The organism is Streptomyces albus subsp. chlorinus (genome assembly GCF_013302895.1).
In the GTDB taxonomy this organism is placed as follows: domain Bacteria; phylum Actinomycetota; class Actinomycetes; order Streptomycetales; family Streptomycetaceae; genus Streptomyces; species Streptomyces chlorinus.
This window is the reverse complement of the sequence record NZ_VJOK01000001.1, coordinates 3235312-3282023: the sequence shown is the minus strand read 5'-3', so window position 1 is coordinate 3282023 and position 46712 is coordinate 3235312. Positions and strand designations below refer to the sequence as shown.

At 73.1% G+C, this 46712-nt stretch carries 43 protein-coding genes and 5 pseudogenes; 33 read left to right on the top strand and 15 right to left on the bottom strand.

All coding sequences use genetic code 11. The features are described from left to right. Positions 1-337 precede the first annotated feature (337 nt). Positions 338-3562 carry a sacsin N-terminal ATP-binding-like domain-containing protein gene (locus tag FM076_RS14610; protein ID WP_173870978.1) on the top strand — a complete coding sequence of 1075 codons (3225 nt, stop codon included), beginning with the start codon at positions 338-340 and terminating at the stop codon, positions 3560-3562. Between the two features lie 30 nt (positions 3563-3592). Here the strand turns inward: FM076_RS14610 and FM076_RS14605 are convergent, their stop codons facing one another. Next, complete coding sequence (locus FM076_RS14605) at positions 3593-4948, bottom strand: hypothetical protein (RefSeq protein WP_173870976.1); 1356 nt, start codon at positions 4946-4948, stop codon at positions 3593-3595. 257 nt (positions 4949-5205) lie between these two features. Between FM076_RS14605 and FM076_RS14600 the strand changes: the two genes are divergently transcribed. Continuing rightward, positions 5206-5442, top strand: a complete 237-nt coding sequence (locus FM076_RS14600; protein ID WP_173870974.1) for a hypothetical protein — start codon at positions 5206-5208, stop codon at positions 5440-5442. Positions 5443-5508: 66 nt separating this feature from the next. Here FM076_RS14600 and FM076_RS34635 read toward each other — a convergent pair whose 3' ends face one another. Both FM076_RS34635 and FM076_RS14595 read right to left on the bottom strand, forming a co-directional pair. After that, entirely contained in the window at positions 5509-5634 is a 126-nt protein-coding gene (locus tag FM076_RS34635; protein WP_274598805.1) for a hypothetical protein, read from the bottom strand. A 61-nt stretch (positions 5635-5695) separates the two neighbouring features. Next, complete coding sequence (locus tag FM076_RS14595; protein WP_430625939.1) at positions 5696-5950, bottom strand: DUF2530 domain-containing protein; 255 nt, start codon at positions 5948-5950, stop codon at positions 5696-5698. Between the two features lie 207 nt (positions 5951-6157). Here FM076_RS14595 and FM076_RS14590 point away from each other — a divergent pair, with 207 nt between their 5' ends. Further along, on the top strand, positions 6158-7630 hold the full coding sequence (locus FM076_RS14590; protein WP_173870971.1) for an NCS2 family permease: 1473 nt from the start codon (positions 6158-6160) through the stop codon (positions 7628-7630). A gap of 20 nt (positions 7631-7650) precedes the next feature. On the opposite strand, the gene FM076_RS14585 is transcribed toward FM076_RS14590, so the two are convergent. Then, positions 7651-7881 (bottom strand): hypothetical protein, encoded by a 231-nt coding sequence (locus FM076_RS14585; protein ID WP_173870969.1) that lies wholly within the window; start codon positions 7879-7881, stop codon positions 7651-7653. Positions 7882-8195: 314 nt separating this feature from the next. Between FM076_RS14585 and FM076_RS14580 the strand changes: the two genes are divergently transcribed. From FM076_RS14580 to thpR, 3 genes are all read left to right on the top strand, one after another. Further along, positions 8196-8573 (top strand): MarR family winged helix-turn-helix transcriptional regulator, encoded by a 378-nt coding sequence (locus FM076_RS14580; RefSeq protein ID WP_173874742.1) that lies wholly within the window; start codon positions 8196-8198, stop codon positions 8571-8573. A 32-nt stretch (positions 8574-8605) separates the two neighbouring features. Beyond that, entirely contained in the window at positions 8606-10150 is a 1545-nt protein-coding gene (locus FM076_RS14575) for an MFS transporter (RefSeq protein WP_173870967.1), read from the top strand. A 91-nt stretch (positions 10151-10241) separates the two neighbouring features. Next, positions 10242-10826, top strand: a complete 585-nt coding sequence (gene thpR, locus FM076_RS14570; RefSeq protein ID WP_173870966.1) for an RNA 2',3'-cyclic phosphodiesterase — start codon at positions 10242-10244, stop codon at positions 10824-10826. 141 nt (positions 10827-10967) lie between these two features. On the opposite strand, the gene FM076_RS14565 is transcribed toward thpR, so the two are convergent. The 4 genes from FM076_RS14565 to FM076_RS14550 all read right to left on the bottom strand — a co-directional run bounded on the left by FM076_RS14565 (position 10968) and on the right by FM076_RS14550 (position 15182). Further along, entirely contained in the window at positions 10968-11966 is a 999-nt protein-coding gene (locus FM076_RS14565) for an aldo/keto reductase (RefSeq protein WP_173870964.1), read from the bottom strand. Between the two features lie 51 nt (positions 11967-12017). Next, positions 12018-12716, bottom strand: coding sequence for a TetR-like C-terminal domain-containing protein (locus FM076_RS14560; protein ID WP_173870962.1), 699 nt, complete (start codon positions 12714-12716; stop codon positions 12018-12020). A gap of 375 nt (positions 12717-13091) precedes the next feature. Next, positions 13092-14411 (bottom strand): hypothetical protein, encoded by a 1320-nt coding sequence (locus FM076_RS14555; RefSeq protein ID WP_173870960.1) that lies wholly within the window; start codon positions 14409-14411, stop codon positions 13092-13094. A gap of 93 nt (positions 14412-14504) precedes the next feature. Continuing rightward, positions 14505-15182 carry a GDSL-type esterase/lipase family protein gene (locus tag FM076_RS14550; RefSeq protein ID WP_173870958.1) on the bottom strand — a complete coding sequence of 226 codons (678 nt, stop codon included), beginning with the start codon at positions 15180-15182 and terminating at the stop codon, positions 14505-14507. 58 nt (positions 15183-15240) lie between these two features. Between FM076_RS14550 and FM076_RS14545 the strand changes: the two genes are divergently transcribed. Then, the gene (locus FM076_RS14545; RefSeq protein WP_173870956.1) at positions 15241-16275 is read left to right on the top strand and encodes a hypothetical protein; all 1035 of its coding nucleotides are present in this window, start codon (positions 15241-15243) and stop codon (positions 16273-16275) included. Between the two features lie 262 nt (positions 16276-16537). Here the strand turns inward: FM076_RS14545 and FM076_RS14540 are convergent, their stop codons facing one another. Then, positions 16538-17350, bottom strand: coding sequence for a TetR/AcrR family transcriptional regulator (locus tag FM076_RS14540; RefSeq protein WP_173870955.1), 813 nt, complete (start codon positions 17348-17350; stop codon positions 16538-16540). 111 nt (positions 17351-17461) lie between these two features. On the opposite strand from FM076_RS14540, the gene FM076_RS14535 reads away from it, so the two are divergent. The 3 genes from FM076_RS14535 (at position 17462) to FM076_RS14525 (ending at position 19874) form a co-directional block, all read left to right on the top strand. Next, the gene (locus FM076_RS14535) at positions 17462-18613 is read left to right on the top strand and encodes an ATP-binding cassette domain-containing protein (RefSeq protein ID WP_173870953.1); all 1152 of its coding nucleotides are present in this window, start codon (positions 17462-17464) and stop codon (positions 18611-18613) included. Further along, positions 18610-19503 (top strand): ABC transporter permease, encoded by an 894-nt coding sequence (locus FM076_RS14530; protein ID WP_173870950.1) that lies wholly within the window; start codon positions 18610-18612, stop codon positions 19501-19503. The genes FM076_RS14535 and FM076_RS14530 overlap by 4 nt, the downstream gene beginning before the upstream one ends. A gap of 233 nt (positions 19504-19736) precedes the next feature. Continuing rightward, a complete protein-coding gene (locus FM076_RS14525; protein ID WP_173870948.1) occupies positions 19737-19874 on the top strand; it encodes a hypothetical protein in 138 nt (45 codons plus the stop codon). A gap of 225 nt (positions 19875-20099) precedes the next feature. On the opposite strand, the gene FM076_RS14520 is transcribed toward FM076_RS14525, so the two are convergent. Next, the gene (locus FM076_RS14520; RefSeq protein WP_243274498.1) at positions 20100-20906 is read right to left on the bottom strand and encodes a hypothetical protein; all 807 of its coding nucleotides are present in this window, start codon (positions 20904-20906) and stop codon (positions 20100-20102) included. Positions 20907-20962: 56 nt separating this feature from the next. After that, positions 20963-21418: an NUDIX domain-containing protein gene (locus FM076_RS14515; RefSeq protein WP_173870946.1), complete on the bottom strand. Its 456-nt coding sequence runs from the start codon at positions 21416-21418 to the stop codon at positions 20963-20965. A 120-nt stretch (positions 21419-21538) separates the two neighbouring features. Here FM076_RS14515 and FM076_RS14510 point away from each other — a divergent pair, with 120 nt between their 5' ends. Further along, complete coding sequence (locus FM076_RS14510; protein WP_173870944.1) at positions 21539-22291, top strand: UTRA domain-containing protein; 753 nt, start codon at positions 21539-21541, stop codon at positions 22289-22291. Between the two features lie 89 nt (positions 22292-22380). Here FM076_RS14510 and FM076_RS14505 read toward each other — a convergent pair. Next, a pseudogene (locus FM076_RS14505) lies at positions 22381-22565 on the bottom strand (hypothetical protein); the annotation flags it as partial. Positions 22566-22688: 123 nt separating this feature from the next. Here FM076_RS14505 and FM076_RS14500 point away from each other — a divergent pair. The 13 genes from FM076_RS14500 (at position 22689) to FM076_RS14440 (ending at position 30738) form a co-directional block, all read left to right on the top strand. After that, positions 22689-23942: a helix-turn-helix domain-containing protein gene (locus tag FM076_RS14500; RefSeq protein ID WP_173870942.1), complete on the top strand. Its 1254-nt coding sequence runs from the start codon at positions 22689-22691 to the stop codon at positions 23940-23942. 98 nt (positions 23943-24040) lie between these two features. After that, on the top strand, positions 24041-24316 hold the full coding sequence (locus tag FM076_RS14495) for a hypothetical protein (RefSeq protein ID WP_173870940.1): 276 nt from the start codon (positions 24041-24043) through the stop codon (positions 24314-24316). Positions 24317-24659: 343 nt separating this feature from the next. Then, positions 24660-24896 carry a hypothetical protein gene (locus tag FM076_RS14490; protein WP_173870938.1) on the top strand — a complete coding sequence of 79 codons (237 nt, stop codon included), beginning with the start codon at positions 24660-24662 and terminating at the stop codon, positions 24894-24896. A 284-nt stretch (positions 24897-25180) separates the two neighbouring features. After that, positions 25181-26353 (top strand): helix-turn-helix domain-containing protein, encoded by a 1173-nt coding sequence (locus tag FM076_RS14485; protein WP_173870936.1) that lies wholly within the window; start codon positions 25181-25183, stop codon positions 26351-26353. Positions 26354-26587: 234 nt separating this feature from the next. After that, positions 26588-26812, top strand: a complete 225-nt coding sequence (locus FM076_RS14480) for a hypothetical protein (RefSeq protein WP_243274497.1) — start codon at positions 26588-26590, stop codon at positions 26810-26812. A 141-nt stretch (positions 26813-26953) separates the two neighbouring features. After that, positions 26954-27163 (top strand): hypothetical protein, encoded by a 210-nt coding sequence (locus FM076_RS14475; protein WP_173870934.1) that lies wholly within the window; start codon positions 26954-26956, stop codon positions 27161-27163. Further along, the gene (locus FM076_RS14470) at positions 27160-27375 is read left to right on the top strand and encodes a hypothetical protein (protein ID WP_173870932.1); all 216 of its coding nucleotides are present in this window, start codon (positions 27160-27162) and stop codon (positions 27373-27375) included. The genes FM076_RS14475 and FM076_RS14470 overlap by 4 nt, the downstream gene beginning before the upstream one ends. Next, positions 27368-27733 (top strand): hypothetical protein, encoded by a 366-nt coding sequence (locus tag FM076_RS14465; protein WP_173870929.1) that lies wholly within the window; start codon positions 27368-27370, stop codon positions 27731-27733. The genes FM076_RS14470 and FM076_RS14465 overlap by 8 nt, the downstream gene beginning before the upstream one ends. A gap of 104 nt (positions 27734-27837) precedes the next feature. Then, positions 27838-28074: a hypothetical protein gene (locus FM076_RS14460; protein WP_173870927.1), complete on the top strand. Its 237-nt coding sequence runs from the start codon at positions 27838-27840 to the stop codon at positions 28072-28074. Positions 28075-28435: 361 nt separating this feature from the next. Further along, positions 28436-28906 (top strand): NUDIX domain-containing protein, encoded by a 471-nt coding sequence (locus tag FM076_RS14455; RefSeq protein ID WP_173870925.1) that lies wholly within the window; start codon positions 28436-28438, stop codon positions 28904-28906. Beyond that, complete coding sequence (hemC, locus tag FM076_RS14450; RefSeq protein ID WP_345945008.1) at positions 28903-29868, top strand: hydroxymethylbilane synthase; 966 nt, start codon at positions 28903-28905, stop codon at positions 29866-29868. Before FM076_RS14455 ends, hemC begins: the two co-directional genes overlap by 4 nt. Positions 29869-30011: 143 nt before the next feature. Further along, the gene (locus tag FM076_RS14445) at positions 30012-30224 is read left to right on the top strand and encodes a hypothetical protein (protein ID WP_173867893.1); all 213 of its coding nucleotides are present in this window, start codon (positions 30012-30014) and stop codon (positions 30222-30224) included. A 106-nt stretch (positions 30225-30330) separates the two neighbouring features. Continuing rightward, positions 30331-30738, top strand: coding sequence for a hypothetical protein (locus FM076_RS14440; protein WP_173870923.1), 408 nt, complete (start codon positions 30331-30333; stop codon positions 30736-30738). 364 nt (positions 30739-31102) lie between these two features. On the opposite strand, the gene serC is transcribed toward FM076_RS14440, so the two are convergent. Next, positions 31103-32221: a phosphoserine transaminase gene (gene serC / locus FM076_RS14435; protein ID WP_173870921.1), complete on the bottom strand. Its 1119-nt coding sequence runs from the start codon at positions 32219-32221 to the stop codon at positions 31103-31105. A gap of 104 nt (positions 32222-32325) precedes the next feature. Between serC and FM076_RS14430 the strand changes: the two genes are divergently transcribed. The 4 genes from FM076_RS14430 (at position 32326) to FM076_RS14415 (ending at position 37973) form a co-directional block, all read left to right on the top strand. Beyond that, positions 32326-32706 (top strand): MmcQ/YjbR family DNA-binding protein, encoded by a 381-nt coding sequence (locus FM076_RS14430; protein ID WP_173870919.1) that lies wholly within the window; start codon positions 32326-32328, stop codon positions 32704-32706. 197 nt (positions 32707-32903) lie between these two features. Further along, the gene (locus FM076_RS14425; RefSeq protein ID WP_173870917.1) at positions 32904-33311 is read left to right on the top strand and encodes a YciI family protein; all 408 of its coding nucleotides are present in this window, start codon (positions 32904-32906) and stop codon (positions 33309-33311) included. An 8-nt stretch (positions 33312-33319) separates the two neighbouring features. Further along, positions 33320-34477, top strand: coding sequence for an RNA polymerase sigma factor (locus FM076_RS14420; protein ID WP_173874739.1), 1158 nt, complete (start codon positions 33320-33322; stop codon positions 34475-34477). Between the two features lie 613 nt (positions 34478-35090). After that, on the top strand, positions 35091-37973 hold the full coding sequence (locus FM076_RS14415) for an FAD-binding and (Fe-S)-binding domain-containing protein (RefSeq protein ID WP_173870915.1): 2883 nt from the start codon (positions 35091-35093) through the stop codon (positions 37971-37973). Between the two features lie 111 nt (positions 37974-38084). Here FM076_RS14415 and FM076_RS14410 read toward each other — a convergent pair. Then, positions 38085-38741: pseudogene (locus tag FM076_RS14410) on the bottom strand (dioxygenase); the annotation flags it as partial. A gap of 117 nt (positions 38742-38858) precedes the next feature. Next, a complete protein-coding gene (locus tag FM076_RS14405) occupies positions 38859-39938 on the bottom strand; it encodes a helix-turn-helix domain-containing protein (protein WP_243274496.1) in 1080 nt (359 codons plus the stop codon). Between the two features lie 274 nt (positions 39939-40212). Between FM076_RS14405 and FM076_RS14400 the strand changes: the two genes are divergently transcribed. From FM076_RS14400 to FM076_RS35310, 5 genes and pseudogenes are all read left to right on the top strand, one after another. Further along, positions 40213-40899, top strand: a complete 687-nt coding sequence (locus FM076_RS14400; RefSeq protein ID WP_173870911.1) for a DUF998 domain-containing protein — start codon at positions 40213-40215, stop codon at positions 40897-40899. Between the two features lie 205 nt (positions 40900-41104). Then, positions 41105-41534 (top strand): annotated as a pseudogene (locus FM076_RS14395) (maleylpyruvate isomerase family mycothiol-dependent enzyme); the annotation flags it as partial. Positions 41535-41617: 83 nt separating this feature from the next. Next, complete coding sequence (locus tag FM076_RS14390; RefSeq protein WP_173870909.1) at positions 41618-43480, top strand: acyclic terpene utilization AtuA family protein; 1863 nt, start codon at positions 41618-41620, stop codon at positions 43478-43480. Beyond that, positions 43477-45090, top strand: a pseudogene (locus FM076_RS35315) (acyl-CoA carboxylase subunit beta); the annotation flags it as partial. The gene FM076_RS14390 and the pseudogene FM076_RS35315, both read left to right, overlap by 4 nt. 93 nt (positions 45091-45183) lie before the next feature. Further along, a pseudogene (locus FM076_RS35310) lies at positions 45184-46712 on the top strand (acetyl-CoA carboxylase biotin carboxylase subunit); the annotation flags it as partial.

Sequence of the window (46712 nt, the reverse complement as noted above, 5' to 3'; positions counted from 1 at the left end):
GGCAAGGCGCGGGCGCCGGGAGGCCGCCGGCCCAGGAGCGCTCGGCGGGCCATCGTCGGGTCCGGCCCGCCCGGAGTCCTCCCCGGTCAACTCCTCCACCTCGCCGGGGGTCCTCCTCGGCGAACTCCTTCACTTCGCAGGGCTCCTCCTCGCCGGGCTCCTCCCTCGCCGGGCTCCTCCGCCAGAGGGGGCCCGCCCCCGCGGCTCCCTCCGGGGCGGGGCCCGTCGAGCGGCGGTGGGTCGCGTGGTGGTGTGCCGTAACCTTCCCTCTCGCCCCGTTCGCGGGGACGACGGGGACGGACGACGCACGGACGCGAGCGCCGAGGAGGCCGGTGGGGTGAGGGACACGTTCGGGACCGAGCGGTTGCGACGGAGCGTGCTGGAGGCGTGGACGGCGTCCGCGGCGCGGTTCCGCGAGGACGCCAACGCCGAGCAGGACCTGGCGCTGGGCGGCTACCGCGACCGGCTGGTGGTCGAGCTGGCCCAGAACGCCTCCGACGCCGCGGCCCGCGCCGGGGCGCCCGGCAGCCTGCGGCTCACCCTGGGTGCCGACGGCACGCTGACCGCCGCCAACACCGGCCGGCCGCTGGACGCCGCGGGTGTCGAGTCGCTGTCCACCCTGCGCGCCTCAGCCAAGCGGGACGAGGCGGACCGGAGTGCCGTGGGCCGCTTCGGCGTCGGCTTCTCCGCGGTCCTCGCCGTCACCGACGAGCCCGCCGTCGTCTCCCTCACCGGGGACGGGCCGGAGCGGGTGGCGGAGGGCGTGCGCTGGTCGCTGGCCGAGGCCCGCGAACTGGCCCGGCGGGCCGCGGCTTCCAGCCCTGGCCTGGCCGAGGAGCTGGACCGCAGGCAGGGTCCCTCGGGACCGCACGTTCCGCTGCTGCGGCTCCCGCTGCCCGCCTCGTACGACAGCTCCGTGGTGCCCGCCGGGTACGACACCGCCGTGCTGCTGCCGCTGCGCGACGAGGCGGCGCGCGAGCTGGCCCGCGGTCTGCTGGCGGCCGTGGACGACGCGCTGCTGCTCGCCCTGCCGGGGCTGGCCCGGGTCGTCGTCGAGACGGAGGACGGCGCGGTCCGCACGCTGACCCGGTACGAGGACGGCCCCTTCGTGCGGATCGAGGACTCCGGGGCGGGCACCACCCGCTGGCGGATCGCGCGGGACAGCGGCGTGGCCGACCCCGCGCTGCTCGCGGACCGTCCCGTGGAGGAGCGGGAGCGGCCCGCCTGGTCGGTGACGTGGGCGGTGCCGGTGGACGAGGCGGGGGTACCGTCCGGACCCCGTACGGCCGCGTGTGTGCACGCGCCCACCCCTACCGACGAACCGCTGGGCTTCCCCGCGCTGCTGCTGGCCTCCTTCCCGCTGGAGCCCTCCCGGCGCCATGTGGCCCCCGGTCCGCTGACCCGGTTCCTGCTGGAGCGGGCCGCCGATGCCTACGCGGCGCTGCTGCGCGACTGGCACCCCGTCTCCACCGGCACCCTGGACCTGGTGCCGGGGCCGCTGGGCGGCGGGGAACTGGACGGCGAGTTGCGCGCCCTGGTTCTCGAACGCCTCCCCGAGGTGCCGTTCCTGGCCGCCGCGGCCACCCGGAAGGACGAGGAGGGCGGAGAGGGCGGCGAAGGCGGCGGGGAACCCTACGCGCTGCGGCCGCGCGACGCCGAGATCATCGAGGGCGCGGGCGCCGCCACCATCGCCGTGCTCGCCGAACTTTTCCCCCACCTGCTGCCCGCCGGGCTGGAGCGCCGCACCGAACTGCGCCTCCTGGAGGTCACCCGGGTTCCGCTGGGCGAGGCCGTGGACCGGCTCACCGGCGTCGAGCGGGAGCCGGACTGGTGGCGGCGGCTGTACGACTCGCTCGCCGGTGTCGACCCCGAACGGCTGACCGGGCTGCCGGTGCCGCTTGCCGACGGCCGCACCGCCGTCGGGCCCCGCCATGTGCTGCTGCCGCTGCCGGATGGTGCCGTCCCGCCCCGGAGGCTGGCCCGCCTCGGTCTGAAGGTGGCGCACGCCGAGGCCGCCCACCCGCTCCTGGAGAAGCTGGGCGCCACCCCCGCCACACCGCGCGCCGTGCTGACGACCCCGCAGGTGCGGGCCGCGGTCGCGGCCTCGCTGGACGCGGAGGAGGCGTGGGAGGACGCAGAGGACGCAGAGGAGGGCGCGGAGGACGGGGCGGGCTCGGGGCCTCTGGGTCCGGAGGAACTGGCCGAGACCGTTCTCGGCCTCGTCCGCGACGCCCACCTGGCCCCCGGTGACGAACCGTGGCTGGGCGCCCTCGCGCTGCCGGACGAGGACGGGGAGCCGGCGCCCGCCGCCGAACTCGTCTTCCCCGGCAGCCCGTTCGAGAGTGTGCTGCGCGAGGGGGAGCTGTCCGCGTGCGACCCCGGACTGGCCGAACGCTGGGGCGAGCAGCCGCTGACCGCCGTCGGCGTGCAGGCGGGCTTCGCGCTGGTGCGGGCCGAGGACGTCGTCCTGGACCCCGACGGCTTCGAGCCGCGCGACGGCGACTGGCCCGAGCCCGACGACCCGGGCCTGCTGGACGCCGTGGACGTGTGGTGCGAGGACGTCCTCGACCACCTGGCGGCGGACGCCGGTGAGGAGGCCCTGTCCGTGCCCCCGGTCGCCGTCGAGCTGGTGGCCGTGCGCGATCTGGACCTGGTCGACGACGACCGCTGGCCCGAGGCGCTGGCGATGCTGGCCCGGCCGCCGCTGCGGGACGCGCTGACCGCGCCGGTGCGGGTGCGGCTGGGCGACGGCACCGTCGCCGGGGTGCGCCCGTACACCGCCTGGTGGCTGCGCGGCCACCCCGTGCTCGACGGCCGCCGCCCGGCCGGCCTCCGGGCGGCCGGCGGCGACCCGCTGCTGCGCGGCCTGTACGAGGAGGCCGACGCGGGGGAGGTCACCGACGACGGCGTCCTGCGGGCGCTCGGCGTCCGCACGACCGCCGAGGCGCTGCTGGCCGAACCGGGCGGCGCCGCCGAACTGCTGGCCCGGCTGGCCGATCCCGGCCTGACCGTCGAACCGGCCCAGCTGCACGGCCTCTACACGCTGCTGGCCTCGGCCGGGCTCGACCCGGCCGAGGTGACGCTGCCCGACGAACTGCGCGCCGTACGGGAGGGGGCGACGGTCGTCGTGGACGCGGCGGACGCCGTGGTGGCGGACGCCCCCGACGTCCTGCCGCTGCTCGCGGACCGTACGCTGCTGCCGGTCGCACCCGCGTACGCGCGGGAGCTGGCGGCGCTGCTGGAGGTACGGCTCGGCAGCGAGGCGGCCGGGCGGCTGGTGCCCGAGGCGGCGGGGGAGGAGCGCGTGGTCCCGGCCGCCGTGCGTCAGCTGCTCCCCGGGGCCCCGGACCGCTACCGCGAGCACGAGGAGCTGGTGATCGCGGGCGTGGACCTGGACTGGCGCCGCACCCCCGACGGCACCCTGCACGCCGCCACCCTGGAGGGCCTGGCCTCCGCCCTCGCCTGGTCCGCGGGGGCCTGGCCCCGGCGGTTCGAGGTGAGCGCGCTGCTGGAGGACGCGGGCAGGGCCGAGGAGCTGGCCCGGGCCCGCTGGTTCGACTGAACCGGCGTGCGGCCCGGGCCCGGCGGCGTCTCAGCCCCTGGTGCTGTAGACGGCGGCCAGCGGGCCGGGCATCGAGGAGCTGCCGCTGATGTCGTCGGCGCCCAGGTACAGCCGGCCCGCCGCGTATTGGACGCGGGAGTCGCCGATCTCGAAGGAGGTCTCCGTCTTGTAGGCGGAGCCCTCGTTGCGCAGGAGCGGCTTCTTCTTCAGGGTGGCCGCGTCGACGCGCCACACGGCGCCGCCGGTCTCGCTGTACGTGCCGGCCTCCTGGTAGGCCAGCACGTCGCCGTTCCCGTCCAGGCCGATGGGTGCCAGCGCCCCGTCCTCGGTGCCGGGCACGCTGCCCTTTTTCCGGCCGGTCCCCAGATCGAAGGCGACGATGTCGTTGTCGGCCGGCGAGCCCGGCTTCAGCGGCTTCCGGGTGCCCAGGTACAGCGCGTCCGCCCGCTTGCTGACGGCGACCTGCCGGCAGTCGGTGACCTCCGTGGAGGCGCACTCGGCGCTGTACTTGCCGTACTTGCCGCCCTTGGCGCCGATCCGGCCCCGCAGCGTCGCCCGCGGCTTGCTGTCGTCCACCGACAGGAACGCGCTGATGCCCGAGCCGCCCTGGGCGTGGCCGTCGTCCACGGCGAGCACCAGCGGGTCGGCCGACACCACGTGCACGTACTCCGTCCCGGCGGGCGCGGAGAAGGCGGAGGCGGCCTTGCGGGTGCGCGGGTCGAGCGTGAGGACCTGGAGCCGGGGGGCGTCCGTCGTCCCGCAGTCCCGTACGGCGATCAGCTTCCGGCCGCCGCCCGCGTACCCCTTCTCGTCGCAGCGCCCCTCGAACGAGCCCCACACCTGGCGACCGCCGACCGTCCACCCGGCGCTGCCGCTGGTGCCGGTGGCGGCGACCGTGCCGCCGCCGATGGTGACCTCGTCGAACATCGCGGCGGAACCGTCGTCCAGTGCCCGCTTGTGCCAGCGCATTTTCCCCTGCTCGAGGTCGATGAGGCCGACCTCGGTGCAGACCGAGGGGTCCTCCTTGTCGTTCTCGTAGACGACCGCGACGAGACCGTCCTGGGTGGGTTCGGGGGAGGACCAGCAGATTTCGCCGGACAGCGGCACCGTCCATTGCGGTCTGCCGCCGTCCAGCGGATATCCGACGACCTTCTTGAGGTCGGCCTTCACGAAATTCTTGTCGGTCGTCCACATTCCCATCGCGCCGGCCATCTCGTCGACCTTCGCCATCGGCACCTTGTGCGCCAGCTTCGCCTCGGGTGCGGACGCGGAGCCGGCCGCGTCGCCCCCGTTCGCGCCGTCCTGGCTTTCCGGGCCGCAGCCGCCGACCACCAGCGTGGCCGCCACGGCTGCCGCGGCGAGGACCGACGTACGGGAGCGGGACATAGGAGTTCTCCTTCGGGGTAACAGCGGATTCGTGCGCCGGGGAATTCTTGCCGTATTGCCGCCGGAATTTCAACCCGGCTTTTCTTTCCCGGAGTTCAGTTCAAATGTCCCGGAGATTATTTGCGGGGAATTCCGGTGGCGGCCCGCATTGCGCACCGCTCAAACGGCTGCGCACCGGGTGGCTGAGGCGGGGGACGGGCGGGCCGCGGCGGGGTAACGATGTGCTCGCCCTTCCCCCACCGATCGAGGAGAGCGCCATGCCCGTCTGCGAGGTCTGCGACAACGACTACCCCCACACCTTCGAGGTCCGTGCCGCCGGGCAGGTGCACGTGTTCGACTGCCTGGAGTGCGCGGCGCACAAGATGGCGCCCGTCTGCGAGAACTGCGGCTGCCGCATCCTGGGGCACGGCATGGAGTCGAACGGCCAGTACTTCTGCTGCGCCCACTGCGCCCGCGCCCAGGGCCGTACGCAGCTCGCCGACAGCGCCCCGTGACAGGAGGGCGCCCCGTGACAGGCAGGCGCCCCGCGGCAGGAGCCGGTCACCCGGGGCGCCCGGCAGTCAGGCGGTATGCACCCAGGTGGGATGCCTCAGCAGCGCGTTGATGCCGCCGCGCGGCTCGGCGTGGACGAGCGGGAAGCGGCCGGCTTCCTCGGTGGGCCGCGCCGCGCGGACCTCGCGGCGCACCGTCCTCGCGGTGCACGCGCCGCCGCCCGCGCGCTCCGGCGGTGTGCCCAGGGGGCGGGTCTCAGTGGTCCTGGCCGGCCCGCCGGATGGCCTTGTCGCGCGCCCTGACGTACCAGATGCCCACGCAGCCCAGGCCGGCGCCGGCGGCGCAGGTCCACAGCCACCAGGTGTGGCCGTGGTCGTCGAACCAGCCGTAGAAGGGGAGTTGGGCGAGGAAGAGAACGAGCCAGGCGAGGGTGCCGGTGACGATGGTGGCGACGACGTTGCCCTCCAGCGGCTCGGGGGCCTCGCGCTCGCCGTTGGTCCACTTGTCCATGAGGCCCATCGCCGTGGCTCCCTCGTCTCCTGGTGCGTATGGGTCCCAGCCTAGCGAGGGGTGCCGGAGGGGCGGGGGGCGGAGTTGGCGATCAACCGGTTCGTCTGTTCATACTGAACCCGGCTGGATATGGCTGGTTTGTTTCGTTGGAACCTCCAAGCTGATCCAGTAGCCACTCCTTACGCCGCCACGTATCCGAGGTCACGCATGTCCGCTTCGGCCAGCCCGGTCGATTCCCAGGGGACTCCCCAGGGGCCCCCGCCCGTTCCCCCCTCCGCACTGAACCGCTTTTTCGGGATCTCGCAGCGCGGCTCGACCGTGAGCCGGGAGATCAGGGGCGGGCTGGCCACGTTCTTCGCGATGGCGTACATCATCGTGCTGAACCCGATCATCCTCGGCGCCGGCACCGACAAGTACGGTCACCAGCTCGACAACGGCCAGCTGGTGACCGCCACCGCGCTGATGGCGGGACTCACCACGCTGCTGATGGGCGTCATCGGCAACGTCCCCATCGCGCTCGCCACGGGCCTGGGCATCAACGCCGTGGTGGCGCTCCAGCTGGCGCCGAAGATGAGCTGGCCGGACGCCATGGGCATGGTCGTGCTGGCCGGGGTCGTGCTGATGATCCTGGTCGCCTCGGGCCTGCGGCAGCGCGTCATGGACGCCATCCCGAACGGGCTGCGCCGGGCCATCGCCATCGGCATCGGCCTGTTCATCTCGCTGATCGGCCTGGTGGACTCGGGCTTCGTCACCCGGAACCCGGACTCCGCGCACACCTCCGTCCCGCTCGGCCTCGGGACCGGCGGTCAGCTCCAGGGCTGGCCGGTGCTGGTGTTCGTGCTCGGGCTGGTCCTGATGTTCGTGCTGACGGTGCGGAAGGTGCGGGGCGCCATCCTCATCGGCATCGTGGCCATGGCCGTCCTCGCCATCGTCATCAACGCGCTCGCCGAGATCCCGGACGCGGCCTGGGGCCTGTCGGTGCCCTCGGTGCCGGACTCGGTCGTCGGCACCCCCGACTTCGCGCTGATCGGTGACATCAGCCTGCTCGGCGGCTTCCACGAGGTGGGCTGGCTGACCGGCTGTCTGTTCGTCTTCACGGTGCTGCTGTCGGGCTTCTTCGACGCGATGGGCACGATCATCGGCGTCGGCGAGGAGTCCGGACTGGCCGACGCGCACGGGCAGCTGCCGCGGATGGGCCGCATCCTGTTCCTGGACGGGGTCGGTGTCGCGGCCGGCGGTGTGGGCTCCTGCTCGGCCAACACCTGCTTCGTGGAGTCCACGGCCGGTGTCGGTGAGGGGGCGCGCACGGGTCTGGCCAACGTGGTGACCGGCGGGCTCTTCCTCCTCGCGCTGGTCTTCACCCCCCTCGCGAAGGTGGTGCCCTCCCAGGCGGCGACCCCCGCGCTGCTCGTCGTCGGCTTCCTGATCATGGCGTCGAACGTGCGGGACATCGACTGGGGCGACTCCTCGGTCGCCATCCCCGCGTTCCTGACGATCGTCTCGATGCCGTTCACCTACAGCATCACCAACGGCATCGGCATGGGCGTCATCGCCTTCATCGTGCTGCGGGCCGCCTCCGGCCGGATACGCGAGGTGCCGTGGCTGCTGAACGCGGTCGGGCTCTGCTTCCTGGTCTACTTCCTGCTGAACCCGATCGAGCAGGCGCTCGGCGTCAGGTAGCGCGGACCGCGGCCGGCTCCCTACGCGGAGCGGCCGTAGAAGCGCTCCGTCTCCTCGACGGAGGCCCTGAAGCGTTCGTCGAAATCGTCGCGGACGAGCGTTTGGACCACGTAGTCCTGGACGCTCATTCCGCGTTTGGCGGCGTGGTCGGCCAGGCGCTCCAGCAGGGCGGCCTCCACCCGGAGGCTGAGCACCTGCGAGTCGGGCCGCTCGTGGTGGTCGTCGTCGCACGGCGGAGTCGGGCTGTTCATACGACCACGGTCCGAACCCGCCCCGCCCGCTGTCCCAAAAACGTGTCCGGTCTCACTCGTACGTGTGAGCCCCCGCCGTGTAAACCAGTGGTCTTTAGACGGAGTAATGAGCTAGCCTAATGACCATGTCGGAACAGCTTCCCGCCCCGCGGCTCGCGGACGGGTCCCAGCCGGGTGTGCTCGACCCCCTCGACGAGGCCAAAGGCCCCACCGGGGCCGCGCACGAACAGGCCGACGCCGCCGGACGGCCCGGGCGGGCCGAAGAGGCCCAAGGGGCCGACCAGGACGCCGTCAACGCGCTGAGGGCCGGAGTGATGCGGCTCTCCCGCCGCCTCAAGCACCAGCGGGTGGACGAGTCGCTGAGCCCCACCGAGATGTCGGTGCTCGGCACCCTCGCCCGCTGCGGTTCGGCCACCCCCAGCGAGCTGGCCCGCAAGGAGCACGTGCAGCCGCCCTCGATGACCCGGATCGTCGCGATGCTGGAGGCCAAGGGGCTGGTCCGGCTGGAGGCGCACCCCGAGGACCGCCGCCAGAAGGTGGTCACCCAGACCGAGCAGGCCGAATCCATGCTGGCCGCGGCGCGCGCGAAGCGGAACGCCTGGCTGAGTGAACTGGTCCAGCAGCTGGACGAGGACGAGTGGGCGACGCTGAGCGCCGCCGCACCGGTACTGGAGAAGCTGGCGCACTTGTAAGGAGCACGACCGAGAACAGGAGGCGAAGCCGCTTGAGTACGGGCCACGGAGCACACTCCGCACCCGCACCATCCGCAGCCCACGACACCACCCCGCACCCCCACCCCCGGCAGCAGGCCCACCGGACGAGCCCCCGGCGGACGCGGCCCGACGCCCCGCACGGACCCGGCGCGAGCACCGCGGCCGGCGAGACCGGCCCACGCGAGAGCGGCCCACGCGAGGCCGGCGCAGGCGAGGCCGGCGCACGCGAGAGCGGCGCCGGGGCCGAGCGGCACCCGGACCCCTCTCCGGACGCCCCCGCGAAGACCTCGATGTTCGCCTCGCTGCGGATCCGCAACTACCGCCTCTTCGCCCTCGGACAGGCCGTCTCCAACACCGGTACCTGGATGCAGCGCATCGCCCAGGACTGGCTGGTGCACAGCCTCACCGGCTCCGCCACCGCCGTCGGCATCACCACCGCCCTCCAGTTCCTGCCCATGCTGCTGTTCGGGCTGTACGGAGGCGTGATCGCCGACCGCTGCACCAAGCGCAAGCTCCTCTTCCTCACCCAGTCCGCCATGGGCGTCACCGGCCTGGTGCTGGCCGCCCTCACCCTGACCGGCCACGTCGAGGTCGCACACGTCTACGCGCTCGCCTTCGTCCTGGGCCTGATCACCGTCGTCGACAACCCGGCACGCCAGACCTTCGTCTCCGAGATGGTCGGCCCCGCCCAGATCCGCAACGCCGTCTCGCTCAACTCCGCGAACTTCCAGAGCGCCCGGCTGGTCGGCCCCGCCGTCGCGGGCGTGCTGATCTCCGCGGTGGGCGGCGGCTGGGCGTTCCTGATCAACGGCCTCTCCTTCGCCGCGCCCCTCATCGGGCTGCTGCTGATGCGCACCTCCGAGCTGCACACCAGCAAGCCCGTGGAACGCGGCAAGGGGCAGCTCCGCGAGGGCCTGCGCTATGTGAAGGGGCACCCTGAACTGCTGTGGCCGATCGTGCTGGTCGGCTTCATCGGCACGTTCGGCTTCAACTTCCCCATCTGGCTGACCGCCTTCACCGGGGACGTCTTCGACGCGGGCGCCGGCACCTACGGCACCCTCAACTTCCTGATGGCCGTCGGCTCCGTGGCCGGCGCGCTGCTGGCCGCCCGGCGCGGACAGTCCCGGATGCGGCTGATGGCCGGGGCGGCGCTCGTCTTCGGCGTCCTGGAGATGGTGGCCGCGCTCTCGCCCTCCTCCTGGCTCTTCGCCGCCCTGATGGCGCCGATCGGCCTGGCCGGGCTGACGTTCAACGTCACCGCCAACTCCAGCGTCCAGCTCGCCTCCGACCCCGCGATGCGCGGCCGGGTGATGAGCCTGTTCATGATGGTCTTCGTCGGCGGCACCCCGATCGGCGCCCCCATCATGGGCTGGATCACCGACGCCTGGGGCGCGCGGGCCGGCTTCGCCGCCGGGGGGCTCGTCTCGGCCGGGGCGGCCGTCGCCGTGGCCCTCGTACTGGCCCGTATCGCGGGCCTCCGCCCCACCGTCGGCCTCCGCGGCCGCCAGCCTTACCTCCGGTTCGTCCCCCGCGAAAAGGCGACGGAGCCCGCCTGATCCTTGGCGCGGCTGGCACGGCTGGCACGGCGCCGCCGCCGGGCGCGGGCATCCCGCACGAGGGGGCCCGCGCCGTGGCAGGCTGCCTCGTATGAGGCTGTTCGCTGCGGTGTGGCCGCCCCGCCAGGCGGTGGGGGAACTGGACGAGGCGGTGGAGTCCCTCAGGGGCCTGCCCGGCGCGGAGCGCCTGCGGTGGGCGGCACCCGACGCCTGGCACTTCACGCTGAGCTTCTACGGAGAGGCCACCGAGGACCAGGCGCGTGCCCTCGGCACACGCCTGGCCCGTGTGGCGGCCCGCACCACCGCCCCGGTGCCCTGCCGCCTGTCCGGCGGCGGCCGCTTCGGGGACCGCACCCTGTGGGTGGGCCTCCACCGGGAGGACTCCGACGTGGCGGCGCTGAAGAAGCTGGCGGCGGCCACCACCGCGGCCGGCCGCCGCGCGGACCTGCTCCCGCCGGACGTGCCCGCCTCGTTCCACCCGCACCTCACCCTGGCCCGTGCGAAGGGCCGCGGGGCGATCGATCTGCGCCCGTACGTCGAGCGGCTGGCGCCCTTCCGGGGCTCCGGCTGGATCGCCCGCGAGCTGCTCCTGGTCCGCAGCACCCTGCCGGCGGGCGGCGTCCCGGGCGAACGGCCCCGCTACGAGCCGCTGGAGCGCTGGCCCCTGGGCCCGTGACGGGACCGCCGTGCGCCCCGGTTACCGTTGTCGGCGTGAACGCGAAGACCAGAATGCGCATTGTGACCGGTGTGCTGGTGGCGCTCTTCGCCGTGGTCGTGCTGGCCTCGGCGCTCCAGGGGCACTGACCGGCCGGGGTCCTCACCAGGCGAAGGCCTCCGGTGCGGGACCGGGCCCGGGGAAGATCTCGTCCAGCGAGGAGAGCAGGTCCGCGCCGAGTTCCAGTTCGACGGCGCGCAGCGCCGAGCCGAGCTGCTCGGTGGTGCGGGGGCCGACGATGGGGCCCGTGACGCCGGGCCGGGTCAGCAGCCAGGCGAGGGCGACCTCGCCCGGCTCCAGGCCGTGCTTGCCGACGAGGTTCTCGTACGCCTCGACGCGGGCGCGTACCGCCGGGTCCTCCAGCGCGGTGGCCGCGCGGCCGGACGCGGTGCGTCCGCCGCCGCCCTCGCGGACCTTGCGCAGCGCGCCGCCGAGCAGTCCGCCGTGCAGCGGGGACCAGGGGATGACCCCGAGCCCGTACCCCTCGGCGGCCGGGATGACCTCCATCTCGGCGCGCCGCTCGGCGAGGTTGTAGAGGCACTGCTCGCTGACCAGGCCCAGCGAGCCGCGCCGGGCGGCGGTCTCGTTGGCCTGCGCGATGTGCCAGCCGGCGTGGTTGCTGGAGCCGACGTAGAGGACCTTGCCCTGCTGGACGAGGACGTCCATGGCCTGCCAGATCTCGTCCCAGGGCGTGTCGCGGTCGACGTGGTGGAACTGGTAGAGGTCGATGTGGTCGGTGCCCAGGCGGCGCAGGCTGGCCTCGACGGAGCGGCGGATGTTGAGGGCGGAGAGCTTGTCGTGGTTGGGCCAGGGGGTCTCGCCGTCGCCCCCCATGAAGGCGTAGCCCTTGGTGGCCAGGACGGTCTTGTCGCGCCGCCCCTCGCCCTTGGCGAACCAGCTGCCGATGATCTCCTCGGTGCGGCCCTTGTTGTCGCCCCAGCCGTAGGCGTTGGCCGTGTCGAAGAAGTTGACGCCCGCCTCCAGCGCGGCGTCCATGATCGCGTGGCTGTCGGCCTCGTCGGTCTGGGGCCCGAAGTTCATGGTGCCGAGAACGAGCCTGCTGACCTTCAGTCCGGTGCGTCCGAGCTGCGTGTACTCCATGCCGTAACGCTAAGCGCCTTGAGTGCGCTCGAAGCAAGCCGGTGGGCGGCCTCAGTCGCGTCCTGACGCGCCCCCGCCGTCCCTGCCGGCCGCCTCGCCCGCGCTGTCCGGGCCGCTCTTCCCGCCCGCGCCGCCCGCGCCGCCCGTGCGGAACACCCCGTGGACGGCGGCCAGGTAGGCGGCCTCGGCGCTGGTGCGGGCGAGGTCGTCGTCGATGGGCCGGCGGGTGATCAGTATCCGGTAGTAGAACGGGGCGCCGAGTGCCGCGATGACCTCCTCCGCGTCGGTGTCCGCGGGGATCTCGCCCCGCCGCACGGCCCGCTCCAGCAGGACCGAGACCAGCCGGATGCGGGCCGAGAACGCCTCGCGGAGCACCTGTTCGGCGCCCGGTTCGCGGAGGGCGGTGATGACGAAGCCCTCGACGAGGTGGCGGTTGCGGGGCGCCGAGTAGAAGTCGGCGATCGCGTGTGCGAGGGCGTGCAGGTCCTCGTGCAGGGTCCCGGTGTCGGGGAGGGGGATGCTGCTGGCGCTGTACTGGCTCACCAGGTCGCACAGAACGCCCTCGACGGTGCGCCAGCGGCGGCGGATCGTCGCGGCGTGCACACCGGAGTGCTGGGCGAGCCGGTCGATGGTGAGCGAGGCGAAGTCCCTGGTCTCCAACTCCTCCCAGGCCGCGTTCAGGACGGCGGTGCGGGTGCGGGCGGTCCGCCCTCCGGGGCGGGTGGCTCCGTGCGGTCGTGGCTCGGTCATGGGCGCGCTGTGGTTCCCCGCGTTGCGTTGAGGATGAGGTTCCGGTTACTGTCCTACCAGTTAGTGCGCGTCAGCGCGCATTAGTCGGGGGATGTGAACGCCCCGTGGCGCGCGGTGACGAACCGCCGTACACGGGGCGTTCGCGATATCCGCGACCTCCACGGCGCACACGGCCTTCACGGCGTTCTCGGCGCTCACGGCGGTCTCGGCGTTTCCGGCAACCATGATCGCCAGTGTGGCGCACGGGACGGTCGCGGTGGCCGTCGAGGCCCGGTTCCGGCGTGAATATGGCGTCTTGTGACGGGATTTCGTTGTATGCGACGGATGGGGCCCGAGTCTGGACGGGCAGGACGGGCAGGACGGGCTCGGGTCCGCTCAGGACGTGCCCGCCGGTGCGCGGTGCGGCCACGAGGGAACGAGTGCGCGCAGGTGGCGGAGTGCGCGCAGCTCACCGGGGGAGGGGCGCTCACTCCGTGCGTGGCGCGCGCCCAGCGCCCGCAGCGGCTCCAGCTCGCCCAGCGAACCGAGAGCCGTGTGCAGGCCCTCCAGCGGGCCCCCCAGCGAGGGCAGCAGGACGGGTGACTTGACCGCCACTCCGCGCCCGTGGTCGTACCCGGCGTGGAAGACCATGTGGTCGCCCGAGTCCACCCGGACCTTGAGCCTGATGTCCACCCTTCCCTGTCCTCCGGGCGGAAGGTCCCCCCACGCCTCGCGGGACGTGGTGACCTCCAGCGTGTGGTGCAGCATCGTGTGGTGCTGCCCGGCGCTCACGGAGCGGGTCATGGCGGGGGACTTGTGGAGGGGGCCCACGGCCTTGCCCGCCGCGTTCCGTTCCCGCACCTCCACCCAGGAGGTGAGCACCGAACCGGAGGCCCGGGGGTTGCGCGGTCTGCAGAGGCGGCCGTAGGCGCCGGCCCTGTTGCAGGTGGTCGCCTCCGCGTCGACGGTGATCCGCAAGGACGCGTACCCCAGCGCCCCGACGGCCCCCACCCGGGTGCGGGTGTTCATGGGTTCGGCCGTGGTGCCGGGGGCCAGCAGCAGGTCGCCGTCGGCGGTGGGCCGGGCCCAGGTCGTCGAGTCGCCGCTCACGCGGGTGCCGTTGACGCTTCTCTCGCCCTCCAGCCGGACCGTCATGCCCCGCGCGGTCGCCGTGCTGTGCGCGGAGGCGCTCAGCCCGCAGGTGTAGGTGCCGTCCGCGCGGGCGGTGAGCAGGGCGCGGATGACGGGGTTCCGGTGCGGCTCCTTCGGGGTGAGGTTCGCGCCGTCGTGGGCCCTCAGCGCCTGGCGGCCGTCCGGACCGGTGCAGATGAGCGCCAGCGTGGTGCCGATGTTCGTGGGCCTTCCCGTCCCCCAGGCGCCGACGGCGAAGCGCAGGGCGGGGGTGTCGAGGGCGAGTTTCTCCCCGGCGCGCAGGTCGAAGCGGGTGGCGGAGACGGCACGCAGGGGTGCGGAGCGCCGCTGCACGGGAAGTGCCAGTCCTGCCGCCTCCCGGGTCTCCGGATCGGGCACCGCCGTCCGGACGGGGGCTGCGGGTGCGGCGGGGGCGCCGGTGAGCACGGCGGCGAGGGTGGTGGCCAGCGTGGTGGCGAGGGCCGCGGCGAGCGCGGCGGCGGAGCGCGGGGCGGCAGGCCGGGGTGCCCGGGGCGTGCGGGCCGTCCGGTTCCCTCGGGGTGACCGGCGGGGGAACGGCTTCATGGCGGGACGGTCCTTTCCGGAGTGCGGCGCGGGCGCGCGGGTGCGGTTCGCGTCCGGGATGTGACCGTATCGGCGTTTGAGCGTTTTATGCGGCTAATCCGACGGTGCGACACGGTACGGCCCACCCACGGCCCACGCCTGGTGGAGCGCGTCGGCGAACGCGGCGGCCATCCGGTGCTCCCCCTCGGCCGAGGGGTGGGTGCCGTCGTAGGTGTCCCTCTCCAGCGACCAGTCGGGCGGTACCGAGGCGAGCAGCAGCGGGGAGCGCGGCTCGGACAGGTCGGCCAGCGCCTTGGCCAGCAGGGTGTTGAAGCGCGCGCAGGCGGCGGCGAAGGACGGGTCGGTCGCGGCCCGGATGTTGGGGATGACCGGCAGCACCACGCCCCGCAGGAGCGGATCGGCGGCGCGGGCCTCGGCCCAGAACGACTCGACGTTGGCGAGGGTCTGCTCCGGGTCGGTGTAGAAGCCGAGGTCTATCAGTCCCAGTGAGACCAGCAGGGTGTCGGGCCGGTGTGCCGCCACCGTCTCGCGCACGACCCGCGCCATGTGCAACCAGCCCTCGCCCCAGCCCGCCAGGTGGGCGCGGGCGTGCGCGGGGAAGTCCGCGTCGGCGTAGGCGTGCGATCCCTCGTGCAGCGCGGTGCGCGGGCCGACGATGTGGGGGCTGCCGTCGGGGAGCGTGCGCGTCAGGTGCTGCCACATCCGGTAGCGCCAGGTGTGGTCGCCGGCCGCCCCGATCGTCATGGAATCGCCGACGAAGAGGATGCGCATGCGCACATCCTGGTGGACGGTGCGCCGACACGCACCGTGATGCTGGACACTTGGGCTCATGTCTGTGCGAGTGCGTGTGTCCGCGGTGGGGCTGTGTGGGCTGTGTCTGGCCGGAGCGGTGTCGGTCGCGGGGGCGGTGGCCACTCCCGCCGCGGCGGCGGACGAGCCGCGGGGGTTCACCATCCGGGACCCCCGGATCACCGAGTCCAGCGGCCTGGCCGCCAGCCGCGCCCACAAGGGCGTCTACTGGACGCACAACGACTCCGACGACGGCCCGTACGTGTACGCCGTGGACGGCCGCACGGGGAAGACGGTCGCCCGGGTCACGATGCGCGGCATCGACCCGCGCGACGTGGAGGCGGTCTCCGTCGGCCCGGACGGCGACGTGTACGTCGGCGACATCGGCGACAACCTGGACGGCTCCTGGTCCGAGGTGTGGATCTACCGCTTCCCCGAACCCGGGCGGCTGCGCGGCGAGATCACCGTCACGCCGACCCGCTACACCGTCAGGTACGCGGACGGCCCCCGCAACGCCGAGTCGCTGATGGTGCACCCCAAGACGGGCCGGGTCTACATCGCGAGCAAGAGCGACAGGGGCAAGGGCGGCGTCTACGCGGGGCCGGAGCGGCTCGTCGCCGGGGGCGTCAACACCTTCACGCGGGTCGCCGGCATCGACTTCGAGGCCACCGACGGTGCGTTCTCGCCCGACGGGACGCGGCTGATCCTGCGCGGGTACTTCAGCGGGTACGCCTACCGGTGGCAGGACGGCAGGCCGAAGAAGATCGGCTCCGTAGCGGTACCGCTGCAGCGGCAGGGCGAGTCGGTGACCTTCGCGCCCGACGGACGGACGCTGATGTTCGGCTCCGAGGGGAGCGGCAGCGGCGTCGAACCCGTACGGCTGGACGGGGAGGCGGCACCGGAGTCCGCCGCGGGCCGCGACGCGTCAGGGCCCGGACACCAGGGGGATGGTGCCTCGGGCACCTCCGGCCGCTCGGACGACAACCGCGCGCTCGGTGTCGGCGCCGCCACCTTCGCCGTCGCCCTCGGCCTCTGGTGGGGCCTGCGCCGCCTCTTCCGCCGCCGCGGCGACTGATGCCGCCTCGCAGCGGCGACCGGCGCCGCCTCGCAGCGGCAATTGACACCTCCGCCGCCGCGGCTGACGCCGCCTCTTCCGCCGTGCGGTGACCAAGCCGCTTCTGCCGTGCGGTGACTGAGGCTGCTTCTGCCGTGCGGTGACTGAGGCGGCTTCTGCCGTCCGGCGACTGAGGCGGCTTCCGCCGCAGCGGCCGAGGCTGCTTCCGCCGCGGTGCCCGAGGCTTCCGCCGCTGGGGTGGCCGACGCGCCCCGCCCCGCCCTCAGCCGTCCATACCGCCCTCAGCCCAGCCGTCACCACCCGCCGGCCGGCGCTCTTCGACGAGGCGCTGGTAGCCGTCCAGGAGGGCGCGGACGGCGAAGCGCATGGTGGTGACGGCGTCGGTGGCGAAGGAGTCCTCGGGGAGGGCGGCGAGCCGGTGGAGCCCGCCCTCCTGGATGCCGCGCACCATGTAGGGCTCCTGGGTGCGCCAGAACTCCTCGTCGCTGACGCCGGTCTGCTGCGCCGCCTGCTGGTGCAGCACGTGGGAACGCGCCGCGCCGAGCACCAGGTTGTCGAGGCCGACCAGGACGCCGATCTTCTCCTGGCCGCTGAGCGGCAGCCCCTCCAGCGCGGCGAGCGCGAAGTCGAGCCCGGCCATCGAGTGCGGGCCCAGGACCGGCCGGGCCTGGTTGACCTGGATGAGCCAGCTGTGCGTCGTGTACAGCTCCCAGGTCTGTTCGGCCATCAGCTCCAGCGTCTCCCGCCAGGTCCGCCCCCGCCGCAGGTCCAGCTCGTCGGGGGGCGTCTCGACGTGGTCGACCATCAGGGCGACGAGTTCGTCCTTGCCGGGCACGTAGCGGTAGAGGGACATCGTGCCGACGCCCAGTTCACCGGCGAGCCTGCGCATGGAGAGGGCGGCCAGTCCCTCGCGGTCGGCGAGGGCGACGGCGGCGGCCACGATCCCGGTGAGCGTCAGCCCCGGTTTGGGTCCGCGCGCGGGCCGGTCCCGTCCGGTGCGGCCCCACAGCAGGTCGAGGCTGCGGACGAGACGGGCCAGACCGGTGTCGCGGTCCCCGGGGTGCTCTGTCGTCATGGTGCGGCCATCGTAGGAGACCCCGGCCGGCGGAATTCCCTTGCGCGCAACTGCGTAGGCTGTACGCTTTTTCATCTGGGTACAGCGTACCCAGATACAAGGAGGGGATCGATGCCCGTACCGAAGCCGGTACCCGCACCCGCACCGGCAGCAGCACCGCGCTCACCGTCAGCACCGCACTCACCGTCCCGCACCGCCACCGCGCCCTCGTACGCCGTCGTCGCGGAGGGACTGACCAAGTCCTACGGCGGCAAAAGGGCCCTCGACGGCCTCGACCTCGCCGTCCCCCGCGGCATCGTCTACGGGCTGCTGGGCCCGAACGGCGCGGGCAAGACCACCACCGTCCGCGTCCTGACCACCCTGGCCCGGCCCGACGGCGGCCGGGCCACGGTCGGCGGCCACGACGTGCGCCGCCGGCCGCGCGCCGTGCGCCGCAGGATCGGACTGACCGGGCAGCACGCCGCCGTGGACGAGATCCTCACGGCCCGGCAGAACCTGGAGATGTTCGGCCGCCTCTTCCACCTCCGCCCGGACCGGGCCCGGCGCCGCGCGGCCGAACTCCTCGACCAGTTCGGCCTCACCGACGCCGCCGACCGCCAGCCGCGGGGCTTCAGCGGCGGCATGCGGCGCCGCCTCGACCTGGCCTCCAGCATGATCCTCGCCCCCGAGGTGCTCTTCCTCGACGAGCCGACCACCGGGCTCGACCCACGAGGCCGCAGTGAGGTGTGGGAGGCGGTGCGCGGCCTGACCGAGCGGGGCACCACCGTGGTGCTGACCACCCACTACCTCGACGAGGCCGACAAGCTCTCCGACCGTATCGCCGTCATCGACCGGGGCCGCAACGTCACCGAGGACACCCCCGCCGGACTCAAGCGGGCGATCGGCGGCGACCGCGTCGAGGCAGTGGCCGCCGAGTCCCGCGACCTGCCCGCCGTCACGGCGGCCCTCGCGCGGGTCGCCCTCGACGGCACCGAGCCGGAGACGGACCCGGCCGGGCTGCGGGTCAACGCGCCCGTCGCCGACGGGGTGCCCGCCCTCACCGAGGTGGCCCGCGCCCTCCAGGACGCGGGCATCACCGTGGCCGACCTCGGCCTCCACCGCCCCACACTCGACGAGGTCTTCCTGACCCTGACCGGCGGCCGGGGCGCCGGCGGCGCGGGGAGTGGGGAGCCCGAGCGGAACGGGGAGAGCGGGGAGAGGACGGAGAACGGGGAGAGCGGGGAGCCCGAGGAAAACGGAGAGAGGACGGAGGCCGCCCGATGAACACCGTGGAGACCGCACACGAGGAGACGCGGCGGACCGCGTCGGAGGAGATCCGGGACGCCGCCCACGAGGGGGCCGTCTGCGTGGAGGAGGGTGTCGGCCGGCGGCTGTACTGGGCGGCGGCCGACTGCTGGACCATCGTCCGCCGCGACCTGACCCACCTGGCCAAGCAGCCCTCCCTCATCGCCTGGCAGCTCGGCTTCCCGCTCGTCTCCGTCCTGCTGTTCGTCTACGTCTTCGGCAGCGCCATGGACGTCGGTGAGGGGGTCGCGTACGAGGACTACGCCATGCCCGGCATGTTCGCCATGACGATGGCCTTCGGCTTCATGAACACGGCCATGGCCGTGGTCGTCGACAAGGAGCGCGGCGTCACCGACCGCTTCCGCTCCATGCCGATGGCGCCGTCCGCCGTCGTCACCGGGCGCGGCGTCTCCGACGTGCTGCACGCGGCGCTCGACCTGGCGGTACTGGGGGCCATCGCCCTCGTGGTCGGCTGGCACTCGGAGGGCAGCCCGCTCGCCACCCTCGCGGCCTTCGCACTGCTGCTGTGGCTGCGGTTCGCGCTGATCTGGGTCGGAGTCCTCCTCGGCCTGCTGGCCAGGAACCAGGAGACGGCGGGCAACCTCTTCGCCGTCGCCTTCCCCTTCGGCATGATCTCCAGCGTCTTCACCCCGCCCTCCGCGATGCCCGACTGGCTGGGCGCCGTGGCGCTGTGGAACCCCGTCTCGGCCACGGCCAACGCGGTCCGCGAACTGTTCGGCAACCCGCTGCCGACCGGCGGCACCTGGATCGAGGACCACGCGCACCTGATGGCCGTGGCCTGGCCGCTGGCCCTGACGGCCGTCTTCCTCCCCTTGGCCGTACGCCGGTTCCAACGCCTCGGCAGATGAGGGCTCGGGAGGTGAGGGCTCGGTCGATGAGACGTCGGTTGATGAGACCTCGGCTGATGAGGCCGAGCGCACTGGGGGTTGGGGCGGATGGGTGCTGCTCGTGGACCTGGCCGGCGCCGTGGCCCGGTAGACGGGGCAGGTGGTGCCGTGAGGCCTCCGCGCGTCGGGGCCGCCGCCGCGTCACTCGATCAGGTCGGGGCGTCCGGAGCTGTGTTGTCGGGGTCGAGGCCTGCGTGGCGGACGGGCTCGGGTTCCTGGATACGGACCTGGGACCTGCTCTCGCCGTGACGGCCTGGCCCCTGCCGGCCCTCGGCGCCCTCACCGGGCTCGGCGCGCTGGTTCTGACCCTCTGCGAACTCATCGCACGCTGACGCGCCCCTGCCCTCTTCCGGGAGGACAGGGGCGCTCACGCATGTGCGCCGGATGGCGGCCTCAGCAGGTTTCGGCCGGCCTGGCGTTTCAGCTCGCCAGGTCCAAGCTGTCGGGATCGAGGTAGCCGTCCGTCATGAACATCGCGGCGAACGAGCCGGGCCCGTAGCGGCTGTCGAGCCACCGGCACAGGGTGGTCATGCCTCCGCTGATGATCGCGGCGAGGATCACGCTGTGCAGGTCGTCGGACTCGGGCCCGCCGATGTGGTCGAGGAACCTCCGGTAGCGGTATCCACGCCCGTCTCGTACCGGTCCATGGCGGTCAGGTAGGCAGTGTGCTCGTCGCACTGGCCTGTCACTCCGGCGGCCAGGGCGGTGCAGTCGGCGGCATCGAGCTGGCCGGTCACGTCCCGGTAGGCGTACCGGTCCGGCCCGTCCGGTTCGGTGATGCCGTGTTCGCGGGCGGAGGCCCGGGTGATGGCGCGAGCTTCGCGGTCGCAGGCTCCTTCCATGATGACGCCCAGGTTGCGGGTGTGCTCCGTGCCGCGCGGGTCCGGGGCGGAGTAGGTACGGCCCTGGGCCGTCCGGTAGTTGATGCCGTACTGGGTGCGCACCACCGTGCCGTCGCCGCGCAGCTGGTAGCGGCGGAAGGACCCGTAGTGCAGGCAGTCGTGCGCGTAGCCCCTCAGCAGGTCGAGGAGCGCTAACTCGGACCGCGCGGGGAGGGGGCCGCTCATGTCTCCGTAGACGGTGACGAGCGCCATCATCTGGAGATGCCGGTATCCCTGGCCCGGGTGGTGGAACCCTCCGAACGCGCCGGGCCTGGTGGAGTGGTGGGCGACCATGAACCGGTCGAGGGGCAGGAGCTTGGCCAGCCCGAGTGTGGTGTACCGGTCCTGGACGTCGGTGTAGCCGTCCCAGAACGGGGAGCAGTCGATGCCCGCCTTCTGCCACTGGCGGAGCACCTTCGGGAGGGGCTGCCACTGGTGGTCGGGGTGCTGCTGCGCGGCGTACTGGCCGATGTCCGTGCACATGGCGGTCAGTGCGTCGATGAGCGGGCCCGGGTCGCCCGTCAGTGTTTCGCCGGGAGTCAGGCGGGCGTATCGCTGAGGATCAGGTCCCGGTGGGACGGGTGCAGGCCGTCCGGCAGGGATGTTGGGGAGCACCATTGCGCCTCCCAGATTTCCTTGCTGTCGATCTTGAGGGAGCCGCCGACGAACGTCGCCTCGTACACGACCTCGACGCGCAGCCGGTATCCGCTCTTGAGGTGCACGAGACGGCCGACCTTGACCTCCAAGCCGGTCTCCTCGTGCACTTCGCGCACCACCGTGTCGGCGAAGGGCTCGCCCTTGTTGGCGTAGCCGGTGGGCAGGCCCCACGGCCGGTCCTGTGGCCACATGCGGTGGCGGAGCAGGAGGACGCGGCCCTGGTCGTCGCGGACGATGCCGGTGACGCCGACCATGAACTTCGCGTGGGCCAGCCAGAGGATGCGCCATTGCATCCCACCGGCCAGGGCCCGCCATACGCGGGCGATGAGCGTCTTCATGTGCCTGCCTTCCGTTGGTGGAGAGGCGGATCACGATGACGCATCCGGCGTGATCAGCCAAATGCGCTGCGTGACACGCCCTCTCATGGTGGCCTAGTCCACCAGTTGAGGAGGAACCTCGTGAGTCCCGAGATCGACAGGCCACTTCCCCCGTACCTCCAAGTGGTGAGCCACTTGCGCGACCGCATCGTCACCGGCCAGCTGGCCGAGGGCGCGGCCGTGCCGAGCGAACGCCAGCTCGCAGACGAGTGGGGCATCTCCCGAGCCACCGCCACCAAAGTCCTCGGCGTGCTGAGGGCCGAGGGCCTGGTGACCTCCCGTCAGGGCAGCGGCACCGTAGTGACCACCCGCGCCGGCCTCCACCACTCCCCGGCCGATCGCGCCCGCACAGCGCACACCACCGGCCGGATCTACCCGCCGGGCCAGTACGCCAAGATCCTCTCCGCCGGGCTCGCACCGGCAGACGAGCGGGCAGCTGACGCCCTCGGCATCGAGCCGGGCCAGGAGGCGATCCGTCGCCAGCGGGTCACCTGCAACGAGGACGGCCCGGTCTCCGCGAGCACATCCTGGTTCTCGGCGGAGCTGGCCGAGTCCGTGCCACAGCTCCTCGTGGCCGAGCGCATCCCGGGCGGCACGCTGCAGGCGATCGAGGATGCCACCGGGTGGGCCTGGACAGATACGGAGGAGATCATCCACTCCCGCATCGCCACCGACGAGGACGCCGAACTCCTCGACCTCACGGTCCGGCCAGCTGCTCTCCTCGTCGGCTACAACCGGTTCGTTGACGCCGACGACCGGGTCGTGGAGTACGGCGAGTACATCTGCCATGGCGACCGCGCCACCCGTTACACCTCGTCCCGGTCACGCGACTGACCCCTCCCACCCCGGCACGTCATCAGCCCCCACTCCTCACGGAAGTGGGGGCTGATGCGTCCCTCAGACGGCGCCGCCTGGCTGCCACCGGGGCCTCCGCCGCGCCACTCGATCAGTCCGGGGTCGTCCAAGCTATGTCGTCGGGATCGAGGCCGGCGCGGCGGAGGAATTCGAGCAGGTCGGTGGTGTTGTAGGCGCGGCCGAGGATCGCGCCTCGCGCGCGGACGCGGCGTCCGCCGTCCTCGTCGGGCGGGTAGACGACGACCGGTGCCATGGCACCCTCGTGCGTCCAGTTGACCGCACTCGCATCTTGGGAGCTTTCCTTTTACGAGGACGCAGAGTTACGGCCTTACCTCCTATGCTGACAGTGACGAGCTGTTCAGAAAGGGGCAAGGCCGTGTCTGACGATGGTACCCCGGACCCTTACACCGAGCCGCTGGCATTCGGCCAACGCATGCAAATCCTCCGCGAACGCCGTGGCATGCCCCGCACCGTGCTGGCCGGGCTCCTCGGTATGTCGCCGAGCTGGGTCAAGCAGGTCGAGAACGGGCGGCTCAAGACCCCGAAACTGCCGATGATCCTTCGTATTGCCGAAGTCCTTCGCGTTCGGTCGCTGTCAGACCTGACAGGCGACCAGAGCGTGGGGGTGGACCTGTTCACCGGCCCGGGGCACCCACTGCTGCCTGCCGTCGCGGCTGCGGTGAACGCCTACCCGATCAGCAGCACCGGCCAGGAGGCACCGCCCCGCGAGCACGTGGCCGCCAGGCTCGCCCGCGCTTGGACCGCCCGGCATCAGGCAGCGAATCATCGGGAAGTGCTCGGGCAGCTGCTGCCCGACTTGATCAGGGACGCACAACTCGCGGTACGACAGGCTGAGTCCGCTGCTGATAGGCGAGAGGCACAAGCCGTCCTGTCCGAGGTGTACTCGCTGTCGCAGTTCTTCGTGGCCTACCAGCCGGCCGCCTCGCTGCTGTGGCGGGTCGCCGAGCGGAGCATGGTCGCTGCTCAGGAATCCGAGGATCCACATGCCATCGGCGTCGCCGCATGGCTCACGGCCCAGGCCCACCGTGACTCGGGGCCGGCCCACTTCGACGCGGCGGACGAGGTGACCATGGCGACGCTGGAGTATCTTGCTCCGCGCCTGCAAGACGCCACCGACGACGTGCTGGCCATTGCGGGTGCCTTGGAGTTCGAGGCCGGGTACACGGCGGCGCGCCGGGGAGATACGGGGTCCGCGTGGGGCTGGTGGGACAAGGCCCGCGCGAAGGCAGGCGCGCTGCCTGCGGATTATTACCACCCAGTGACCTCCTTCTCGCAGGCCATTATGAGCGCGCACGCCGTCACGGTAGCCGTTGAACTGCATGCAGGCGGGGAAAGCGTGCGGCAGGCCGCCGCTGCCGACGCGACGGCCATTCCCTCCAGGCCGCGCCGCTCGCGGCATCGCATCGAGGAGGCCCGCGGCTATCAGCTGGACGGGCAGCCAGAGGCGGCGCTGGCCACTCTGGACAAGGCGTTCGAGGCTGCGCCCGAGACGATCCGCTACAACGGGTACGCAAGGCGGATCGTCCTGGAGGAGACCGAGGCGAAGAGTCCGGAGCGGCGGCGGCGTGCTTCCGAACTCGCCGTGAAGATCGGCGTACTTGCCGCCTGATTCTCACCAATTCGGGGGGCACACTCTGTGCCCCCTCTCGTGTGCCGCGACTCCTACCGTCGGTGACTACCTGATCACTTACGCCACAAGGGGTCGTCATGGAGGCCGCACAGAAGGGCATCACGCGCCACGAGCGCGGCGCGTACCGGGTCGACGAGCGCACTGAGGGATCGGTGCCGCCTGAACCGCCGTGGACGGGACGGGTGCAGCAGACCCGCCCGGACGGGGCCATGCAGCTCATTACGCACACCGGTTACGAATGGTGGGCCGACCCGCAGCACTTGCGCGAGGCCACTCAGCGGGAGCGGGAGGCCTACGACAGGGACCGGGAGCGCCATCTCGCGGCCGTCCGACCGGTGAGGCCATCGTCATGAGTCGTATGACGCTCCGCGTCTCTCGCGACTCGGGCCGTTCCTGGACCAGGCCGCGTATCGTCCGCGCGGCGATGGTACTGGCGACCACGCGGTGGCCTGTCTGCCGGTGTCCGTGGTGCCGCCGGGAACGGGACGGCCGCCGTGACTGAGCCCGTCCCCGCACGCCTCGCGCTGCACCGGCCCGGCTGGTACGGCACCTGCCCACGCTGCCGAGGCCCGCTGACCGTCCGCAACGACGCGCAGGACGACGGCATCAGACGCATCGGCGCCCGCTGCCGCACCTGCTCGGGCAACAAGACTCCCACGCCGGCCCCGCCGACAAGAACACTGGAGGAACGAGCGGATGAGTGCCGGATGGTGCCAGTGGCACCAGGCCCACGCGGACGACGTCGAGATCATCGACGTCATCGAACGCGGCTCGGGCCCTCCCGCCGCAGCGTCCGCCTGCCTGCCCTGCGCCCGGAACATCCGCGGCATCCCCTACGGCGAGACCGCCCGCGCAGCCGTCAAGGCGTTGGAGGAGCGTGTCGTCCAGGGTGATGTCGTCGGGGTCGAGGCCGGCGCGGCGGAGGAATTCTAGGAGGTCGGTGGTGCTGTAGGCGCGGCCGAGGATCGCGCCTCGCGCGCGGACGCGGCGTCCGCCGTCCTCGTCGGGCGGGTAGACGACGATCGGTGGTGCAGCCATGACACCACCGTGCGACAGGTGCCAGCGGTCGGCACTTCGAGAGGGCTCGTTCGGGTGTGCTGGGAACATCCGGACACGTCAACGGCCCCTACCCACTGAGGAGTAGGGGCCGTGAACATCGCCCCCGGGCCAAGGGAGCGCGTACCGTTCTGAGTGTCTACGTCAGAACGGAGCCCAGTATGCCCGACGACATTGGTTCTCGGCTGCGTGAGATCCGCAAGCGGCGCGGAATGAGCCAGACGGAGCTTGCAGCCGCCGCCGAACTTTCTGTTTCCCTGGTGAGCAAGCTGGAGCAGGGGGAAAAGCGTGACATCCGGTTGGAGACTGCGCACCGCCTGGCGCGAGCACTCGACGTGCCTACCACAAGGCTGCTGAAGGGCGAGACCCACTGGGTGCCGCCCGTGGACGCCGACACATGGCGCCCCGTGGTCACCGCGTTGAAAGCGCCGCCGACGCAACTGCCCGAACCTCCGACGGAGGCGGGAGTTCGCGGCGCCCTGGCGGGCGGGCGCGCGCTGTTCGCGCGGGAACAGTACGACGATCTCGGCCGCATGCTCCCCGCCCTCATCCGGGACGTACAGGCGCTGGAACGGACGACGGGTGCCCGCCGTCTGCGGTACCAGACAATGCAGCTATGCATCTCGTACCTGGGCCAGGTCCGCCAGTACGAAGCCGCCGCCGACGCGGCCCAGCGCGCCCTGGACGCCGCCTCGGACGAACTGGACGGGGGCGCCGCCGTCGTCGCCCAATGCCAGCAGCTGCTCCGCGCAGGCCGACTGGAGGATGCCGCCGAGCTGGCGACGCGGTGGGCCGACGATGTGGAGCCCCGCATGTCGAAGGCCCGTCCGGAAGAGCTGGCTGTGTGGGGCGGCCTGCAACTGCGCGCCGGGGCGGCAGCTGTCCGGGACAACCGTCCCGGCGAGGCCGCCGACGCGCTCAGGCTCGCGCAGATCGCCGCCGTGGGTCTCGGACGCGAGGTCATCACCGGGCCCGACCATCTCCGGCACTTCGGGCCGGTCACGGTCACCCAGCAGAAGGCCGAACACGCGGCCATCCAGCGCCGTCCTGACCGGGTGCTACGCCTACACCAAGCAGTGCGCGACTGGCGCCCCGCCCGGGGCGGCGGCAGGTCCGGCCGCTGCCGCCATCTGCTGGACGTTGCTGACGCGCACCTACGCCTGCACGACGATGCGCGCTGCACGGAGATCCTGCACAGCATCTACGACGAGGCCCCGCAGTGGCTCGTCGCGCAGCGCTACGGACAGGACATCCTCAGCCGGGTGATCGAACGGCGCCGCACCCTGTCACAGGAGATGCGGGACCTCGCCGACGCGATGCGAGTACCGCTCTAACGCTCCGTGATAGTTCGCCCACCCCGCACCCGAAACTGTCATGGTGACTGAGGTCTCAACTCCATACGGTCGGTAGCACTTCGACTACTTGCGAAACCGCAGGGGTGCCCTGTGCTTACCGACCTGAGACCAACCCCCACACCGCCTACCGGAGTTGCCCCCGCTCCGGTAGGCGCTCCCCTCCCCGCCGTCCCGTACCGCACCGGTACCTATCTGGCGGACGAGTCCACGGCCGTGGCCTCGCCGCCGTCGCCGGCGTGGACCGGCCGCGTCATCCACGTATGGCCGGGCGGCAGGTGCCAGCTCATCACCCCCACCCGTTACGCGTGGACCGCCGCCCCGGGCAACCTGCGGCCGGCCACCGACGCCGAGCGCGCCGCCTACGACGCCCAGGTGCACGAGATCCAGCGGGAGCGGGCGGCGCTCTACCGGCAGCTGCGCGGGGGTGCCCGGTCGTGAGTCGGATGATGATCCGCGTCTCTCGCGACTCGGGCCGCTCCTGGACCAGGCCGCGTATCGTCCGCGCGGCGACGGTGCTGGCGACCACGCGGTGGCCTGTCTGCCGGTGTCCGTGGTGCCGCCACCGCAAGGACGGCCGCCATGACTGAGCCGGCCCCCTTCACATCGGCGCTGCACCGGCCCGGCTGGTACGGCACCTGCCCCCACTGCCGGGGCCCGCTGACCGTCCGCAACGACGCGCAGGACGACGGCATCAGAAGCATCGGCGCCCGCTGCCGCACCTGCTCGGGCAACAAGACCCCTACGCCCGCCGCCCCCACTGACAAGAACACCGGAGGAACGACCAGATGAGTGCCGGATGGTGCCAGTGGCACCAAGGCCACGCCGACGACGTCGAGATCATCGACGTCATCGAACGCGGCTCGGGCCCTCCCGCCGCAGCATCCGCCTGCCTGGACTGCGCCCGGAAGATCCGCGGCATCCCCTACGGCGAGACCGCCCTCGCGGCCGTCCAGGCACTGGAACAGCGTGAGGCCGCATCCCTTCGGAGGAGTCGTGCCTGAGAACAGAGTGCTCACCCTCACCCGGCTGATGGCCGGCTTGCTGGAGCGGGACGGCAGCATCGATGCCGTGCTGGAGAACCGCTTCCTGCGGGTGCTGTGGAAGAACAGCCGCGCCGAGGACCGGGCCCGCGTTCTGGCCCGGCAGGCGTGGCGTGCCCGGGAGTCGGTGGTCAGGGCGTCCAGGACTCGCGCGGCCTACCACCTCACCCGGCAGCTACGGCAGGACGCCCTCCAGCACACCGAAGGCGCCCCGTTCACCGTCGCCCCGGCTGATCTGTCCGACGACCTGACGACCCAACTGGAGGCCGCTGTGCTGCTGATGTGGGCCTCCTGGGACCTGGCGGAGGACGTCGCATGAGCACGCAGCCAGCAGTCATCGGAGCCTTACTTTTCGTCGTTTGGTTCTGTACGGGCGGCGCGGTGCTCAGCGCGATAGGCCGCGGACCCTCCTACGTGACACGGATGCCCGGAGAGACCGGCCCGCCCAGCCTGGGCGAGGCCGCACGGCGCGCCTGTTCCTGGCTCTTGTGGTGCTGCATGTGGCCCCGTGCTCTCTACCGCTGGGCCCGCGGCTACGGGGAGTTCCACGGCCATTTCGCGGCCGACTGCCCGCACCGCATCGAGGCCCGCGGCGCCGACGAGGCGACGCCGCCGTGGAACCGCTACCGGCACGGCAAGGCGTGCCGACGGCAGAAGTGATCACCATGCGGGACCAGGTGCTCTACATCGCCGTCGTCCTGGGGCTGATAGCCGCCCTGGCCTACGGCATCACCACCCACTGACCCCCACCCCGGCCATCACCGTCCCCGAGTGCCTACCCCCTTGGCACCGGGCCGGCCGGAGTGGGCACCACCCGCACCATCAGAAGGGCCACAGCACAGCATGGGCAAAAGAAGGACACGATCCGGGCCGCCAGGCAGGAAACGAGCCGCAGCGCCACGGGGAAGCCCGGTGAGACGCAGGGCCGGTTAGTAGACCGCTACATCCGCACCCACACCCCGGAGCGCCGCTACCCGCGCCCGGACGACTGGGACTCGGACTGGTACGACGACGGGGAAGAATGAGCAGCCCAACCCCGCCCGGATTCCCCGCCGCGGCCTACGGCCTGCTGACCGACCAGGCCCAGCGGGTGCTGATCGTGCAGCCGCCCGGAACCGGCGAAGCAGCGTGGCGCCTGCCCGGCGGACTCGTTGAACCCGGCGAGACACCCCGCGAGGCGCTGCGGCGGGAGCTTGCCGAAGAACTGGGCCTGGACCGGCAGGGAGACACGCTGCTCGCCGTCGAGTGGGTGCTGCCCCGCACCCCCGACCGGCGGGCACGGGTCACCTTCTTGTTCGGCACCCTCCCCGTCACCACCGCAGAGGCTGCCAGGCTGACGCTCCAGCGGGACGAGGTGGCCGCATGCCGCTGGGTGCCGGAGGAGGAAGCCATCACGCTCCTGCACGAGCGGCACGTCACCCGCCTCACCCGGGCCCGCACCGGCCCCTTACCCGTCTATCTCGAACACCGACCCAAGGAGAGACGTCCGTGACCGACTTCCCCGAGCGCGTGCTGCGGATCGGCACCCGCTCCAGCCCCCTGGCCCTCGCCCAGACCCAACAGGTAGCCGACCTGCTGCGCCGGCTCGTCCCGGACCTGACGATCGAGACGGTGCCGACCACCACCGAGGCCGACAAGTGGCAGGGCGACCTCGCGCAGCTCGGAGGGAAGGGCCTGTTCGTCAAGGCCATCGACCAGCAGCTCCAGCGCGGCGACATCGACATGGCCGTCCACTGCCTCAAGGACGTACCCGGCGACCAGCCGATGCCTCAAGGGCTGATCTTCGCCGCGATGCTGCCGCGCGCCGACGTGCGCGACGTCCTGGTCGTGCCGGACGGCAGCCCGGTCAAGAGCCTCGGTGACCTGCCGCCCGGGGCCACCGTGGCGACCACCGCCGTGCGCCGCAAAGCCCAGATCCTCGCCCGCCGCCCCGACCTGAACGTGGTGAGAGTTCGCGGTGCAGTCGGTACCCGCCTCGAGAAGCTGGACGGGAAGACCGGCGACCTCAAGGCCGACGCCATGGTCCTCGCCCGCGCCGGCCTGGAACGCCTCGGGATGACCGACCGCATCGTCTACGAGTTCCCGGTCCAGGAGATGCTGCCCGCCGTCGGCGCCGCCGTCCTGGCACTGGAGTGCCGCCGCGACGACACCCCCGTCGCCGGCCTGCTGGAGCGGCTCAACGATCCGAAGACGCAGACCGAGGCGACCGCCGAGCGCGTCATGCTCCACGGCCTCCGCGGGCACTGCAACAGCCCGATCGCTGGGTACTGCACCACCGAACCCGACGGACAGCTGTCCCTGCGCGGCATGGTCTTCTCCCGCGACGGCTCCACGTTCGCGCACGCCCACATCTGGGGCGAGACCTCCAACGACCCCGGCACGCTCGGCTCCCGCGTCTGCGCCGAGCTGCTGCGCCAGGACGCCCGCGACATCATCGACGGCATCCCCCACTGACCGAGCCATGAACTCCCACCCGCCGGGAGCGACACCGACCAAACCCCTGTGGGCGACCCGACGGGTGGGTCCATTTCCGGCGGCTGCCCCTGCCCGAGGGGCGGCCGCCGGAGACACCAACCCCAAGTAGGAGGAGGCGACCCGTGGAAGGGAGGCAATGGGTCACCGGTGAGTGCTGGATGCGCGACGCCGTGGACGTGCCCGTGCTGTGGTTCGGCCCTGTGCACAGCCATGCCCATGGGACCGTGCCCTTCTACGCCTGCGAGCCGTGCATCCGCCGTCTGGAGGCGCGCGCCTCCGCCTCCAACGCCCGGCGCTACGGCCTGACAGCCCCCGGCCTCCGACCTGCGGGGTGACGGCCACACGGCCGGAGGGCGGGCCATTACCCCCGATCCCTCATCGAGGAGGCGACGACATCCCTAGACTCAGATCGCCGCCCGAGACGTAAGGAAAGATCCACGAATGCGCATTGATCGGTTCCAGGAGTTTGCCGTCGCCGCTTACCGCGAGGCCCCCGAGGTCCTCTCGGCCCAGCCGTGGTCGGACGGAGTCAGGCGCCCGTACGGCATCGAGGTACAGCTGGCAGGCGGCAAGACCCTGCGGCACGCGATCACCCGCGTCCGGGTCCCCGACGAGGATCTGGAGAAGCCGGAGGAGCCCGTGCTGGGCGAGCCGCCGGCACCGATCGAGCCCCGGCCCACGCCCACGGGCGGGCGGGACCGGCAGACGGCGCAGTACTTTGCCGCCGTCCTGGCGGGCACCGGCAACAAGGAAGTCGCCCGCGTCTACGCATACGACCAGACCAGCCAGAATCCCGGGCTCGGCGCGGAGTTCCACGACGGCAGCAAGATCCACATGCTGCTCGTGTGACTCCGCGTCGGCCCCCTCTGTCGGAGGTGACCATGCGAGCACCACGAGCACGACGGTTCGACCCCGCCGAGTGCGGGCAGGGCTCCTGCCCAGTGTGCGGGGCAGTGGCCTCGGTAGAGCCGGGAGAGGCTATGCCGAACCACCAGGAGACCGGCACGAACCGCACATGCAGCGGCTCCGGCCTGCCCGCCATCGGCTAGCCGGCCATCGGACCTGGCCGTCCGTGCTCCGCGCCGCAGGCGGCCGGAGCCCGGCTCCGCTGTCAGGCGTCTGGGTGCGGCGAGGCTGGGGAGTCGGCGGGAGCGGTCCCTCCAGGGAGAGAAGGGGTGCCCCCGGAAGCGGCGGAGGGGGCACCCCGGGGTGTTCAGAGGCGTTCGACCACCCAGTCGACGCACGAGGCCAGTGCCTCGACGTCGGCCGGCTCGACGGCGGGGAACATGGCGACCCGCAGCTGGTTGCGCCCCAGCTTGCGGTACGGCTCGGTGTCCACGATGCCGTTGGCCCGCAGCACCTTGGCCACGGCGGACGCGTCCACGTCGTCGGAGAAGTCGATGGTGCCCACGACCTGCGAACGCTGCGCCGGGTCGGAGACGAACGGGGCGGCGAAGGACGCCTTCTCCGCCCAGCCGTACAGCCGCGAGGAGGAGTCCGCGGTGCGCCGGACGGCCCAGTCGAGGCCGCCCTGCCCGTTCAGCCACTCCAGCTGGTCGGCCAGCAGGAAGAGGGTGGCCAGCGCCGGGGTGTTGTACGTCTGGTTCTTGCGCGAGTTGTCGATCGCGGTCTTCAGGTCGAAGAACGCCGGGATGTGCCGGTCGGAGGCGGCGATGCGCTCGGCGCGCTCGATCGCGGCGGGGGAGAAGACCGCGATCCACAGCCCTCCGTCGGCGGCGAAGGACTTCTGGGGGGCGAAGTAGTAGACGTCCGTCTCCGCGATGTCCACCGGGAGCCCGCCCGCGCCGGAGGTGGCGTCCACCAGCACGAGGGCGCCGTCGTCCGCGCCGGGCACGCGCTGGAGCGGCATCGCGACACCGGTCGAGGTCTCGTTGTGGGTGAGCGCGTAGACGTCGACGCCCTGCTCGCCGCGCGCCTGGGGGTGGGTGCCCGGGTCGCTCGTGATGACGCTGGGCTCACCGAGCCATGGCGCCTGCTGGGCCGCCTTGGCGAACTTGGAGGAGAACTCGCCGAAGGACAGATGCTGGGAACGGGAGGCGATCAGGCCGTGGGTCGCGATGTCCCAGAAGGCGGTGGAGCCGCCGTTGCCCAGGACCACCTCGTACCCCGCGGGCAGCGAGAAGAGGCTCCGTACGCCCTCGCGCACCCTGCCGACGAGGTCCTTGACGGGCGCCTGGCGGTGGGAGGTGCCCATGAGGGAGGTGCCGGTCGCGGCCAGCGCGCTGAGCGCCTCCTCACGCACCTTGCTGGGGCCCGAGCCGAAGCGACCGTCGGCGGGCTTGAGGTCAGCGGGAATCTGGAGATCAGCCACGGGACCACACTAGTGCCGCCGTGGCGGGGGGACCGCCGGATGTCCAGCGCCTGAGACGGCCGGCGGACACCCGGACTGCCGGGGTGCGCTCCTAAGCTGTGCCCATGAGTGGTCCTGGACCCGGCCGCCGCCCCGGCCCCGACGACGTACGACGCCTCGCCCTCGCCCTGCCGCGGACCAAGGAGGTCGAGGCGTGGGCGATGCCGACCTTCCGCGTCGCGGGCAAGATGTTCCTCACCATGCCCGACGACCAGTCGTCGTTCGCGGTGCGCTGCCCCAGGCTGGAGCGCGGCGAGCTGATCGCCGCCGAGCCCGGGAAGTTCTGGGTCCCGCCCCACGAGGCGGCCTCCAACTGGGTGCGGGCACGTCTCGCCGCGCTCGACGACATGACGGAGCTGCGGGACATCGTCACCGACTCCTGGCAGCAGGCCGCCCCGCCCCGCCTCCGCGAGACCCTCGTCCCACCGGACCCCTACGGCTCCTGAGCGGGTCGCCCAGGGGTCTCCGGGAGGAGGTTCGCAGGAGTCTCCGGGAGTGCCTGAAGGGGGTGCCAGGCGTCGGCGCACCCGCCCGGAAAAGAATTCCTGGAAAAAGTCGGCGGGGATGTCGAGAACCCGCGTCCGGCTCCGTCCCTGGGGTGAACGCGACGACAATGGGTCGCCCCGCACCGAGGAGAACCACGATGGCCAAGTACCTGCTGCTGAAGCACTACCGCGGCGCCCCTGCCCCGGTCAACGACGTACCGATGGACCAGTGGAGCCCGGAGGAGATCTCGGCCCACGTGCAGTACATGAACGACTTCGCGGCGCGACTGGAGAAGACCGGCGAGTTCGTCGACGGCCAGGCGCTCGCCCCCGAGGGGACGTGGGTCCGCTACGACGGCGAGGGGCGCCCCCCGGTCACCGACGGACCGTTCGCCGAGACGAAGGACCTCATCGCCGGCTGGATGGTGATCGACGTGGACAGCTACGAGCGGGCCGTCGAGCTGGCCGGTGAGCTGTCGGCCGCACCGGGCAAGGACGGCAAGCCGATCCACGAGTGGCTGGAGATGCGCCCGTTCCTGACCGAGCCGCCCACCATCACGGAGTGACCTCACCGATGGACGAGGCCCTGCTCAGGAGCCTCATGCCGAGCGTGCTCACCGTCCTCGTCCGCCGCGGAGCCGACTTCGCGGCGGCCGAGGACGCCGTGCAGGAGGCCCTGGTCGAGGCACTCCGTGCCTGGCCGGCCGATCCGCCGAGGGACCCCAAGGGCTGGCTGGTCACCGTGGCCTGGCGCAAGTTCCTCGACGGGGCGCGCGCCGACGCCGCCCGGCGCCGGCGCGAGGAGCGCGTCGAGGAGGAGCCGGTGCCCGGACCGGCGCCCGCGGCGGACGACACGCTCCAGCTCTACTTCCTGTGCGCCCACCCGTCGCTGACGCCGTCGTCCGCCGCCGCGCTCACCCTGCGGGCCGTCGGCGGGCTGACCACCCGGCAGATCGCCCGGGCCTACCTCGTGCCCGAGGCGACCATGGCCCAGCGGATCAGCCGCGCCAAGCGCACCGTCTCGGCCGCGGGGTTCGACCGGCCCGGCGATGTCGCCACCGTGCTGCGCGTCCTCTACCTGGTCTTCAACGAGGGCTACTCCGGCGACGTCGACCTGGCCGCCGAGGCCATCCGGCTCACCCGGCAGCTCGCCGCCGTCGTCGACCACCCCGAGGTGTCCGGGCTGCTCGCCCTCATGCTGCTGCACCACGCCCGGCGCGCCGCGCGGACCGCGCCCGACGGCAGCCTGGTGCCGCTCGCCGAGCAGGACCGGGGCCGCTGGGACACCGCGCTGATCGCGGAGGGCATCGCCATCCTCCAGGCGGCCCTCGCCCGCGACCGGCTGGGCGAGTTCCAGGCCCAGGCCGCCATCGCGGCGCTGCACGCCGACGCGCCCACCGCCGAGGAGACCGACTGGGTGCAGATCGTCGAGTGGTACGACGAGCTGACGCGCCTGACCGCCAGCCCCGTCGTCCGGCTCAACCGCGCGGTCGCCGTCGGAGAGGCCGACGGCCCGCGCGCCGGCCTGGCGGCGCTCGCCGGACTGGACCCCTCCCTGCCCCGCCACACCGCGGTGGCGGCCTACCTCCACGAGCGCGACGGCGACCCCAAGACGGCGGCCCGGCTGTACGCCGAGGCGGCCCGCAAGGCCCCCAGCCTCGCCGAACGCGACCACCTGACCCGCCAGGCCGCCCGCCTCAACACCCACGGAAAGACCCCCGGAGGGCGCTGACGCGGGGAGGGGGGTGACGGGAGCGCACGGTGCGGTGCTGGGGTCGCTCTGCGGGGGCGCGGGACCGGAGCGCAGGGTGCGGTGGCGGGATCGCTCTGCGGGGGTGCGGTGCCGGAGTTGCTGTGCCGGGGGCGGAGGAGGTGCCGGGGCGCTGTCCCGAGGCCGGTGAGCCGAGGGTGGTACGCCGAGGACGGTATGCCGAGGACGGCGGTGGCCGGGACGAACGGGGCCCCACCTTTCGGCTTTCGGCGCCCGGAGCGCGTACCCCGGCGCCCGGAGTGCATACCCGGCGCCCAGGAGTCCGCACCCCGCGGCACCTGGACGCCGCACGCCCTGGGCGGCTTCACCGCGCCGGCCGCGGAATCCGCCCGTACCGGTGCGGGACCGTATCCATCCGCCACGGCGGCACCCATCCGCCACAACGGCACCCATCCGCCACAACGGAGCCCCTCCCCCACAACGGAACTCCTCCACCATGGCGGCGGAAACGGCGAAAAGGGAGGGCGGGTCTCCCGATGTCGGGGCGGGGTGGAGGGAACGTGACGCGGGACACAGGGGCCGGTACGGTACCAAGGGCAGCGCCGAGGGCGCCTCAGCGTGCACGCTGAGGCGCATGGCAGACGCACGGAACCTGGAACGGGCACTGCGCGCGGCGGTGCGGGGCGGCGAGGTGGAGTTCGGGACGCAGGACAGAGCGCTGGTGACGATGGACGCCTCCAACTACCGGCGGGTTCCGCTCGGTGTGGTGGCGCCCCGCGACGAGGACGACGTGGCGGCGGTGCTGTCCGTCTGCCGGGCGCAGGGGGTTCCGGTGGTGCCGCGGGGAGCGGGGACGTCGATCGCCGGGCAGGCCACGGGGGCGGGTGTCGTCCTCGACTTCACCCGCCACATGCGGACCATCGAGCACCTGGACCCGGAGAGCCGCACGGCGGTCGTCCGTCCGGGTGTCATCCTGGACGACCTGCGGAACGCGGCGGCCCCGCACGGCCTCACCTTCGGACCCGACCCCTCCACCCACAGCCGCTGCACGCTCGGCGGCATGATCGGCAACAATTCCTGCGGCTCCCACTCGGTGGCGTGGGGCACCACCGCCGACAACGTGCGCGAGCTGGAGGTCCTCACCTACGGCGGCGAGCGGGCCCTGCTCGCGCGCGGCGGCGAGGGCGTGCCCGCGCGTCTGCGCTCCGCCGCCCGATCCCTCGTCCAGGGCGAACTGGCCCGGCTGCGCACGGGTTTCCCCGAGCTGCCCCGCCGCATCTCGGGTTACGCGCTGGACGAGCTGCTGCCCGAGAAGGGCGAGGACTGGGCGCGGGTCTTCACCGGCAGCGAGGGCACGCTGGGGGTGCTGACGCGCGCGACGGTGAAGCTGGTGCCGACCCCGGGCGCGCGCGTGCTGGCCGTGCTCGGGTACGCGGACGAGAGCGCGGCGGCGGAGGCGGCGGCCGGACTGCTCCCGTACTCCCCGCTGACCGTCGAGGGCATGGCCAACGACCTGGTCTCCGACGCCGCCCGCGCCTCCCTCCCCCGGGGCGGCGCCTGGCTGTTCGTGGAGGTCGGCGGCGACGACGCGGCACACGCGAAGGCCAACGCCGAGAAGCTGTGCCACGCCGCCCGGGAGGGCACCACCGACCACGCCCTCGTGGCGGACCCGGCCGGGCAGCGCGCCCTGTGGCGGGTCCGCGAGGACGCCTCCGGCACGGCGACCCGGATTCCTGGGGGCACCTCCCGGACGAAGTCCGGGGGAGGTACCGAGGCGTGGCCCGGGTGGGAGGACTGCGCGGTGCCCCCGGCCCGGCTGGGCGCCTACCTGCGCGACTTCCGCGCGCTGCTGCGCGAGTTCGGGCTGCGCGGACTGCCCTACGGCCACTTCGGCGACGGCTGCATCCACGTCCGGATCGACTTCGACCTGATGGGCGAGGCGGGCATCGCGACGTTCCGCGCGTTCTCCACCGCGCTGGCCGACATCGTCGTCGCGCACGGCGGATCGCTCTCCGGGGAGCACGGCGACGGGCAGGCGCGCGCCGAACTGCTGCCCCGGATGTACGGGGAGGAGATGGTCGGCCTCTTCAACCGGTTCAAGGACCTGTGGGACCCGGCGGGCGGCCTCAACCCGGGCATGCTGGTGCGGCCGGACCCGCTGGACGCCAACCTGCGCTTCGCGCCGCTGCCGCGCAAGCCGGTGGACGTCGCGTTCGGCTACCCGCACGACGGCGGGGACTTCTCGGCGGCCGTGCGCCGCTGCGTGGGTGTGGCCAAGTGCCGCGACGAGACGGCGGCGGGCCCGGGCGTCATGTGCCCCTCCTTCCGCGCCACCGGCGAGGAGAAGCACTCCACGCGCGGCCGGGCGAGGCTGCTGCACGAGATGCTCGCGGGCGAGGTCGTCACCGACGGCTGGCAGTCGGAGGAGGTGCGCGACGCGCTGGATCTGTGCCTGTCGTGCAAGGGATGCCGCAGCGACTGCCCGGTCGGGGTGGACATGGCCACCTACAAGGCCGAGTTCCTGCACCACTACCACGAGGGCGACGCCGCGAACCCGGGCAGGCGCCGTCCCATGGCGCACTACTCCATGGGCTGGCTCCCGCGCTGGCTGCGCCTGGCCGCCGCCACCCGCACGGTGCCGCTGCTGAACGCGGGGGCCAAGGTGCCTCCGCTGGCCGCCCTCGCCAAGCGGGTGGGCGGACTGGCTCCCGAGCGGGACATCCCGGCGCTGCCCCGTACGCCCTTCACCCGCTGGTGGCGCGCGCAGCCGGGCCGCGCCCAGGAGACCGGCGAACCGGTCGTGCTGTGGCCCGACACCTTCACCAACTACCTGTCACCCGAGGCCGGTACGGCGGCCGTGCGGGTCTTCCGGGACGCGGGCCTGCGTCCCGTCGTACCGCCGCAGCAGGTGTGCTGCGGCCTGACGTACGTCTCCACCGGCCAGCTCAACCGCGCCCGTACGGTGATGCGCCGCACCCTCGACCGCATCGAGCCCGCCCTCGACGCGGGACTGCCTGTCGCCGTCCTGGAGCCCCCGTGCGCGGCGGCGCTCCGCACGGACGTCCCCGAACTGCTGGACGGGGACCCCCGCGCGAAGCGCCTGGCACGAGCGGTCCGCACCTTCGCGCAGACCCTGGAGGAGCGGGCCCCCGACTGGCACCCGCCGCGCATCGGCCGCCCCGTCGCCGGCCAGAACCACTGCCACCAGCACGCGGTCATCGGCGACGCCGCCGACCGCCGCCTGCGCGAACGCGCCGGTCTGACGGGCGAGCTGAGCGGCGGCTGCTGCGGGCTGGCCGGCAACTTCGGCTTCGAGAAGGGCCACTACGAGGTCTCCGCGGCCTGCGCGGAGGACCAGTTGCTGCCCTCCCTGCGCCGGGCCACCGAGGCGGCCGGACCCGCCGGGGACCCGGTCCTGCTCGCGGACGGCTATTCGTGCCGTACCCAGATGGAACAACTGGGCGGCTACCGCGGCCGCCACCTCGCGGAGGTGCTGGCGGAACACCTGACGGGCTGAGCGGGGACGGAGCCCGGCGGCCCGCCCGCTCGCCTGGGCGTGCGCCACGAACTCGCCTGGGCGTGCGCCACGAACCCGCCTAGGCGTGCACCACGAACCCGCCTAGGCGTGCACCACGAAGTCGAACGACCCGGCCAGGCCCCTGCCTTCCTGGCGGACGTTCATCAGCAGCCGGGCGTCGAAGATCGGGTCGGTGCGGTTGCGCGGCTCGCCGGGGAAGTACAGCTGTGTGGTGAGCACCGACTGGTGCGGCGCCTGCACTTTGACGTGCAGGTGCCGGGTGCGGCCCGGATACAGTCCGGGCCGCAGGGTCGTCAGCCGGAAGGAGCCGTCGGCGCCGGTGTACTGGTGGCCGCGGAACCGGTACCCGGCGTTGTCGTAGGCCCCGTTCGGGTCGGCCTGCCACCAGTCCAGCAGTACGCCTGCCAGCGGTGCGCAGTCCAGCCCGAAGACGTAGCCGCTGACCGTCAGCGACGTGCCCGGGGTGCCGGGCGGCACGAGAACGCCGCGCTCCGGGGAGTTGGGCTTGAAGTAGGGGCCCTCCGTCTGCGGCGGTGTCGGGTCGTCGCCGTCGTCGCAGGTGGGGGTCGGCTCCAGCCGCTGACCCTCCCCGCGCCGCTCACGGGCCAGCGCCGGCCCGGTGCCGCCGGCACCCGCGCCAACGAGCACGGCGGCGGGCCCGGCGGCCACCGCGGCACGCAGTACGCTCTTGCGGCTGATCCGGCGGGGGCGCCGCCTCTGCTCTTCGGTGTGCTTGTCGTCGTCCACTGGTTCGTTCCTCGCTCTTTCGACGGTGGGGAAGTGCGGGGGACGGACGCGTCCGGCCGGGTTCGGCCGAGTGGCAACGACGCTACGAGCGCGGGCGGGCGCGGTCGAGGGACGGACCTACCGGACCGTGGTGCTTTCCGTCCCGGCGCCGCCACCGGGACGGCTGCCACGGCCGGGACGGCTGCTGCGGCCTGGACGGCTGCTGCGGCCGGTTCCGGCCCCGGCGCCGCCATCTGGACCGTTGCCGCGACCGGGACGGCTACCGGACCCTGCACCGGTCCCGGACCCTGCACCGGTCCCGGTCCCGGTCCCGGCGCCGGTGCGGAGACCGGCCCCCTCCGCTTCCTCGCCGTTCTCCTGCACCTCCCGGCGGAACTGGCCGGGGCTGGCGCCGGTCTCCCGGCGGAAGAAGCGGCAGAAGTACGCCGGGTCGGCGAACCCCACCTCGTGCGCCACCTTCCGCACCGTCATGGCGGTGCCGGCCAGCAGCCGCTTGGCCTCCAGCACCTGCGCGTGCCGGATGAGCTGCCCGGGGGTCCGCCCGGTGGCCGCGCGGACGGCGGCGGTCAGATAGCCGGCGGACACGCCCAGTTCGGCCGCGCACGTGCCCACCGTGCGCGCCCCCGCCGCACCGGGCAGCTCCAGCAGCCGGACGAACTGCCCCGCCACGGTGGCCGCCCGCCCGGGCGGGGCCGCCTCGTCGGCGCCCTCGTCCGCGGGGAGGCGGCTGGCCTGGACGAGCAGGATGTGCGTGTACGCCTGGAGGACGGAGAGCATGCCGCGCCGCGCCTCGCCGTGTTCGGCGCGCATGGCGTCGAGCAGGGACTCGACGCGGGCGGCGGCCTGCCCGGACAGCGGCAGGGAGGGGCGCTCGCCCAGGCGTCGGAGTAACGCGCGGTCGCCGGGGTGGGCGAGCAGGAACGCCTCGTCGAAGAGGACGACACAGCCGTGGACCTGCTGCCGCTGCTGCCAGTGGTGCGTCTGGCCGGGCGTGATGAAGCACAGGTGCGGCGGGCGCAGCGTCCAGCGCCGCAGGTCGATGACGTGGGTTCCGCTGCCGCGCGTGACGTAGGCGATCTCGTAGAAGGTGTGCCGGTGCGGGTAGGCGGCCCGGGAGAGCGGGCCGATCGTGTCGAACGTCCCGATGGCGAAGGGGAGGACGCGCGGCTCGGGAACGTCCAGACGGTGCAGCTGCATGGTGCGGTGCCATCGCTCGGAGCTTCGCGTCGCGGCCACGCTGTGTCCCTTCTCGCGGGTCTCGCGGGATTCCGGTCGCGCTCCGGTGCCGGGGCGGTGTGCTGCCCGGGCGCTCGTCCGCTGGGAGCTACCCGCGGCGGCGGCCGGGGAAAAGTCGCCGCACGCGGGACGGGGGGTTTTCCCCACCCCGTTCCGGGGGGCTGCTCGGAGTGATCGGACCGGCCGCCGCGTGGTCCGCTGTCGGTACCGAAACCGTGCGACAGAAGGCGGACAGGTGAAGGTTCGGATCGGGTACGGCGCGTGGGTCGCGGGTGTGGTGCAGTTCTTCGTCCTCCACGTGGTCGTGCAGTCGGCGTGGGCGAGACCGTACAGCTGGGCCCGCAACAACATCAGCGACCTGGGCAACGCGCACTGCGCCCTCCAGACGGACCCGGAGTCCCGGTACGTCTGCTCGCCCGGACACGAGCTGATGAACGTCTCGTTCGTGACCCTCGGGGCCCTGCTGGCGGTGGGTGCCGCCCTGACCGGCGGCGGTGTGCTGTGGCGCGGGGGCGGCAGGGCGGCCGCGGCCCGGCTGCTGCTGGCCGGCGGGGGTCTCGGATTCGTCCTGGCCGGGCTGGCCCCCGCGGACGTGGACGAGAACCAGCACGCGCTGGGCGCGCTGCTGGTGATGGGCTCGGGAAACCTCGGCCTGGTGCTGGCCGGCTGGGCACTGGCGGAACGGGTGCCGGCGTGGGCCCGGCGGGTCACCGGCCTGCTGGGTGTCGTCGCGCTCACGGCGTTCGGCCTGTTCCTGTCCACCCGCTTTCTCGGGCTCGGCATGGGCGGCATGGAGCGGGTCGCGGCGTTCCCTGTGCTGCTGTGGGCGCTGGCCGCCGGGGGCGCCGGTCTGCTCGGCGGGGCGGTTCCGCGGCGGGACGCGCGGCCGGGTCGGAACGGCGCGGAGACCGTGCGGGGCTGACGGGGCGTCGGTACCGAGCCGCGGAGGCCGTGCGGGCTGACGGGGTGTCGGTACCGAGCCGGAAAGCCATGCAAGCACGCTTGCTTGTTTTTGCTCCGGCTGCCAGTCTCGGTGACACGGACGGCGGCCGGGACCGTGGCGGGCTCTCCGGTACCCCGCGGGTGCGCCCCTGCGCCCGCCGGGACGCGACCCGAGGAGGGCGGCAGTGGCGGCGACGACCCGAGCGCTCGACGGCGTACTGGACGACTTGCGTGCCGAGAGCGAGGAGGTGGAGCGGCTGGTGGCCGTCCTGCGGCCCGCCGAGTGGGCCGCTCCCACCCCGGCGCCCGGCTGGACCGTCGCCCACCAGATCGCCCACCTGGCCTGGACCGACGAGCGCGCCATGCTCGCCGCCGAAAACCCCGACGGCTTCCGCGGTGAGACCACCGGGCGGTCAGGTGTGGGCTCACGGACCCGCTGAGGCGGCCCAGCGGGTGACGGGGGACGCGCTCGACTTCTGCCGCCTGGTCACCCGGCGCCTGCACCGCGCCGACGCCCAAGTGCGCGCCGAGGGCGCCGAGGCCGAACGCTGGCTGGGCATCGCCCAGGCCTTCGCGGGCCCACCGGGGAGGGGCCGCGCGCCCGGGGAGGGGGCGGGCCGCCGTGCACGGGAGGAGGGCCGCGCGCCCGGGAAGGGCCCCGCATCCGGGACGGGGCCCGCGCCCGGGGAGGGGAACGGATGAGCGCGCCCACCGAGCCGCTGCGCGTCGGCAACGCCTCCGGCTTCTACGGGGACCGTTTCGACGCCCTCCGCGAGATGCTGACCGGCGGCCCGCTCGACGTCCTGACCGGCGACTACCTCGCCGAGCTGACCATGCTCATCCTCGGTCGCGACCGTCTCAAGGACCCGGGGCGCGGCTATGCCGTCACGTTTCTGCGGCAGTTGGAGGAGGGGCTGGGGCTCGCCAGGGAGCGTGGCGTCGCCTTGGTGGCGAACGCGGGCGGTCTCCATCCGGCCGGACTGGCGGATGCCGTAAGGGAGTTGAGCGGGCGGGTCGGTGTCCCGGCGCGGGTCGCCCACGTCGAGGGCGACGATCTGCTGGGGCGCGGGGAGGGGGGCGAGGGCGTGCTGACGGCCAACGCCTACCTCGGCGGCGCGGGGATCGCGGCGTGCCTGCGGGCGGGCGCCGACGTCGTCGTCACCGGCCGGGTGGCGGACGCCGCGCTGGTGAGCGGCTGCGCCGCCGCGCACTTCGGCTGGGCCGGCGACGACTGGGACCGGCTCGCCGGCGCCGTCGTCGCCGGGCACGTGCTGGAGTGCGGTGCCCAGGCGACCGGCGGCAACTACGCCTTCTTCGCGCGGGAGGGCCTCGATGTGAGGCATCCGGGGTTCCCCCTCGCGGAGGTGCACGCGGACGGCTCGTGCGTGGTGACCAAGCATCCGGGCACCGGCGGCGCGGTCACCGTCGGCACGGTCACCGCGCAGCTCCTGTACGAGACGGCCGGTCCCCGCTATCCGGGGCCCGATGTGACCGCCCGCCTGGATACGGTGCGGCTCGTCCAGGAGGGCCCCGACCGGGTCCGTGTCGAGGGGGTGCGGGGCGAGCCGCGCCCCGGCACGCTGAAGGTCGGCCTCACCCGCCTCGGGGGGTTCCGCAACGAGGTCGTCTTCGTCCTCACCGGGCTGGAGCTGGAGGCCAAGGCCTCGCTGGTGCGTGCGCAGATGGAGGCCGCGTTCGCCCGGGGCCGCCGTCCCCGCGAGGTGTCCTGGAGCCTGGCGCGTACGGACCGGGCCGACGCGGAGGTCCAGGAGGAGGCGAGCGCGCTGCTGCGGCTGGTGGTGCGTGACGACGACGAGAGCGTGGCGGGCCGCGCCGTCTCCGGGCCCGCGGTCGAACTGGCCCTCGCCAGCTACCCGGGCTTCCATGTGACGGCCCCCCCGTCGCGCGGGGCGCCCTACGGGGTGTTCGAGGCGGTGTACGTCGATGCGGCGTCGGTGCCTCATGTCGCGGTGCTGCCGGACGGTACGCGCGTGGACGTCTCCTTCCGTGGTCCCGCCCCCGAGCCTGCCCCCGAGCCCGGCCGCGAAGCGGACCCGCACGGGCCCGCGTTCCCGGAGGAGGAGCCGGCCCGTTCCGGTGCGGCGTCGGCTCGTCCGGGTGCGGCGTCGGCTCGTTCCGGTGCGACGTCGGCTCGTCCGGGTGCCGAGCCGGCCCGTCCCGGTGCCGAGCCGGCCCGTTCCCGTCCCGCGCCGGCGGGTGCGACCCGCCGGGCGCCCCTCGGGCTGGTCGCCGGGGCCCGCAGTGGCGACAAGGGCGGGAGTGCCAACCTCGGGGTGTGGGCGCGGGACGCGGATCCGGACGTCTACGCGTGGCTGAGGGAGACGCTGACCGTCGAGCGGCTCCGCGCGCTGCTGCCGGAGACGGCGGGGCTGACCGTCACCCGTCACGAGCTGCCCAACCTGGCGGCTCTCAATTTCGTGGTCGAGGACCTGCTCGGCGCGGGCGTGGCGTCGCAGCACCGGTTCGACCCGCAGGCCAAGGCGCTCGGCGAGTGGCTGCGCGCCCGGCACCTCGACATACCGGAGGGATTGCTGAAGTGACCGTGAGCACAGGAGCCCTCCGGTCGGCCCTGGACACCGGTTCGGCGGAGTACGCCGGGAACCGGGAGGCGATGCTCGGCAAGCTGGAGGAGCTGGCGGCCGAGGAGGCGAAGGCCCTCGCGGGCGGGGGCGAGAAGTACGTGGCGCGGCACCGGGGCCGCGGCAAGCTGCCGGCGCGGGAGCGGATCGAGCTGCTGCTCGATCCGGACACGCCGTTCCTGGAGTTGTCGCCGCTGGCCGCCTGGGGCAGCGACTACACCACCGGCGCCTCGCTGGTGACGGGCATCGGCGTCATCGAGGGCGTCGAGTGCCTGATCACGGCGAACGATCCGACGGTGCGGGGCGGCGCGAGCAACCCATGGACGCTGAAGAAGGCGTTGCGGGCCAACGAGATCGCGTTCGCGAACCGGCTGCCGTGCGTGAGCCTGGTGGAGAGCGGGGGCGCGGATCTGCCCAGCCAGAAGGAGATCTTCATCCCCGGGGGTGCGCTGTTCCGGGACATCACCCGGCTCTCGGAGGCGGGCATTCCGACGGTGGCGGTCGTCTTCGGCAACTCGACGGCGGGCGGCGCCTACATCCCCGGCATGTCCGACCACGTGATCATGGTGAAGGAGCGCGCCAAGGTGTTCCTCGGCGGGCCGCCGCTGGTGCGGATGGCGACCGGCGAGGAGGCGGACGACGAGGAGCTGGGCGGCGCCGACATGCACGCCCGCACCTCCGGGCTGGCCGACCACTACGCGCTGGACGAGCCGGACGCGCTGCGCCAGGCGCGCCGGGTGGTCGCCCGCCTCAACTGGCGCAAGGCGCACCCCGATCCGGACCCGGCCACCGTGCGGGAGCCGCTGTACGACCCGGAGGAGCTGCTGGGCGTGGTGCCCGGCGATCTGAGGATGCCGTTCGATCCGCGCGAGGTGATCGCGCGGATCGTGGACGCCTCGGCGTTCGACGAGTTCAAGCCGCTGTACGGGTCGAGTCTGGTGACCGGGTGGGCGCGGCTGCACGGCTATCCGGTGGGGATCCTGGCCAACGCGCGGGGCGTGCTCTTCAGCGAGGAGTCGCAGAAGGCGACGCAGTTCATCCAGCTCGCCAACCAGCGTGACATCCCGCTGCTGTTCCTGCACAACACCACCGGATACATGGTCGGCACGGAGTACGAGCAGGGCGGCATCGTCAAGCACGGCTCGATGATGATCAACGCGGTGTCCAACTCGAAGGTGCCGCACCTGTCGGTGCTGATGGGCGCCAGCTACGGCGCCGGCCACTACGGGATGTGCGGACGGGCCTTCGAGCCGCGGTTCCTGTTCGCGTGGCCCGGCGCCAAGTCCGCGGTGATGGGGCCGCAGCAGTTGGCCGGGGTGCTGTCGATCGTGATGCGCGAGTCGGCCGCCGCCAAGGGGCAGCCGTTCGACGAGGAGGCCGACGCCGGGCTGCGGGCCATGGTCGAGCGGCAGATCGAGAGCGAGTCGCTGCCGATGTTCCTGTCGGGGCGGCTGTACGACGACGGCGTCATCGACCCCCGCGACACCCGCACCGTTCTCGGTATCTGCCTGTCGGCCGTGCACACCGCGCCGGTGCGCGGGGCCCGCGGCGGCTTCGGCGTCTTCCGGATGAGATTCGGCGTCTTCCGGATAGGAGCGGCGGGATGTGAGCGGGCGGACGTGAGCGGTATCGACGGAACCGACAGGCACTCCGAGGAGCACGGAATGATCCACTCCGTACTGGTCGCCAACCGGGGTGAGATCGCCCGGCGCGTCTTCCGCACCTGCCGCGCGCTGGGCATCGCCACCGTGGCCGTGTACTCCGACGCGGACGCCGGCGCGCCCCACGTCCGCGAGGCCGACGCCGCCGTGCGGCTGCCGGGCAGCGCGCCCGCCGACACCTATCTGCGCGGCGACCTGGTCGTGGCGGCCGCGCGCGCCGCGGGCGCGGACGCCGTCCACCCCGGCTACGGCTTCCTCTCCGAGAACGCCGGCTTCGCCCGCGCGGTGCGCGACGCCGGTCTGGTGTGGATCGGCCCGCCGCCCGCCGCGATCGAGGCCATGGCCTCCAAGACCCGCGCCAAGGAGCTGATGGCCGGGGCCGGTGTGCCCCTGCTGGCGCCCCTGGACCCGGACCGGGTGACCGAGGCCGACCTGCCCGTCCTGGTCAAGGCTGCCGCGGGCGGCGGCGGGCGCGGGATGCGCGTCGTCCGCGACCTGGCCGCGCTGCCGGACGCGACCGGGGCGGCCCGCGCCGAGGCCGCCTCCGCCTTCGGGGACGGCGAGGTGTTCGTCGAGCCGTACGTGGAGCGGGGACGCCACGTCGAGGTGCAGGTGCTCGCCGACACCCACGGTGGGGTGTGGGCGCTGGGCACCCGCGACTGCTCCCTCCAGCGCCGCCACCAGAAAGTCATCGAGGAGGCTCCGGCGCCCGGGCTCGGCAGCGGGGTGCCGCACGCCCTGGAGGACGCGGCCGTCGCCGCGGCGCGCGCCGTCGCCTACGAGGGCGCGGGCACCGTGGAGTTCCTCGTCACCGCCGACGGGCGCCCGTACTTCCTGGAGATGAACACCCGCCTCCAGGTCGAGCACCCCGTCACCGAGTGCGTGTACGGGGTGGACCTGGTCGCGCACCAGCTCCGGATCGCGGAGGGCGCCCCGCTCCCGGCGGACGGCCCGCCCCCGGCCCGGGGCCACGCCGTCGAGGCCCGCCTGTACGCCGAGGACCCGGCCCGTGACTGGCAGCCGCAGACCGGGCGGCTGTGGCGCTTCGAGGTGCCCGGCGACGTCCGCGTCGACGCCGGGGTCGAGAGCGGCAGCGACATCGGCGTCCACTACGACCCGATGCTCGCCAAGGTAGTCGCCTGGGGCCCCGACCGCCCGGCCGCCGTACGCAAGCTGGCCCGCGCCCTGGAACAGGCCACCGTGCACGGCCCGGTCACCAACCGGGACCTGCTGGTGCGGTCGCTCCGCCACCCCGACTTCGCCACCGCCCGCCTGGACACCGGCTTCTACGAGCGGAACCTGGCCGCGCTGACCGGACCCGACGGTGAGGGGGCCGGTCCCGGCGGTGAGGGGGCCGTACCCGGTGGTGAGGGGGCGGGTTCTGGCGGTGACACCGTTTCCGGTGGTGAGGGGGCGGGTTCTGGCGGCGGGGCCGTTTCCGGTGGTGAGGGGGCCGGGCCTGGTGGCGGCGCGGGCGGTTCCGGTGGGGGTGCGTCGGGTCCCGGCGGTGAGGGGGCCGGTTCCGGTGGTGG

Excerpts from the sequence above, each read along its gene's own strand:
- FM076_RS14425 (WP_173870917.1), top strand. The coding sequence starts at position 32,904 with ATGGCCAAGTACCTGCTGCTGAAGCACTACCGCGGCGCCCCTGCCCCG.
- FM076_RS14470 (WP_173870932.1), top strand. The coding sequence starts at position 27,160 with ATGAGTGCCGGATGGTGCCAGTGGCACCAAGGCCACGCCGACGACGTC.
- FM076_RS14495 (WP_173870940.1), top strand. The coding sequence starts at position 24,041 with ATGGAGGCCGCACAGAAGGGCATCACGCGCCACGAGCGCGGCGCGTAC.
- FM076_RS14475 (WP_173870934.1), top strand. The coding sequence starts at position 26,954 with ATGACTGAGCCGGCCCCCTTCACATCGGCGCTGCACCGGCCCGGCTGG.
- FM076_RS14390 (WP_173870909.1), top strand. The coding sequence starts at position 41,618 with ATGAGCGCGCCCACCGAGCCGCTGCGCGTCGGCAACGCCTCCGGCTTC.
- FM076_RS14605 (WP_173870976.1), bottom strand. The coding sequence starts at position 4,948 with ATGTCCCGCTCCCGTACGTCGGTCCTCGCCGCGGCAGCCGTGGCGGCC.
- FM076_RS14405 (WP_243274496.1), bottom strand. The coding sequence starts at position 39,938 with ATGCAGCTGCACCGTCTGGACGTTCCCGAGCCGCGCGTCCTCCCCTTC.
- FM076_RS14565 (WP_173870964.1), bottom strand. The coding sequence starts at position 11,966 with ATGGAGTACACGCAGCTCGGACGCACCGGACTGAAGGTCAGCAGGCTC.
- FM076_RS14585 (WP_173870969.1), bottom strand. The coding sequence starts at position 7,881 with ATGAACAGCCCGACTCCGCCGTGCGACGACGACCACCACGAGCGGCCC.
- FM076_RS14460 (WP_173870927.1), top strand. The coding sequence starts at position 27,838 with ATGCCCGGAGAGACCGGCCCGCCCAGCCTGGGCGAGGCCGCACGGCGC.
- FM076_RS14580 (WP_173874742.1), top strand. The coding sequence starts at position 8,196 with ATGCGGCTCTCCCGCCGCCTCAAGCACCAGCGGGTGGACGAGTCGCTG.
- FM076_RS14595 (WP_430625939.1), bottom strand. The coding sequence starts at position 5,950 with ATGGACAAGTGGACCAACGGCGAGCGCGAGGCCCCCGAGCCGCTGGAG.
- FM076_RS14560 (WP_173870962.1), bottom strand. The coding sequence starts at position 12,716 with ATGACCGAGCCACGACCGCACGGAGCCACCCGCCCCGGAGGGCGGACC.
- FM076_RS14420 (WP_173874739.1), top strand. The coding sequence starts at position 33,320 with ATGGACGAGGCCCTGCTCAGGAGCCTCATGCCGAGCGTGCTCACCGTC.
- FM076_RS14430 (WP_173870919.1), top strand. The coding sequence starts at position 32,326 with ATGAGTGGTCCTGGACCCGGCCGCCGCCCCGGCCCCGACGACGTACGA.
- FM076_RS14520 (WP_243274498.1), bottom strand. The coding sequence starts at position 20,906 with ATGTGCACGGACATCGGCCAGTACGCCGCGCAGCAGCACCCCGACCAC.
- FM076_RS14590 (WP_173870971.1), top strand. The coding sequence starts at position 6,158 with ATGTCCGCTTCGGCCAGCCCGGTCGATTCCCAGGGGACTCCCCAGGGG.
- FM076_RS14440 (WP_173870923.1), top strand. The coding sequence starts at position 30,331 with ATGCGCATTGATCGGTTCCAGGAGTTTGCCGTCGCCGCTTACCGCGAG.
- FM076_RS14550 (WP_173870958.1), bottom strand. The coding sequence starts at position 15,182 with ATGCGCATCCTCTTCGTCGGCGATTCCATGACGATCGGGGCGGCCGGC.
- FM076_RS14485 (WP_173870936.1), top strand. The coding sequence starts at position 25,181 with ATGCCCGACGACATTGGTTCTCGGCTGCGTGAGATCCGCAAGCGGCGC.
- FM076_RS14490 (WP_173870938.1), top strand. The coding sequence starts at position 24,660 with ATGAGTGCCGGATGGTGCCAGTGGCACCAGGCCCACGCGGACGACGTC.
- FM076_RS14555 (WP_173870960.1), bottom strand. The coding sequence starts at position 14,411 with ATGAAGCCGTTCCCCCGCCGGTCACCCCGAGGGAACCGGACGGCCCGC.
- FM076_RS14540 (WP_173870955.1), bottom strand. The coding sequence starts at position 17,350 with ATGACGACAGAGCACCCCGGGGACCGCGACACCGGTCTGGCCCGTCTC.
- FM076_RS14455 (WP_173870925.1), top strand. The coding sequence starts at position 28,436 with ATGAGCAGCCCAACCCCGCCCGGATTCCCCGCCGCGGCCTACGGCCTG.
- thpR (WP_173870966.1), top strand. The coding sequence starts at position 10,242 with ATGAGGCTGTTCGCTGCGGTGTGGCCGCCCCGCCAGGCGGTGGGGGAA.
- FM076_RS14415 (WP_173870915.1), top strand. The coding sequence starts at position 35,091 with ATGGCAGACGCACGGAACCTGGAACGGGCACTGCGCGCGGCGGTGCGG.
- FM076_RS14535 (WP_173870953.1), top strand. The coding sequence starts at position 17,462 with ATGCCCGTACCGAAGCCGGTACCCGCACCCGCACCGGCAGCAGCACCG.
- FM076_RS14515 (WP_173870946.1), bottom strand. The coding sequence starts at position 21,418 with ATGAAGACGCTCATCGCCCGCGTATGGCGGGCCCTGGCCGGTGGGATG.
- FM076_RS14600 (WP_173870974.1), top strand. The coding sequence starts at position 5,206 with ATGCCCGTCTGCGAGGTCTGCGACAACGACTACCCCCACACCTTCGAG.
- FM076_RS14545 (WP_173870956.1), top strand. The coding sequence starts at position 15,241 with ATGTCTGTGCGAGTGCGTGTGTCCGCGGTGGGGCTGTGTGGGCTGTGT.
- FM076_RS14530 (WP_173870950.1), top strand. The coding sequence starts at position 18,610 with ATGAACACCGTGGAGACCGCACACGAGGAGACGCGGCGGACCGCGTCG.